General features: G+C 63.9%; 50 protein-coding genes and 2 tRNA genes. 24 read left to right on the top strand and 28 right to left on the bottom strand.

Annotated features, from left to right (window positions below):
• Positions 1–239 precede the first annotated feature (239 nt).
• Positions 240–1,658, top strand: coding sequence for a cryptochrome/photolyase family protein (locus tag HNW77_RS10705; protein ID WP_172157523.1), 1,419 nt, complete (start codon positions 240–242; stop codon positions 1,656–1,658).
• A 269-nt stretch (positions 1,659–1,927) separates the two neighbouring features.
• A complete protein-coding gene (locus tag HNW77_RS10700; RefSeq protein WP_172157521.1) occupies positions 1,928–2,572 on the top strand; it encodes a hypothetical protein in 645 nt (214 codons plus the stop codon).
• A gap of 9 nt (positions 2,573–2,581) precedes the next feature.
• Here HNW77_RS10700 and HNW77_RS10695 read toward each other — a convergent pair whose 3' ends face one another.
• The 4 genes from HNW77_RS10695 to HNW77_RS10680 form a co-directional block, all read right to left on the bottom strand.
• Entirely contained in the window at positions 2,582–2,857 is a 276-nt protein-coding gene (locus tag HNW77_RS10695; protein WP_172157519.1) for a hypothetical protein, read from the bottom strand.
• Complete coding sequence (locus tag HNW77_RS10690) at positions 2,850–3,056, bottom strand: hypothetical protein (RefSeq protein ID WP_172157445.1); 207 nt, start codon at positions 3,054–3,056, stop codon at positions 2,850–2,852. The genes HNW77_RS10695 and HNW77_RS10690 overlap by 8 nt, the downstream gene beginning before the upstream one ends.
• A gap of 118 nt (positions 3,057–3,174) precedes the next feature.
• Positions 3,175–3,819 carry a glutaredoxin 2 gene (grxB, locus tag HNW77_RS10685; RefSeq protein WP_172157517.1) on the bottom strand — a complete coding sequence of 215 codons (645 nt, stop codon included), beginning with the start codon at positions 3,817–3,819 and terminating at the stop codon, positions 3,175–3,177.
• Positions 3,820–3,829: 10 nt separating this feature from the next.
• Positions 3,830–4,015, bottom strand: a complete 186-nt coding sequence (locus HNW77_RS10680; protein ID WP_172157515.1) for a YqaE/Pmp3 family membrane protein — start codon at positions 4,013–4,015, stop codon at positions 3,830–3,832.
• A gap of 161 nt (positions 4,016–4,176) precedes the next feature.
• On the opposite strand from HNW77_RS10680, the gene petA reads away from it, so the two are divergent.
• A complete protein-coding gene (gene petA / locus HNW77_RS10675; protein ID WP_172157539.1) occupies positions 4,177–4,812 on the top strand; it encodes a ubiquinol-cytochrome c reductase iron-sulfur subunit in 636 nt (211 codons plus the stop codon).
• An 81-nt stretch (positions 4,813–4,893) separates the two neighbouring features.
• On the opposite strand, the gene HNW77_RS10670 is transcribed toward petA, so the two are convergent.
• From HNW77_RS10670 to HNW77_RS10660, 3 genes are all read right to left on the bottom strand, one after another.
• Positions 4,894–5,973 (bottom strand): L-dopachrome tautomerase-related protein, encoded by a 1,080-nt coding sequence (locus HNW77_RS10670; RefSeq protein ID WP_172157537.1) that lies wholly within the window; start codon positions 5,971–5,973, stop codon positions 4,894–4,896.
• Positions 5,974–6,240: 267 nt separating this feature from the next.
• Positions 6,241–6,777, bottom strand: a complete 537-nt coding sequence (locus HNW77_RS10665) for a DUF1269 domain-containing protein (protein WP_172157513.1) — start codon at positions 6,775–6,777, stop codon at positions 6,241–6,243.
• Positions 6,778–6,938: 161 nt separating this feature from the next.
• The gene (locus tag HNW77_RS10660) at positions 6,939–7,652 is read right to left on the bottom strand and encodes a lytic transglycosylase domain-containing protein (RefSeq protein WP_172157511.1); all 714 of its coding nucleotides are present in this window, start codon (positions 7,650–7,652) and stop codon (positions 6,939–6,941) included.
• Positions 7,653–7,774: 122 nt separating this feature from the next.
• Here HNW77_RS10660 and HNW77_RS10655 point away from each other — a divergent pair, with 122 nt between their 5' ends.
• From HNW77_RS10655 to HNW77_RS10630, 7 genes are all read left to right on the top strand, one after another.
• Positions 7,775–7,999 (top strand): hypothetical protein, encoded by a 225-nt coding sequence (locus tag HNW77_RS10655; RefSeq protein ID WP_172157509.1) that lies wholly within the window; start codon positions 7,775–7,777, stop codon positions 7,997–7,999.
• Positions 7,996–8,889: a TrbG/VirB9 family P-type conjugative transfer protein gene (locus HNW77_RS10650; RefSeq protein WP_172157507.1), complete on the top strand. Its 894-nt coding sequence runs from the start codon at positions 7,996–7,998 to the stop codon at positions 8,887–8,889. Before HNW77_RS10655 ends, HNW77_RS10650 begins: the two co-directional genes overlap by 4 nt.
• Positions 8,886–9,854, top strand: coding sequence for a TrbI/VirB10 family protein (locus HNW77_RS10645; RefSeq protein WP_172157505.1), 969 nt, complete (start codon positions 8,886–8,888; stop codon positions 9,852–9,854). Before HNW77_RS10650 ends, HNW77_RS10645 begins: the two co-directional genes overlap by 4 nt.
• Before the next feature lie 90 nt (positions 9,855–9,944).
• Positions 9,945–10,283 (top strand): hypothetical protein, encoded by a 339-nt coding sequence (locus HNW77_RS10640; protein WP_172157503.1) that lies wholly within the window; start codon positions 9,945–9,947, stop codon positions 10,281–10,283.
• 139 nt (positions 10,284–10,422) lie between these two features.
• On the top strand, positions 10,423–10,551 hold the full coding sequence (locus HNW77_RS17980) for a hypothetical protein (RefSeq protein ID WP_275942145.1): 129 nt from the start codon (positions 10,423–10,425) through the stop codon (positions 10,549–10,551).
• 13 nt (positions 10,552–10,564) lie between these two features.
• A complete protein-coding gene (locus HNW77_RS10635) occupies positions 10,565–10,879 on the top strand; it encodes an antibiotic biosynthesis monooxygenase family protein (RefSeq protein WP_172157501.1) in 315 nt (104 codons plus the stop codon).
• 112 nt (positions 10,880–10,991) lie between these two features.
• Entirely contained in the window at positions 10,992–12,203 is a 1,212-nt protein-coding gene (locus HNW77_RS10630; RefSeq protein ID WP_172157499.1) for an SMP-30/gluconolactonase/LRE family protein, read from the top strand.
• A 442-nt stretch (positions 12,204–12,645) separates the two neighbouring features.
• Here the strand turns inward: HNW77_RS10630 and fumC are convergent, their stop codons facing one another.
• From fumC to HNW77_RS10615, 3 genes are all read right to left on the bottom strand, one after another.
• Entirely contained in the window at positions 12,646–14,100 is a 1,455-nt protein-coding gene (gene fumC / locus HNW77_RS10625; protein ID WP_172157497.1) for a class II fumarate hydratase, read from the bottom strand.
• A gap of 166 nt (positions 14,101–14,266) precedes the next feature.
• On the bottom strand, positions 14,267–16,597 hold the full coding sequence (locus HNW77_RS10620) for a TonB-dependent receptor (protein WP_241694402.1): 2,331 nt from the start codon (positions 16,595–16,597) through the stop codon (positions 14,267–14,269).
• Positions 16,598–16,990: 393 nt separating this feature from the next.
• On the bottom strand, positions 16,991–17,620 hold the full coding sequence (locus tag HNW77_RS10615) for a LysE family transporter (RefSeq protein ID WP_172157495.1): 630 nt from the start codon (positions 17,618–17,620) through the stop codon (positions 16,991–16,993).
• 111 nt (positions 17,621–17,731) lie between these two features.
• Between HNW77_RS10615 and HNW77_RS10610 the strand changes: the two genes are divergently transcribed.
• The 4 genes from HNW77_RS10610 to HNW77_RS10595 are packed head-to-tail and all read left to right on the top strand — an operon-like array spanning position 17,732 to position 20,421.
• Positions 17,732–17,929: a hypothetical protein gene (locus HNW77_RS10610; RefSeq protein WP_172157493.1), complete on the top strand. Its 198-nt coding sequence runs from the start codon at positions 17,732–17,734 to the stop codon at positions 17,927–17,929.
• Positions 17,926–18,654 carry a metal ABC transporter ATP-binding protein gene (locus HNW77_RS10605; protein ID WP_408886815.1) on the top strand — a complete coding sequence of 243 codons (729 nt, stop codon included), beginning with the start codon at positions 17,926–17,928 and terminating at the stop codon, positions 18,652–18,654. Before HNW77_RS10610 ends, HNW77_RS10605 begins: the two co-directional genes overlap by 4 nt.
• Positions 18,651–19,523: a metal ABC transporter permease gene (locus HNW77_RS10600; protein ID WP_172157489.1), complete on the top strand. Its 873-nt coding sequence runs from the start codon at positions 18,651–18,653 to the stop codon at positions 19,521–19,523. Before HNW77_RS10605 ends, HNW77_RS10600 begins: the two co-directional genes overlap by 4 nt.
• 1 nt (position 19,524) lies before the next feature.
• Positions 19,525–20,421 (top strand): metal ABC transporter solute-binding protein, Zn/Mn family, encoded by an 897-nt coding sequence (locus HNW77_RS10595; RefSeq protein WP_172157487.1) that lies wholly within the window; start codon positions 19,525–19,527, stop codon positions 20,419–20,421.
• Here the strand turns inward: HNW77_RS10595 and HNW77_RS10590 are convergent.
• Positions 20,399–22,162 carry an ABC transporter ATP-binding protein/permease gene (locus HNW77_RS10590; protein WP_172157485.1) on the bottom strand — a complete coding sequence of 588 codons (1,764 nt, stop codon included), beginning with the start codon at positions 22,160–22,162 and terminating at the stop codon, positions 20,399–20,401. The two genes, HNW77_RS10595 and HNW77_RS10590, sit on opposite strands and share 23 nt — an antisense overlap.
• A 371-nt stretch (positions 22,163–22,533) precedes the next feature.
• Between HNW77_RS10590 and HNW77_RS10585 the strand changes: the two genes are divergently transcribed.
• A complete protein-coding gene (locus HNW77_RS10585) occupies positions 22,534–22,983 on the top strand; it encodes a DUF2501 domain-containing protein (protein ID WP_172157483.1) in 450 nt (149 codons plus the stop codon).
• Positions 22,984–23,098: 115 nt separating this feature from the next.
• On the opposite strand, the gene HNW77_RS10580 is transcribed toward HNW77_RS10585, so the two are convergent.
• From HNW77_RS10580 to HNW77_RS10565, 4 genes are read right to left on the bottom strand one after another with little or no spacing between them, the layout of a single operon-like run.
• Positions 23,099–24,781 carry an ABC transporter substrate-binding protein gene (locus HNW77_RS10580; protein ID WP_172157481.1) on the bottom strand — a complete coding sequence of 561 codons (1,683 nt, stop codon included), beginning with the start codon at positions 24,779–24,781 and terminating at the stop codon, positions 23,099–23,101.
• Between the two features lie 17 nt (positions 24,782–24,798).
• A complete protein-coding gene (locus HNW77_RS10575) occupies positions 24,799–25,428 on the bottom strand; it encodes an SCO family protein (protein WP_172157533.1) in 630 nt (209 codons plus the stop codon).
• A complete protein-coding gene (gene polA / locus HNW77_RS10570) occupies positions 25,428–28,196 on the bottom strand; it encodes a DNA polymerase I (protein WP_172157479.1) in 2,769 nt (922 codons plus the stop codon). The genes HNW77_RS10575 and polA overlap by 1 nt, the downstream gene beginning before the upstream one ends.
• A gap of 14 nt (positions 28,197–28,210) precedes the next feature.
• Positions 28,211–28,426, bottom strand: a complete 216-nt coding sequence (locus HNW77_RS10565; RefSeq protein ID WP_172157531.1) for a zinc-finger domain-containing protein — start codon at positions 28,424–28,426, stop codon at positions 28,211–28,213.
• 76 nt (positions 28,427–28,502) lie between these two features.
• Here HNW77_RS10565 and HNW77_RS10560 point away from each other — a divergent pair, with 76 nt between their 5' ends.
• The gene (locus HNW77_RS10560; RefSeq protein WP_172157529.1) at positions 28,503–29,585 is read left to right on the top strand and encodes an alpha/beta fold hydrolase; all 1,083 of its coding nucleotides are present in this window, start codon (positions 28,503–28,505) and stop codon (positions 29,583–29,585) included.
• A gap of 56 nt (positions 29,586–29,641) precedes the next feature.
• Positions 29,642–29,718 (top strand) — tRNA-Arg (locus HNW77_RS10555).
• 106 nt (positions 29,719–29,824) lie between these two features.
• Here HNW77_RS10555 and HNW77_RS10550 read toward each other — a convergent pair.
• From HNW77_RS10550 to HNW77_RS10535, 4 genes are all read right to left on the bottom strand, one after another.
• Positions 29,825–30,439 carry a hypothetical protein gene (locus HNW77_RS10550; protein WP_172157477.1) on the bottom strand — a complete coding sequence of 205 codons (615 nt, stop codon included), beginning with the start codon at positions 30,437–30,439 and terminating at the stop codon, positions 29,825–29,827.
• A gap of 125 nt (positions 30,440–30,564) precedes the next feature.
• Positions 30,565–31,371: a hypothetical protein gene (locus tag HNW77_RS10545; protein ID WP_172157475.1), complete on the bottom strand. Its 807-nt coding sequence runs from the start codon at positions 31,369–31,371 to the stop codon at positions 30,565–30,567.
• 108 nt (positions 31,372–31,479) lie between these two features.
• Positions 31,480–31,722: a hypothetical protein gene (locus tag HNW77_RS10540; protein WP_241694399.1), complete on the bottom strand. Its 243-nt coding sequence runs from the start codon at positions 31,720–31,722 to the stop codon at positions 31,480–31,482.
• 57 nt (positions 31,723–31,779) lie between these two features.
• Complete coding sequence (locus tag HNW77_RS10535; protein ID WP_172157473.1) at positions 31,780–33,072, bottom strand: glycoside hydrolase family 68 protein; 1,293 nt, start codon at positions 33,070–33,072, stop codon at positions 31,780–31,782.
• 191 nt (positions 33,073–33,263) lie between these two features.
• On the opposite strand from HNW77_RS10535, the gene HNW77_RS10530 reads away from it, so the two are divergent.
• From HNW77_RS10530 to HNW77_RS10510, 5 genes are all read left to right on the top strand, one after another.
• Entirely contained in the window at positions 33,264–33,434 is a 171-nt protein-coding gene (locus HNW77_RS10530) for a hypothetical protein (RefSeq protein WP_172157471.1), read from the top strand.
• A 139-nt stretch (positions 33,435–33,573) separates the two neighbouring features.
• Positions 33,574–33,735 (top strand): hypothetical protein, encoded by a 162-nt coding sequence (locus HNW77_RS10525; RefSeq protein WP_172157469.1) that lies wholly within the window; start codon positions 33,574–33,576, stop codon positions 33,733–33,735.
• Positions 33,736–33,839: 104 nt separating this feature from the next.
• A complete protein-coding gene (locus HNW77_RS10520) occupies positions 33,840–34,691 on the top strand; it encodes a 23S rRNA (adenine(2030)-N(6))-methyltransferase RlmJ (RefSeq protein WP_241694398.1) in 852 nt (283 codons plus the stop codon).
• A 94-nt stretch (positions 34,692–34,785) separates the two neighbouring features.
• Complete coding sequence (locus HNW77_RS10515) at positions 34,786–35,799, top strand: trypsin-like peptidase domain-containing protein (RefSeq protein ID WP_172157467.1); 1,014 nt, start codon at positions 34,786–34,788, stop codon at positions 35,797–35,799.
• A gap of 232 nt (positions 35,800–36,031) precedes the next feature.
• Positions 36,032–37,234, top strand: coding sequence for an MFS transporter (locus HNW77_RS10510; RefSeq protein WP_241694397.1), 1,203 nt, complete (start codon positions 36,032–36,034; stop codon positions 37,232–37,234).
• Between the two features lie 287 nt (positions 37,235–37,521).
• On the opposite strand, the gene HNW77_RS10505 is transcribed toward HNW77_RS10510, so the two are convergent.
• From HNW77_RS10505 to HNW77_RS10470, 8 genes are all read right to left on the bottom strand, one after another.
• Positions 37,522–38,781, bottom strand: coding sequence for a carbohydrate porin (locus HNW77_RS10505; protein ID WP_338033785.1), 1,260 nt, complete (start codon positions 38,779–38,781; stop codon positions 37,522–37,524).
• A gap of 583 nt (positions 38,782–39,364) precedes the next feature.
• Complete coding sequence (locus HNW77_RS10500; protein WP_172157463.1) at positions 39,365–39,991, bottom strand: O-methyltransferase; 627 nt, start codon at positions 39,989–39,991, stop codon at positions 39,365–39,367.
• A gap of 34 nt (positions 39,992–40,025) precedes the next feature.
• On the bottom strand, positions 40,026–40,673 hold the full coding sequence (locus HNW77_RS10495) for a PadR family transcriptional regulator (protein WP_172157461.1): 648 nt from the start codon (positions 40,671–40,673) through the stop codon (positions 40,026–40,028).
• A gap of 54 nt (positions 40,674–40,727) precedes the next feature.
• Positions 40,728–41,513: a siderophore-interacting protein gene (locus HNW77_RS10490; RefSeq protein ID WP_172157459.1), complete on the bottom strand. Its 786-nt coding sequence runs from the start codon at positions 41,511–41,513 to the stop codon at positions 40,728–40,730.
• A gap of 219 nt (positions 41,514–41,732) precedes the next feature.
• Complete coding sequence (locus tag HNW77_RS10485) at positions 41,733–42,464, bottom strand: pirin family protein (protein ID WP_172157457.1); 732 nt, start codon at positions 42,462–42,464, stop codon at positions 41,733–41,735.
• Positions 42,465–42,614: 150 nt separating this feature from the next.
• Positions 42,615–44,141 carry an efflux transporter outer membrane subunit gene (locus HNW77_RS10480; RefSeq protein ID WP_172157455.1) on the bottom strand — a complete coding sequence of 509 codons (1,527 nt, stop codon included), beginning with the start codon at positions 44,139–44,141 and terminating at the stop codon, positions 42,615–42,617.
• Positions 44,142–44,145: 4 nt separating this feature from the next.
• Positions 44,146–45,222, bottom strand: coding sequence for an HlyD family secretion protein (locus tag HNW77_RS10475; protein WP_172157453.1), 1,077 nt, complete (start codon positions 45,220–45,222; stop codon positions 44,146–44,148).
• Between the two features lie 15 nt (positions 45,223–45,237).
• Positions 45,238–46,875 carry an MFS transporter gene (locus tag HNW77_RS10470; RefSeq protein ID WP_172157451.1) on the bottom strand — a complete coding sequence of 546 codons (1,638 nt, stop codon included), beginning with the start codon at positions 46,873–46,875 and terminating at the stop codon, positions 45,238–45,240.
• Between the two features lie 246 nt (positions 46,876–47,121).
• Between HNW77_RS10470 and HNW77_RS10465 the strand changes: the two genes are divergently transcribed.
• Both HNW77_RS10465 and HNW77_RS10460 read left to right on the top strand, forming a co-directional pair.
• Positions 47,122–48,315: a DUF3500 domain-containing protein gene (locus HNW77_RS10465; RefSeq protein ID WP_172157449.1), complete on the top strand. Its 1,194-nt coding sequence runs from the start codon at positions 47,122–47,124 to the stop codon at positions 48,313–48,315.
• Positions 48,312–48,860, top strand: coding sequence for a hypothetical protein (locus tag HNW77_RS10460; RefSeq protein ID WP_172157447.1), 549 nt, complete (start codon positions 48,312–48,314; stop codon positions 48,858–48,860). Before HNW77_RS10465 ends, HNW77_RS10460 begins: the two co-directional genes overlap by 4 nt.
• A 114-nt stretch (positions 48,861–48,974) precedes the next feature.
• On the opposite strand, the gene HNW77_RS10455 is transcribed toward HNW77_RS10460, so the two are convergent.
• Positions 48,975–49,051, bottom strand: a tRNA-Met gene (locus HNW77_RS10455).
• Positions 49,052–49,100: the final 49 nt, after the last annotated feature.

The following is a 49,100-nucleotide window of genomic DNA, read 5'->3' as shown; positions in this document are numbered from 1 at the left end:
GCACGCCCCCGCAGCCCCCGCCGCCCGCATCTGCCGCTCCTGCCGCAGCGCCACGGTAAAACAGGATTTCTGATGCGGCTTCCCCCAAAAAGACAGCACCCGGACGCTTTTACTTTTCATCATTGACCTGTTTTCAAATGATCGCTGCGCCAGGGTCCGGGGCTGTGCGCGGGCGGTAATTGACGGCCTGCCGTTTGTACCCCACACAAACAGCCCGTATTGTCTGGAACAGGGTCGTCATGCCTGATTATGCCCCCACCATCATGTGGTTTCGTGATGATCTGCGCCTGGCGGATAACCCGGCCCTGTCTGCCGCGGTGGCGGCGGGGCCGGTGGTGTGCGTATATGTCCATGACCCTGCGCTGAAGCTGGGCGGGGCCGAAAAATGGTGGCTGCATGGCGCGCTTGAAGCCCTTGATGCCGACCTGCGCGCGCAAGGCGGCCAGTTATGCCTCATGGCCGGGCCGGAACAGGAAAGCCTTTTGTGGCTTGCGCAGGCCACGGGCGCGCGCGGCGTGGAATGGAACCGCCGCTACGCCGGGCCTGCCCGCACGCGTGATGCCGCGATCAAGGCCGCACTGAAAGCCCGGGGCCTGACAGCGCAGAGCCACCCCGGCAACCTGCTGCATGAGCCCTGGCAGGTGCGCACGAAGCAGGGCGGCCCCTTTCGCGTTTTTACGCCATGGTGGCGGGCGGTGCAGGCCATGGGGGCGCCCCTGCCGCCGCTGCCCGTGCCCCACGGGCTGGACGCGGCACTGGCGGGTGGTGCCGTGCCCGCTGCGATAACCGAACGGCTCGTGCCTCTGGCCGCCCTGTCGCTACGCCCCGCCACGCCCGACTGGGCGGCGGCCCTGCGCGCCACATGGCAACCCGGCGAGACAGCAGCCCGCGCGCGGCTTGATACATTCGTGGCCGAACGCCTGCCCGGCTATGCCACCGCGCGTGACCTGCCCGCCCGGCCTGCCACATCGGGCCTGTCGCCGTGCCTGCGCTTTGGCCATGTCTCGCCCCGGCAGGTGTGGCATGCGGTTGAGGCACGCGGCGCGGGCGACCGTGACAGTGCAAGCTTCCTGAGCGAACTCGGGTGGCGTGATTTTGCCCATTCCACCCTGTTCGACTTTCCCGATATGGCAACGCGCAACCTGCGGCCCGAATTCGATGCCATGCCCTGGCGCACCGACCCCGCCGCGCTGCGCGCCTGGCAGCGCGGGCGCACCGGCTACCCCATCATCGATGCGGGCATGCGCGAATTGTGGCACACGGGCTGCATGCATAACCGCGTGCGCATGATCGTGGCGTCTTTCCTGACCAAGCACCTGCTGCTGGACTGGCGGGCAGGCGAACGGTGGTTTGCCGATACGCTGGTGGATGCCGATGGGGCGAGCAACCCGTTCAACTGGCAGTGGGTGGCCGGATGCGGGCTGGATGCGGCGCCGTATTTCCGTATCTTCAACCCGGTGCTGCAGGGCGAGAAATTCGACCCCGATGGCGCGTATGTACGGCGCTGGGTGCCTGAAATCGCGCGCCTGCCGGGGCGCGCCATCCACACGCCCTGGAAAGCCGACCTGCCCGCGGGCACGGGCTACCCGACCCCCGTGGTGGATCTGGCGGGCGGCCGGGCACGGGCGCTGGACGCATGGAAAGCGCTCTCATCCTGATTATAAACCCACTTCCCTTTAAGTAGACAGGAATCACATATGGTGTTAGGGATGTTGGTACGATAACAGATATTATGTATTAATTATTATATGAAACTAAATTAGATTATTTCCCAGAAGACGTGAAGCGCCTGACATCACCACGCCTTTCCAAGGACTGATCGTGGTATTTTTTCAGTCGAGACCCACCAATATCTCAATAATAACAATATTTTAACCATGTCTCCCCTGCTGGCGACATGCACGCAGGCACATGGAGGCAGGATTTTATGGGTAGCAGGAACAGGTATGACTCCGTGCAGGCGGCGACCTGCGAAAACGGGCAGTTGGTCCTTGTATCCGGCCATTTCGATATGGATTCGCTCCAGCAGGCCATGACCCGGTACTGCAGGGAAGGCCGCGTGTTCACCAGCCAGGGCAACAAATGCCCCATCGTGGCGTGTCGCGACGCCTGGCTGAGCACGACCCTGACCGAACTTGACGGATGGAATACGGGCACCCTGAACCTTGACGGGGGCACGATCATGGTGGCCCATGCCCAGGGCACGGGCGTGACCATGCTGCCGGTCAACATACGGGCCGGCGGGGGCACCCTGATGTTCGACAGGGGCATGCACACGGGCGGCAGCCTGCTCGTTGACCTCAAGCGCATGTGCGACTCCCACGCCACGCTGAAGCTGGTCTTTGAAGGCCGCGAGCACCAGTTTGCCACCTATGACCCCATGACGGACATGACCCTTGTCGGGCTGGCTCCGGGCAGTGACACCATTGCAGGCTGGGTTGCGCTGCGACTTGATGGCAACCCGTGGCATATCGCCTGCCCCACGGCCATAGAAGGCACGCCCCTGCCCCAGCTGCGCCGCGAGTGGCGGGCCAACGGGCTGCCTCACGTGACCCTGAACCTGCCGAGATGAAAAAAGACGTCAGAACAAATCACGAAAAAAAGAGGACTCTGCATTCCGTCGCCTGATTTCCGCAAGCGTCAACAGACTTATCCACAGGGCTGCGTGAAAGATTCCATCTTGCGAATCCTGTTTCCTGTTGCGGCAAAGCGACAATAAATGGCTCTTTACCGCCATAATCAGGATTCTTTTTACGCCCTTCTTTACGTCGGCAGTTTCCTGTGCAGGGGACTCGGCCAGATTTCCGTGAAAAAAATCCACACCTGAGCATGGCGTTCCCTGGGGGGACTCAGCCATTCAGTTCCGGTTCGTCATCCTGTAGCGCAATGGCGGGCGGCGGCGGGTCCGGTCGGGCGAAGTGAACCAGAATCTCATCGGGCAGATTTTCGGTAAAGACCCGGTCGAATCGCGCATGCAGCGATCGACGGACCCAGACCTCGAACGGCGTGCCGCCGCGCCTGGCGGGGAGGAGCGGCGTGTCGTGAAAGGCTGGCATGGTATCCCTCCCTGTGATGCCGGGCGTGTCCTGCATGGGGAAACGGTCGGGCCACGCTGACAGTTTCCTGCCTGTGCGCCCTGTGGGGGCAGCCATGCGCGCGCGCCGCAATCCCCGCTCAGGCCGCCATGGAGTCGAGCAGCGGGATGCCGGTAGCCTGCGCCATGCGCGTGCAATACGCCCATACCGGCGCGGGCCATGCGATTCCGGCCACCAGCGTCAGGTTGCGCAGGAAGGGAAAGAGATGGATGTCATCGGTTGAAAGCTGGCCGTTTACGGCTTCCGGGCTGCGGATCAGCCCGGCCAGGCGGGGGAGTGCCGCGTTGATGCGGGCGATCAGGGCCGGGCCTTCGGCCAGGCGCTGGCAGAACGGGCCGACCATCTCCTCCTTGTTGCGGATGAAATACAGCCGCGCCGCCGTCGTTGCGAATTCCGGCAGGGGCGTCGCCGCCGTGCGCGGCAATGTCAGGTTCAGGTAGGGCGCCTGCATCTCCCGCATCCACGCGGTGATTTCGGGGCGGGTGGGGCCGGTCAGCAGCGGCCTGCCGTCCATGGCATCGACATGGGCCACGATATCCATGCTTTCCCCCATGAAATGGCCGTCCTGCTCCAGAATCGGCACCATCTTGCGGCCAATCATGCGGGTGGGGGTTTCCACATCATCATTGAGCAGCACGATATCGGTCACCGGGATGTGCTTGAGGCCAAAGATCATGCGTGGCTTCACGCAGAAGGGGCAGTGGTCGTAGATATAGAGTTTCATGCCGGTCCCGCTAGCGTTTCATGGCCGCGATCTTGCGATCGGTAGTGTACTGGCTCAGCGCATAGACTGACCAGATGGCGGCGGGAATCCAGCCAATGAGGGTAACCTGCAATATCAGGCACACAATGCCCGCGAAGGGCCGCCCGATGGTGAAAAACTGCAGCCAGGGCAGCAGGAGGGCCAGGATCAGGCGCATGGACAATACCTTTCATGATGGTACGGCAGGGCTGCGGGCATGCCGTCGCGCACGCACGGACAGCCATCACATTCCTGCCTGCTGGGCGCGGCCTGCGCAACATGATGCATGCGCGCTGTATCCTCTTCCTTTTGGCGAGGGAGCGCAGTAAAAACATGATGATGGAAAACGCGTCGGATACACAACCCGCCCCTGGGGGGCGCCGGAATTTCCTCGGGCTTGTCACCACCGCCACGGCTGCCGCGGGAGCCGGGGCATGCCTGTGGCCTTTCCTGCAAAGTCTCGCCCCTCGTGACAGCGCTGCCGCGCACCTGCCGGTGGATGTGGACATATCCGCCCTGCCGCCGGGGCAGCAGATTGTCGTGACCTGGCAGGGCAAGCCGGTTTTCATCACCCACCGCACGCCCGAGGCGCTGGCCGTGCTGCAGGATGCGGCCCAGACCGCCCGCCTGCGCGACGGGCCATCGCGCGACAACCAGCAGCCGCCCTATGCCACCAACTGGCACCGCTCGCTTGACCCGCGCTACGGGGTGGTGGTGGGCATCTGCACCCATCTGGGTTGCGTGCCCGCCTACAAGCCGCTGCCCGAAGGCAAAGGCGAGGCCAGTTGGCCCGGCGGCTACGCCTGCCCGTGCCATGGCTCCAAATTCGACCTTGCGGGCCGTGTGTTCCGCGGCGCGCCCGCGCCCTACAACCTGCCCGTGCCGCCATACAGCATGCCCACCCCCACCCTGATCCGGCTGGGCGAGAACCCGGCGGGGCAGGATTTTGATTTTTCGGGCATTCTCCAGCTCTGAACGGCTGCCTGCGCATACAGGACAGTTCTTGGTGCCGCTGTTTTAAAAAAGGCGGCGCCCAAGGACTTTTATCACATGGTTTTAGCGCACCGGCCTGAGGTGCAGGTCCATGGTATAGATCGCAACCGGCAGGCGCAGGCGTGATTTTCCATCAGGCTGGAAGCTGGCGGTGCGGTTGAGCTGGACTGCGGGAATCCACAACGTGCCGTGGTTGTCGATCCACATGGCATCGGCCCAGACCAGCCGCCTGTCGCGCACCAGCGTGGTGGCCCTGCCCTGCGGGGTCAGGCGCAGGATACGCAGCCGGTTCACATCCGATACATACAGGTTGCCATCACCATCAATGGCCGTGCCGCCGGTGGTGGGCGTGTTGTAGAACAGCTTTACGGTCCGGGCGAGATCTGGCGCGGGCAGGTCCGGGTTTTCCAGCGCGGCGGTAGGCGCGACCCAGAGCGGGCCGGAACTGGGCTGGAAATAGAGCTTCGACCCATCTGGCGAGACCTCAAGCTGGTCGGCATGCACGCGGGCGGGGTGGCCGCCGGTGGTCAGCAGGTGGCCCTCGGCATACATCGGGCGCTCATCGGTGGTGGAACGGTCATGGGCCAGCACGCGGCGCTGCTGGCCGGTGCGCTGGTTGACCACGATCAGCGCGGGGTCACCTGCATCGGTGACGAAAATCGTGTCGTTATGAAAACGGATGTCATCGATATAGCTGTGCTCCGTGCTGCTGGCACGCAACGAGATGACATGCACGGGCTGCCCGGTCGTGATGTCAAAGGCCAGGAGCCGCGCGGGCGCGCCGCCCATGGGGTTGGGCGGGCCGCCAACATTGGCATCACCCGAATCCACCACCCAGAGCAGCCCGTCCGGCCCGATGCGCAGGGCATTGACCCGCACGAAGGGCTGCATGTCGCCTTTCGTGCCATCCATATGGTTCCAGCGCACATCGGGGAAAGCGTGGGGGATGCCCTGCGCATCGACCTCGGCCACACTCGGGCCACCGCCGCCACCCCCGCCCCAATAGGGAAACGAGACGAACATGCGCCCGTCATCCGCCACGGCCACGGCATTGAGCACGCGCTGCGAGGTCCAGGCCGTGTGCAGCGCCTCACGCGCACAGGCCCGCCCCGGCTGGCCGGCCAGGCCAAGGGCGAACGCCATGCCCGCCACGGCCATGCCGCGCAGGGAAAGGGAAACACGGGGGAAGCGCATGCCGCCACCCTACCACCCTGTGCCGCGCAAATGGTTCACGGCTGCGTGTGAAAAAGGCATGCCATGCGTGGCAGGGCTGACCCCATCACACACCGTAGAAATAGCTGAGTGATAAAAGTTTCAGGCTGCCGCCTGTTTTCAAAAAGGCGGCATTCTTTGAAGCTTTCTGACAGGACCGTTCCCCGCAGGCGCCACGGCCCTGCGGGGAACGGGTCTTCAGGCGGCAGGAGCCGTTGCGGCCATCTGGCCAAGGGCTGCGCGCAGCTTGCTTTCATTGGCGGGCGAGAGCGAGGTCTGCAGCACCCGGGCGTGGCCCTTGAACTGGCTCAGGTCAGCCAGCACCTTGTCGGGCTGCGACTTGCGCACCAGCACGAACAGGGCGGAGGTGTTGGCGGGAATGGTCGAGCCGAGCGACTTGATGAAATTGTCATCAATGCCGTAATCGGACATCTTGCCCGCAAGCGCCCCGGCGCCAGCGCCCACGATGCTGCCCGCGACAAAACCGGCCAGCGGGTTCAGGCACAGAAGGCCGACCAGCGCGCCCCAGAACCCGCCCGAGAACAGGCCATAGGAGGCACCGACCTTTTCAAGGTTGATGCTCTGCTGCAGGTGCAGCTTGCCATCGGCCCCACGGACCACGACCACCGCGTCCTCAAGGTCAAGCAGGTATTCCTTTTCCAGCTTCTTGCATTCGGTCAGCGCGGCCGTGGCTTCGTCCTGGCTGTCAAAGCCGATAACGATCAGATCGGACATGGGATACTCCGTTGCATGCTACCGCCACGGTGGTGGCGGATCAGGGGCTTGATATTACACGCAGGCTGCCCATCTGCCGTGGTGGTTTTGGGCATGGCCGCCGCCTGCGCGATGCAGGTCTGCGCCCGGCCAGGAATCTAAGGTTCTAGGGTTCTAGGGTTCTAGGGTGGGGTGAACACATCGCGCGGCGCGTGGCTGAAGGCATCCTGCCCCGATGGGCCATTGCCCTGCGGGTCCTGGCCAGGCGGGGCTGCGGGGGGCGGCTCCTGCGGTGGCGGCGGCCCGCCGGGCGGCGCAGGCGGGGCTTCAAGCGCCGGGATCATCAGCGTCTGCGCGGCTGCGGGCTGTGCCGCGCGGGCCAGCAGGCCATCAACATAGCCATTGCGCAGGCCCCGCGTGGGGCTGCCGGTATTGTAGCAGCTCAGCGCATGGCGCAGCGCCGCCTGCGCGCCCGCGGCACCGGGCAGGGCGGCACGGTAGCATTCATGCAGGATCAGGCTGGCCACGCGCAGGTTGCGGCATGGCTCGAGCAGGGCGGCGGGGTCAAGCCCGAGCCGCGCGGCGTTGCGGCTGTTGACCTGCAGCAGCCCGGTATCAAAATCATGCCCGTGGGCGGCCAGCCAGCGCACGGTGGCGGTGGCTTCGGCCAGGCTGGCAGGGGGCCGGGGCAGGCGGTACGGGCCATTGACGTGAATGGCCCACGGCACGCCCGCTGATTCCTGGGCGGCCAGCAGCAGGAGCGTGCGCGGCGCGGTATCAGGCGCGCAACGCTGCGCAAGCGCGGCGAGGGGGAGCGTGGACACCGCTGCCCGTGCCGGGCCGATCAGGCCGCAGCAAAGCCACACCACAAGCGCGAGAAGGAACGGGGGCTGCATTTCTTCCTTCCCGGACTTGCCAATAACAGGGGGCTTTTTTATCCTTTTCGCATGCGAACGGTGTCAAGAGACGGATTTGAGCAATCGGTGGCGGCCCAGTTCCGGGCCGGGCCGCGCGGTCTGTGAGCCAGGCCGCCAAAACGTTTTCGGGCCTGTGGCCCAGGGGCGCGCGCCTGGGCATCGTGGCGGTGGGCCTGCTGCTGGCGGGCTGCACGCCCCGGCCGGGCCATGTCACGCAGCCCAATATGTGGCATCTGGTGCCGGTCAACCGCACGCCGCCGCCTGAACTCGCGGGCCGCACCATGACACCCGCGGCAGATCCCGCCACACAGGATGCACGCCCATGACCCGCACCCCATGGCGCATGGCAATGATGGCGGCCCTGATGGCAGCCCTGCTGCATCCCCCGCCTGCCGGGGCCACGGGGCGCAAGAGCACCTCGCCATATGACTACCGCATCAAGTCGGTCATCTATAACCCGCGTGACACGGTGGAAGTCGATGGCGTGGTGGGGATTGCGACCGACATCACCCTTGCCCCCGACGAGCATTACATCACCCATGCCTTTGGCGAGGAAGGCGGCTGGTCCTTCGCCTGCCGCGAGAACCACTGCTTCATCCGCCCCAAGGCGCAGGAGAGCGACACCAACCTGGCCATCGTGACCGACCGCCGCACCTACCATATCCTGCTGCATTACGTGGGCGGCCGGCAGGAAAAGGGGACCGATGGCCACATGCGCACCGTCTTCGCCCCCACGCCATGGGCGCTGGCGCAGGCCACGGTGGAACTGACCTATCTCTACCCCGATGAGGACGATGGCAAAAAGGCCGCCGCCGCGCGCGCCCGCCACATCGAGGCCGCACTGACCGACCCGTATGGCGACGGGCCGCACAATACCGCCTATCGCCGCTCGGATGGCACGCAGGACCGGGCCATTGCCCCCCTGAACGTGTGGGATGACTACCGCTTCACCTATTTCCGCTTTCCTGAAAACGGGGTGCTGCCCACGCTGTATGTCATGAACGAAAGCGGGCAGGAAACGGTGGTCAACGCCGTGGTGCTGGGACGTGACCACAATATCCTGGCCGCCCAGATGACCGCCCGGCAATGGCGCATCCGCTACGGGAGCCTGGTGATCGGCGTGGTCAATGACGGGTTCAATCCCTCGCTGGGCAGCACGCCGGGGGGGACCATCTCGCCCCAGGTGCGCCGGGTCGTGCGTGACGGGGCATCATGAAGCGCGTAGCCGCCACCTGCGCGCTGGCACTTTGCGCATGGGCCAGCCCCGCCCGCGCACAGGATGCGGCCCAACTCACCCTTAAATGCCCCGGCAGCACCGTGGTGGTCGATGGGCAGGGACAGGCCTCGTGCCCGTCCGCCACGCCCCCTGCCCCCGCGGCACCCGCCGCCCCGGTGGACAGCGCGGAAGACGCCGCCATGAAGCGCCGGCTCGGCCATGATTTTACCTTCGCAACCCCTGTGGCCGAGACCACAGCCGCCCCGGCAGCCACCCAGGCCGCGGCCACGACGGCAACCAAGACCGACAACCCGCTCCTGACCCGCCTGCAACCCGAGAGCACGCCCACCACCCATGCCAGCCTGATGCATGGCCAGAACCTGATCGTGGGCAAGGGCACGCTGATCCCGTGCGGCACGATCAACGAGATCAACACCACCCTGCCCGGACTGGTCACCTGCCGGGTCAGCCATGATGTCTATTCCATCAACGGCAAGGTGCGGCTGATCGACAAGGGGGCCGTGGCGGAAGGCGAGGTCACATCCGCCCTGCAATATGGCCAGAAGCGTATTTTCGTGAACTGGCTGCGCCTGCGCAACCCCGAGGGCGTGAGCATCGACCTGCTCAGCCCCGGCACCACGCCGCTTGGCGGCAGCGGGGTCAAGGGCAAGGTCAATACGCATTTCTGGGCGCGCTTTGGCGATGCGATCATGGTGTCGATCATCACCAATGTGGGGCAGATGATGGTGCAGGCCATCACCAACCTTGCCTCCAAGCCCGGCACCACCAGCATCACCACCAGCAGCGACAACACCAATTCGGTCGTAAGCGAGGTGGAAAAGGTCATCCTGGCCCAGACCAGCAACGTGCCGCCCAGCCTGTATGTGCAGCAGGGCAACATGGTGCAGATCTATGTGGCGCGCGACCTCGACTTCAGCAGCGTCTATACATTGGCCGAGCAGTAAGCACGCAGGCCGGGGTGAACCATGCCCCCACCGCGCGTGTTGTCTGCCCAAGGGCCACCCGGCCCGTAACCAGACTGGAAAGGCAGCCCCATGCCACGCTCGATGAATGATGATGACCGCCCCGGCGATGACGGTGCAAACAGGCACGCCACCGCCCGGAAGCTTGCCGAGGCCGGACTGCGCGCCGAACGCGCGGGCGAGCAGGACCGCGCCGATGCCCTGTTTGATGAAGCCGAACGCACCGACCCCGACGCACTCGCCACCGTGCTGATGGAAAACCCCGCCCCCCGCCGCCGTGTCCCGGCCAGGGGGTTTGGCGATGATGCTGGTGTTGCCCGCATGAGCCGGATGGTGGAACCCGGCGCGGACGCCCCCTCACGCGCGGGCATTACCGATGAAGGCAGCGGCGCGGATTCAGAGCGCCGCTGAAAGAAAGGCCACCCCTGGCGCAACGGGCAGGCTGGCCGGGGCCGTGCGATACACCGTGATGTCTTGCCACACCCGCTGCGCAGGGTGCTGTCTTACGCCGCTTTTTTGAAAAAAGGCGGCAGCTGGAAACTTTTATCAGGTGCCTGTTTGCAGGCGCTACCGCGCCGCGCCCGGCACGGCAGGTGAAAAGACGCGCGCCATGCGCTACCCTGCCCCTGCGACGCTCTTGCCAGATGGGGCGCAGGCAGGCTTTCAGAACAGCTTTTGAGGAGAAGCCAGACATGTATATCGCCATGAACCGTTTCCGCATCCCGCCCGAGAACGAGGCCGAATTCCGCGAGCGCTGGCTCGGCCGCGAGGTGCACCTGCGCACCGTGCCCGGTTTTGTCAGCTTCCAGTTCCTCAAGGGCCCCACGCATGAGGACTACATCCTCTATGCCTCCCACACGGTCTGGGACTCCTATGAAGCGTTTGTAGGCTGGACCCAGTCCGAGCAGTTCCGCGCCGCCCACGCGCATGCGGGCAACCGCAAGCCGCTCATGGCCGGGCCGCCGGTGTTTGAAGGCTTTGAAGTGCTGCAGGATATCCGGAACTGAAGCCCGTTTTTAAAAAATCCCCATTTTTTCACAAACGTTCAGGACCAATACGCATCCGGCCCTTTGGCGGCCGGGTTTTCATGTCGTGATCCGTCATCAAAGGGAGGCCGCCATGCCGCCAGTCATCCATCCGCCCAATCCTGGCCGCCGGGCCATGCTTGCCGGGGGACTGGCCGCAGGAGGGCTGTGGCGCATCGGCCAGCGCGCCCGGGCCGCCAGCCCCGACAACCTGCCCCAGCCACCCAGCGTGGTGTCGAACCCGCCGCGGCAATGGGGGGCTGATGCGCCCGTCACCCCCCTGCCCGACCCTGATATTCTGGTGCTTGACCCCAGCTTTGGCAATCTGGCCTACAGCAATGCCGGGCTGAAACTGGCATGGCGCGGCGGCGGCTGGCTGGAGGGGCCTGCCTGGTGCAGCGAGGGGCGCTTCCTGCTGCTGAGCGATACGATCCGTGGCGTGCAGTACCGCTATCTGTGGGAGAACGGGGCCGTCTCCCTTTTCCGCAGTCCGTCCTATCACAGCAACGGCAATATCTTTGACAATGAAGGCCGCCTGGTCAGTTGCGAGCACGGCCTGCGCCGCGTGGTGCGCTGGGAGCATGATGGCACCTGCCGCGTGCTGGCCGACCGCTACAACAACGCCCCGCTCAACTCCCCCAACGACCTTGCCGTCCACCCTGATGGCAGCATCTGGTTTACCGATCCCGGCTATGGCGACACGATCGTGGAAGGCCACCCCGATGCGCCGGGCAACCCGGCCAACCGCGCGGGCGTGGAACGCTGGACCCTTGATGGCGAGGTCATGACCGAGTTTGGCGGCAGCAGGCGGCAGGAGGACCATGTCTTCCGCATCGACCCGGCCACGGGCGAGGTGAAGGCCGTGCTGGGCGAAAAGCAGTTGCCTGACCCCAACGGCATCGCGTTCTCGCCCGATGGCAAGATTGTCTATGTCATCTCCGACGGGCCGGGGCCAGGGCAGGACGGCCATGGCGGCGACGGGCGCATTCATGCAGCCGACGTGGCGGGGAGCGACGTGCGCAACCTGCGCCCGTTTGCCGACATGATGCTGAATGGGCATGCGATGATCCCCGATGGCATGCGCACCGACATTTTCGGCAATCTGTGGTGCGGGGCCAACGGGCCGCTGGGGCTGTGTGGCGTGGTGGTGTACAACCCCCATGGCCACATGATCGGGCGCATCCGCCTGCCGCGCGGGGTGTCGAACCTGACCTTCGGCGGCCCCAAGCGTGATGTAGTGTTCATGTGCGCGGGCGATACGCTGTTCACGCTGCAGGTCAACACGCAGGGCGCAGCGCCTTCGTAAATGAAACAGGTTTATCCCTGCGTATGCGGGGAACACGACCGAAGAGCGGATTGCCTGCCTGCGCCGGGCGGTTCATCCTCGCGTGTGCGGGGAACACTTCCAGATGGCGTAAATCATGCGCACGTGCGGCGGTTCATCCCCGCGTGTGCGGGGAACACAGGCTATTCACAGTCGGCAAATCCTGCGCATCCGGTTCATCCCCGCGTGTGCGGGGAACACTCTTCGTGGAACCTATTGATTCCACATCCTTATTTTACTGTCAAAGAAACTACCAACCAAAGCGCCCTTTTTACCTACCCCTTTTCATGCCCCCGGGAAAGGATCATCGTCAGGGTTCGCGCCACAGCGCAGGCGGGCATCATCCGGGTGCCGCTTTTTTCAACAGGCTTCGAAGAAGGCCGCCTTTTTTGAAAAAAGGCGGCACCCGGAAATTTTTATCTTGTCAGGCCCCGCCCACGCCCTTGCCCACCATATCGAGCGGGCGGACGAGGCGGTCAAAGGTCGCACCATCGACAAAGCCGGAAGCCAGCGCCGCCTCGCGCAGGCTGATATCGTGCTCCATGGCCTGATGGGCGATGGCCGAGGCCCGGTCGTAGCCGATTTCGGGGCTGAGGGCGGTCACCAGCATGACCGAGCCCGCCACGTACGCATCGATGCGCTTGCGGTTGAGCGTGGTGCCCTCAACCGAAAACACACGAAAGTTGTGGCAGCCATCGGCCAGGATGCGGATGGCGTGCAGCACGTTGGCCACGATCACCGGGCGCATCACGTTCAGGTCAAGCTGGCCCTGGCTGCCCGCAAACGCCACCGTGGCGTCATTGCCGAGCACCTGCGTGCAGATCATCACCATCGCCTCGCACTGGGTCGGGTTGACCTTGCCGGGCATGATGGAGGAGCCGGGTTCGTTCTCCGGCAGGTGCAACTCACCCAACCCGCAGCGCGGGCCGGAGCCAAGCAGGCGCATGTCATTGGCGATCTTGAGCAGGGTGACAGCCACCCCGCGCAGCCCCGCCGAGGCCCGCACCATGGCATCCAGCCCGCCAAGGGCCGCGAATTTGTTGGGTGCGGTAACAAAGGGCTTGCCGGTCAGGGCCGCGATGCGCCTTGCAATGGCGTGGCTGAAGCCCGGCGGGGCGTTCAGCCCGGTGCCCACCGCCGTGCCGCCTGCCGCAAGCTGCAACAGGCCCGGGCGCGCGGCCTCGACCGCCTCGAGCGCGTCTTCCAGCTGCTGCGCCCAGCCCGACCATTCCTGCCCCACCGTCAGCGGCACGGCATCCTGCAGGTGGGTGCGGCCGATCTTGACCACCTGCATCCATTCCTCCGCCTTGCTGCGCAGGCTTTCAATCAGTTCGCGCACGCGCGGCAGCAGGCGGCTGTCAATTTCCAGCAATGTCGCAACATGCATGGCGGTGGGAAACGAGTCATTGCTCGACTGGCCCATGTTCACGTCATCATTGGGGTGAACCGGGCTTTTGGAGCCGATGACACCACCCAGAAGCTGGATGGCGCGGTTGGCAATGACCTCGTTCACGTTCATGTTCGTCTGCGTGCCCGAGCCGGTCTGCCAGACAAAAAGCGGGAATTCGGAATCGAGTTTGCCCGCAATCACCTCATCGGCCACGCGGCTGATGGCATCGGCCTTCCATTGCGGCATGCGCCCGTCAGCAGCGTTCACCTGCGCTGCCGCCTTTTTCACGATGCCATAGGCATGGCACACCTCGATGGGCATATGGTCGCGCCCGATCGAGAAATGCACGAGGCTGCGCTGCGTCTGCGCGCCCCAGTAATGGCTGGCAGGCACGTCAATCTCGCCCATCGAGTCCTTCTCGCGCCGCGTGCCGGTAGCGTCGAGCCCGATGGGGCAGTCGGTCAATGCCGGGGCTGTGGGTTCGGTCATGGTGGCGTTCCTTCCCTTATGGTTGAAGGGAATATGGGCACGCCACCCACCTTTCGCGCCCCTGCCCGCCATCACAAGCGGGTGCGCGGGGCCTTGCAAAAAAAAATGCCGCCCTTTTTAAAAAAGGCGGCACCCAAAAACGTGTGCTGTTTTTTGAACGACGTTTTCAGAAGTCGGCTTCCAGCGTGAAGTGGAAGGCACGCGGCATGCCGGCATAGGCGGCGCTGCCCGCATCAAGCGACTTGGCCGTCGCATCCTTGGTCGTGATCCCGGCACTTGAGGCCGTGCCATTATAGATCGAGGACCAGTACCGCTCATTGGCAACATTCGTCACGCCAAAGCGCGCCATCCACGGATGCTTTGCCGCACGGAACGGATAACGCAGGCCCAGATCCAGCGTTACGTAGGAACCGGCATAGGTTGTATTTTCAAGATCCGCCGCACGGCGGCCGGTGTAATGCACGTTGGCATTCACGGCCAGGCCATTGAGCGCGAAACCACGCGGGAACGGAATGCGGTAATCCATCAGCGCATTGGCCTGCAGGGGCGCCACGCCCACCACTTCCTTGTTGTTAAGGGCGGCAAAGCCTGCATGGGTCAGTTCCGCATCGATCCATGTCATGCCGCCGATAACGGACAGGCGGGGCGTGATATGCCCCATGGCCTGGAACTCCACGCCATAATTGCGCTGGATGCCGAAATTGCCATACAGCGTGTTGCTGCCTTCATAAAAGGCATAGCTGCGCGTGGCGCGGAAACCCGCCACGTTGAACTGCATCTGGCGCCATTGCAGCTTGTAGCCCACCTCATATTCCTCGCTATGCACGGGGGATGTAAGGGCATTGGCATTGAGCGCATCGGCCGGGGCGGATGTACCCGCCTGCAGCGAGCGGCCATAGGTGAAATAGGCGGTCTGGTTGTCAGTCGGCTTGTAGACCAGGCTGGCCATGGGGCTGAAGGCTGCATTGGCACGGGTGTTGGTGGTGGCACCCTTGGCCAGATGGGTGGTGGTGACGGTATAACCGTTCTCGATGCTCGTGGTGTTCTTCGCTGCCGTCGTGGTGCCGGTGGCATCCTGATCCAGCCAGCTCCATGCCAGCGTGCCCATGACCGACCAGTGCTTGTTGAAATGCACCGTGTCACCCAGGATCATCGACTGGTAGCGCACGTACTGCGATTCATACTTGCCACTGTAATAGGGCTGCGGGCCATTGGCCGCGACCGTGGGGTTGTACAGCGAGCCCGCCTTGATATCGGTATAGCTCTGCCCGCTCAGGGGATTATAGCCGCCTTCCATGTAGCCATTGGTGCCAATGACCAGATCATGCCTGATGAAGCCCGTGCGCACATGGCCGTTGACATAGGCCATGTTACTGCCGACCTTGAAGTCATTGACCGTGGTGGCGGCCGACAGCGCCTGCGTATAGCCACCGGAATTGTTGATCAGCGAGTCGGCTGATTCAAACACCTGCCGCCCCGAATCCTGGTACAGCCCGCCGATGACGAAGCTCCAGTTATCGTTGATGCGGTGCCGGAGCTTGGCCAGGAAGACGTTGTTCTCGGAATTGTAGCCCGAATAGTCCTGGCCCATATGGGGCTTGCTCAGGTCAGGGGCTGTGGGCAGGTCATAGCCCTTGAGGTTGACGCCCGCGGGCATGCCACGTTCATCGAACGTGTAATGGCTGGCATCAAGTTCCAGCACGGTATCGCGGTCGAAATGGATATCGAAATCGGCGCTGACCATGTTGCGCCGCACCCAGCTGTCCTGCACGTAGGACGTGCCATCGCCATGCAGCAGGTTGATGCGGTAGCCAAACCAGCCATGCTTGCCCGCGCGGCCCGATACATCGACATTTTCCATCAGCGTGCCGACGGAATCCACGCCCACCACAAGGCGGTTGATGCGCTCGTCGGTCGGGCGCTTGAGGCCGTATTCGAACGTGCCCGCCGGGTTCTGGGGGCCATACAGGGCGCCCGCAAGGCCGTTGAGCACCTGCACGTTGTCGAACTGCTCGGCGGCGTAGGGCGTAACCGTGAAGGCGTTCAGCCCGTCGATGCGGCTGTTGGAGATCACATCCGCCTCGAACCCGCGCGACTGCGGGCGGCTGGTGCCGGGGTCGGCGCGCGTTTCAAGCTGCACCGAGGGGATGTACTGCATCAGGTCGTTGATGTTGCGCGCCTGCTGGTTGACGATCACGTCATGCGGCACGGTCATGATCGACATGGGCGTATCAAGCGTGCGGCGCGTGCCCAGCGGGCCGAGATTGGCCATCTTCTTGTTATAGTTGGCCGCGGCACCCGCCACCATGCGGTGGTGGCCGATCACGGTCATCTCTTCCGCATTGGCGGAGCCTACGGCATCATCCGTGGCAGGGGTGCTTTTGGCGGCCGGGAGGGCCTTGCGGCCCTTGTCCGCATCCGTGCCCTGCGCATAAGCGGAGGGGATGAGCAGTGCGCCAAGACTGGCCGAAAGCATCCACGCCATACCTGCGGTCATTCTGGCCATGCTGATTCCATTTCGTTAGCCATTTTGAACATGTATGGCCGTATATAACCCACCTGCCGCAGCGTCTATATCAGCATAAATATATTAATCACGTAATCGTCATATAGCGCATGACTGTGTCTTTATAGATACAGATGTCTATATATGGTTGTATATAGAAGCGCCTACTTCATCCACCGCCCGTGATGACCCGGCTTTTGCTCCCGGCATAGTCTGATGCAGCACAACTATATGGAATCGATACTAAAACACACACACCGCCCATGGTGTTTCCATATGCCTGCACCGCAATACTGCACAAAGGCGGAACATGGACCACACCCACCCGGCCCGGATGCCATCATCCAGAGACTTTTATGCCATCGCTGTCTTCAGGCAGAACCCCTAAACACGCGCCAGCAGCAGCATGGCCCCGAACCCCATGAACACCAGCCCGGTCACGATTCCAAACACCCGCCGCACCACCGGCGTGCGCAGCCAGGCCGACAGCATGCGCCCGCCACCCGCATAGACCAGGTACCAGAACGCCTCCACAACCGCGAAGGTCACGACCAGCAGCCCATATTGCGGCATATGCGGGGCGGCGGGGTTGACGAACTGCGGCAGGAAGGCCGCCGCGAACAGCAGCAGCTTGGGGTTGCTGATGCCGGTCAGGAATCCGTCACGGAACAGGTCGCGCCACGGGGCGGGGGCAGAAGCATCCGCCGCCTGTGCGCCCTCACCTTCCGTGTCGCGCGCCATCCATACGCGCACGCCCAGAAACACCAGATACGCGGCCCCCACCACGCGCAGCACCGCAAACAGCCGGGGTGATGCCGCCAGCACGCCCGCCATGCCGGCAAGGGAGGCACACACCACCAGCACGATGGCCAGCATGCACCCCGCCATGACCCCCGTGCTGCGCAGCAGCCCATGGCGCACGCTGATGGACATGACATGCATCATGTTCGGCCCCGGCATGGCCGAGAGCAGGAAGGCGGTCGCAGCAAACAGCAGCCATGTATGAAAGCTCACCCGTTCCCCCCGATCCGTCCGTGCGCATGGCGTAACAATGCAGCCTTCGCTTGACGGAGGGCAAGCCCGTGCTGTAAACAAATGTTATATTATAACACTTTGGGCGCTCCCATGCCATTCCCGTCCCCATCTGCCGCCCATCCCGCCCCACAGGACAGCAGCCCGACCATGCCCCATCCGGCCCCCAGCGCCGCAACGCCGCTGCCGCTGACATGGATGGCCCGCGCAGGCTGGCAGCGCCTGGTGTGCATGGCGCTGCCCTGTGGCCTGTTATGGGGGCTGGTGGCCTGGGCCGTGGCCCAGCCATGAGCCATGGCGCCATCGGGCTGGATGATGCGGCTGTCACGCTAAACGGCACGCCGGTGTGGCAGCATGTCACCGGCAGTTTCGCGCCCGGCAGCATGACCGCCATCGCAGGGGCCAATGGCGCGGGCAAGTCCACACTCCTGCGCGCCATACTCGGCGAGGTGCCGCTGAGTGCAGGCCGGATCACCCTCGGCGGACTGCGCGCGCAGGATTTTGGCTACCTGCCGCAGGCCCGCATCATTGACCGCGCCTTTCCCATCAGCGTGACGGACATGGTGCTCGGTGGCGCATGGCGCCAGACGGGGGCCTTCGGCGCCGCCAGCCGGGCCGTGCGCCTGCGCGCGGCCGATGCATTGTGCCGTGTGGGGCTGGAAAAACAGGCCGGGCGCATGATCGATGCGCTCTCGGCCGGGCAGTTCCAGCGCCTGCTGTTCGCGCGCCTGCTCATGACCGATGCCACCATCATCATGCTCGATGAACCCTTCACCGCGCTCGATGCCCCCACCACGCAGGACCTGCTTGCCCTGGTGCGCGAATGGCACGCGCAGGGCCGCACTATCATCGCCGTGCTGCATGACATGCACCAGATCCGCACCTGCTTTCCCCATGTGGTGCTGCTCTCGGGCGGGCGGGCGATCTGGGGCGAGACCGCCCGCATCCTTACGCCGGGCACGCTGCAACGCGCCTATGATACACCGCAGCCCACATGGGCAGGCGGCCCGGCATGAGCATGCTGGCCGGGCTATGGGAGCCGTTCGCCACCTTTGGCTTCATGCGCCGCGCGCTGGTCGCCTCCATCACGCTGGGCATGGGGGCGGGGCCGGTGGGCGTGCTGCTGCAACTGCGCCGCATGAGCCTGATTGGCGATGCGATGAGCCATGCCATCCTGCCCGGCGCCGCCATAGGCTTTCTGGCCGCAGGCGGGCTGTCGCTTACGGCCATGGGGCTGGGTGGCATCGCGGCGGGGCTGGGGGTGGCACTGCTGGCAGGCCTGGTCAGCCGCCGCACGCATCTGGCCGAAGATGCGAGCTTTGCCAGCTTCTACCTTACGTCACTGGCGCTGGGCGTGCTGATCGTCTCGGCGCGGGGGTCGAACATCGACCTGCTGCATGTGCTGTTCGGCACCATCCTCGCCATTGACGGGCCGGCCCTGTACCTGATGGCGGGCATCACCACGCTCAGCCTGTTCCTGCTGTCCTTCATCTGGCGGCCACTGGTCATGGAATGCGTGGACCCCGGCTTCATGCGCATGACCGGCAGCCGGGGGGCGCTGTACCACATGGTGTTCCTGTTCCTTGTGGTCATCAACCTCGTGGCGGGGTTCGAGGCGCTGGGCACGCTCATGTCGGTCGGCATGATGATGGTGCCCGCCGCCACCGCACGGCTGTGGACGCGCCGCCTCGTGCCCATGATGGCGCTCTCGGCCACGGTGGGCATGCTCGCGGGCTTTACAGGGCTGCTCGTGTCCTACCATTTCCGGCTGGCGGCGGGGCCGTGCATCATCCTGACCTGCTCGGCGGCCTACCTGTTCTCCCTTCTCGCCTCCCCCGCCGGCATCCGCGCGGGGGGTGGTGCATCCCCCTTCCGGAGTCACTGACATGCGCCGCCTCACCTGCCTTCTGGGCTTCTGCGGTTTCCTGTCCATCCTGCCTGCCCATGCCGCCCCCGCGCCGCATGTGGTGCATGCCGTTGCCAGCTTTACCGTGCTGGCCGATGTGGTGTCGCATGTGGGCGGCGCGCATGTTGCCGTCACCTCGCTGGTGCCGCCTGATGGCGACCCGCATGAATTCGAGCCCGCCCCCGATGATGCGCGCGCCCTGCGGCAGGCCGATGTCGTATTCATGAGTGGCGAGGGGCTGGAAAGCTGGTTCGCCCGCCTGGCCCACGCGGCGGGCTATCAGGGCAGGCCGGTCATCGTATCAGACGGGATCGACCTCCATACCGAACACGATGGCCCGCAGGTGGAAACCGACCCGCATGTGTGGAACAGCGTGCCCAACGTGATTGTCTGGACCCACAACATCTGCGATGCGCTGATTGCCGCCGACCCGGCGGATGCGGATGATTTCCGTGCCTCGGCCGCCACCTATGTCGCGCAGTTGCAGGCCCTTGACCATGACATCCGCACCGCCATCGGCACCATACCGCCCGCGCGGCGGCGCGTGCTGACCAGCCATGATGCTTTTGGCTATTTTGGCCGGGCCTATGGCGTGACCTTCATGGCGCCGCAGGGCCTCTCCACCGAGACCGAAGCCTCCGCAGCCGATGTGGGCAGGCTGATCACGCAGATCCGCGAAAGCGGCATGACCACCTATTTCCTTGAAAACGCGACCGATCCGCGCCTGGTGCAGCAGGTCGCCCGCGCCACCGGGGCACAGCCCGGCGGCGAGCTTTATGCCGAGGCGCTCTCCACCGCAGGTGGCCCTGCGCCTGATTACATCAGCATGATGCGCCACAATACCGAACTGATGGTCAGGGCGATGCGTCCGCACTGAGCGCGCCTGCCGGGCGCACGGCAAAGGGGGTGAGGTCAATGGCGTTTTCGTGCATCCCCACCACAGACTGCCGGTGCGTGATCGACACCACCGTCATGCCCGGGCAGGCCCGCGCCAGCAGGGCGTAAAGCGCTGCCTCGGATGCCGCGTCGAGGTTCGAGGTCGATTCATCAAGAAAGACCCAGCCCGGTCGCGCCAGCACGATGCGGGCAAAGGCCAGGCGCTGGAGTTCGCCCGGCGAGAGGATCTGCCCCCATGGCTCCTCGTTTTCAAGCCGCGGCACCAGCGCGCCAAGGCCCACCTTCTGCAGCGCCTCGGCCACCTGCGTTGCGGAATAGGCCGTGCTGTCCGCCGGGTAAGCCACGGCCCGGCGCAGCGTGCCGGTTGGCATGTAGGGGCGCTGGGGCACGAACATCATCGGCACGTCAGGCCGCGTGATCGTGCCCTTCGCAAACGGCCAGATCCCCGCCAGCACCCTGAACAGCGTGGACTTGCCGGTGCCCGACGGGCCGGTCACGACCGTCATCTGCCCCGGCGCCAGCGTAAGGTGCACATCCCTGAGCAGCACCGTGCCATCGGGGCGGAACACGTCCAGCCCGCTGACCTGCATGGCGCCACCAGCGGGGGCGGCAACAAGGCTGACCTCGCTCTTCATGGCCTGCGCGCGGTCCATCACGCGCTGGAAGGTAGCCAGACGCGCCACCTCCGCATGCCAGATGGTCAGGGCGCCATAGGAGTTCGACAGCCAGGCCATCGCGCCCTGCACGCGTGAGAACGCCATGACAAGCTGCATGAGCGTGCCGAAGCTCATCTTGCCCGCAAAATAGCGGATCGAGCCCACCAGCAGCGCGAAATTGCCCGACACCACCTCCAGCCCCGTAGTCAGCAGGCCCAGCCATTTGGTCCGGCGCATGATGGACAGGAAATTGGCGTAAACGGCGGCAAAAGAGCGATCCAGCCCGGCTTTTTCCTCCGCCTCGCCACGGTAGAGCGCAATGCCTTCCGTGTTGTTGCGCACATGGACAAGACTGTAGCGGAAATCGGCCTCGGCACGCTGCTGGAAGAATTGCAGCCCCGCCAGCCTGTGCCCCGCCAGATGCGTCACCCACGTCGCCAGCACGGAATAGATCAGCGCCGCCCAGAAGAAATAGCCCGGTATGGACATGCCCCATATTTCCAGCGGCCCGGACAGCGCCCACAACAGCCCGACATAGCTGAACAGCGTTACGATATTGGAGAGCAGGTCGATGAACTGCGCGAGGGTATCGGTTACGAATTTGTTCAGGTCTTCCTGTATGCGCTGATCAGGGTTGTCAGCGCCTGCCTCAAGCCCCGATGTGGTGATGGCGATGCGGAAATAGGTCTGGTGCTCCATCCACTGCCGCGTCATGCGCGCGGTCAGCCACCGCCGCCAGCGCAGGCCGAGCATCTGCTGCAGGTAGGTTGCGTACACACCGAACAGGATGGCCGGGATGGTGATGATGAAGAAGCCGGGCACGTACCCGTTCTCGTTATGCACATACCAGAACAGCCCGCGCAGGAAGGTGGTGGCATCACGCTGCTGCAGCGCCGTGTAATACACATTGCGCGAGAAGGACTGGAGCAGGTCCATCCCCACGATGGAGAAGGTCAGCACCAGAACCGCCACCAGCAGGCCCCAGGCCCATTTCCTGTCCTCCGACACGAAATAGGGGCGGGTCAGGTACCAGACATCTTTCAGAAGAAGGCGCAAATGCTGCATGTTGATCCCGTGCAGTGGGGTGAGAGGCAGGAACCCACAGCATTCCCACGAAGTGGGGGCGGACTCAATCATGATTGCGCCACGCGCCCGTTTTGCGCGAAAAAAGCCGGGGGCATCCGGCATTATCACAACTTATTGACCATGCACCCCATTTGCGCGGCCCGCGCGCGGGCGGGGCAATACCGGCTGACAACAGGGGTTTATGGCGCATGAAGCGCATGACAAGGGCGCTATATATCGAAAAGACGAATGCCTGACATATCCGCCGCAGGGGTGTGGCGCGCGCGCATCGTGTTATGCCTGACACATAGATTCACAAATGAGTGGGCGCTTGCCGTGCCCACCTGATGAACAGTGCAAGGAATAATGAAATGGTGTCGTTCGGTCGCGTCCTGTCCGCCAGTGCCTTCGCAACCCTGCTGGCCGCAGCACCGCTTGCGGCCCATGCCGCTGAAGTTTCGCCGCCCACGGGCGCCGGTGTGGCCAATCAGGTCGAGCAGATCAAGCCGGGTTCGCTCTCGGCTGATACGGTGTACTCCGCCGTTGCCTCCGCCAAGCCCGCCGATCTCGGTGGCATCATGAACTACTGCATCCAGTCCAACTACCTGACTGCTGCCGAGGCATGGCCGGTGCTGGCCGCCTTCAACAAGAAGACCAACGACGTGCCATCCAACCAGAAGGGCAACATGTCCTACGCCGATGGCTCGACCGGCCTGCTGAAGGTGGGTGGCAAGGCCCCCATCTCGCTCGAGGATGCCTCGACCGACATCCGCAAGCAGGCCTGCGCCAAGGTGGAAGCCCGCGCGAAGTCCATGCTCTGATCAACGCGGCCTATCGCCCCGTTTTACAGGCCCCGCCGGTTATCCGGCGGGGTTTTGTGTTTGAGAGCCTGTTTGAATGAAGGCGGCACCCAGAAACTTTTATCCAGTATCGTCCTTACTGCACCCACACGCGAGAAAACGCCATGTGGTACAGGCTGGTTACAAAGTAATGGCCCAGCCGGGGCGAGACGAGATCGACATAGCGCGTGCTGATCATGGGGGCGGCAGGGGCAAGGCGGGTGATGCGGTCATCTACCTGCCCCCAGAGCGCCAGGGCCGCCTGCGGGTCGGGTTCGCTGCGGATACGCGCCACGAGCCCCTGCATTACCGCATCGCACAGGCCGGACATGTTGATGGAACTGTCGGAACCGGGATGGAAGTTCTCGCAGCCGAACAATGTGTCGAGAAAGTTGGAGGGCGAGGCGTAATCCGCGTACCATCCCAGCAGGCTGATCTGCACATGGTTGGCGGTATTGGCGGCGTAATTGCCCTCCATGGCAGGCGAGAGCGGGTGCAGGCGCGCGTGGTAGCCGATCGCCTCGAGCATGTCGCGCAGGTAGGTGCCCATGCTCACATACATGGCGGTAGCGGGCACGATCAGGGTCACATCCATGCCCGCCGTGCCGCTTTCACGCACAAGCTGGCGGGCACGTTGCAGGTCGGGGTGCGCCCAGGGCGTTAAAGGATGGTCAGGGTCGGCGCCGCGCGTCCAGGCACACGCGCCATCACCGGGCAGCAGGCCGGGGGGCACCATGCGGCACAGCGGGGTGGCAATGCCCGACCCGCCGTACAGAATGGTCATGGCGCGGCGGTCAAGCGCGTAGTTTACGGCCTCGCGCGCCTTGAGCTGGTCAAAGGGCGGGATGTTGACGTTCATCGGCAGGAAGATCAGGCCATAAAGCGGGGAGACATGCACCTGCGCCGTGTAGCGGCTGCCGATCTCGCCCAGCCGGTCAAGCGGCTTGAGGCCCGCCATCCAGTCATACTGCCCGCGCTCGACAGCCGTGACCGCATCTTCTTCCGACAGGCCGAAATCATAGACGATGCGGTCCACATACCCATCAGGCTGCGCCGCCTCGCTCCATTCATGAAAATAGGGATTGCGTTCCAGCACCAGCCCGCGCTCAGGATCGGAGGATACGATGTGATACGGCCCCGTGCCGGGGGCGGCCACATTACCCAGATCATGCGCGGGCGTTGACGCGGGCAGGATGGAAGCATGGCCGAAAGCGAGTTTTTGCGGAAACTCCGAGTCCGGCCCGGTCAGGCGGATGGTGATGCGGCGGGTGGCGGGGTCGGTTTCCACCCCGCCTTGCAGCGTGCAGTGTGCACTATTACGCAGGCAGGCATCCGCCCCCACTATGGCGCCGTAAAACGAGCCCGCCGTAGGCGTGCCCACCTTGAAGATGCGCCGCAGGGAGGCTGCCACATCCTCCACCGTAACCGGCGCGCCATCTGAGAAACGGATGCCTTCACGCAGGGTGAACACCCATGTGCGCCCGCCATCAAGCGGCGCGGGCATGGCCTCGGCCAGGTCAGGCACCACCTGGTTGCCTGCCGGCCCCTCCAGCTTGGGGTAGGTGAGCAGCCCGTCATAAATGACCGTGGCAAGCTGCATGTACTGGCTGGTGTAGCTGATCTGCGGATCGAGCGTGCCTGAAGCACTCGCCGCCGTCAGCCGCAGGGTGCCCCCGCGATGGGGGCTGCCCGTGCCCTGTGCCAGCCCCGCCGCGGGCAGCGCATGCAGGCCGCCCAGCATGAACGCCACGAGGCCCAGCCTGTGCCACACTGCCCGCATGCGCTGGCCCACCCGGTTCAGTGATGCGCCGCGGGCGACATGAGTTCCGTCATGCGGGCCGTAATGTCGGCTGCCGTGGCGGTAGCGGGCAGGCTGCCCTCATAACGCCCGGTGGGCGACATGATCACGATCTGGCTGGCAGGCTCCATGCTGTAATCCCCATTGGCGCCATCACGGCGCACATAGGGGGCATGATACTCCTTGGCCACGGCCTGGATCATCTTGGGCGAGCCGGTCATGACCGTTACATGCGAGCCATAGCGCAGGGCATAGGTGCGCAGCACGTCGGAGTTGTCGCGCATGGGGTCGAGCGTGATGAAGATGGGCACGGCCAGCCGCGCGCGGTCGTGGCCCAGCGCTTCCACGCCCTCGGCCATGGCCTTGACGGTGGCGCCGCACACATCATCGGGGCAGTGGGTATCGCCAAAATAGATCAGCATCCACCGGCCGCGGAAGTCGGTATCAAGCACCGAGCCATCCGCCCCGTTGATCAGCCTGAACGACCCGCCAACCGGGTTGCCATAGGTTGTCAGCGGTACCGGCGCGCTGTCGGAATAACGATAGCCGAAATACCCCGCGATCGAGGAGACCACCAGGATGGCAAACCCGACCAGCACGAAAAACCGGTCCCGTTCATTTCGCATTATCAATGTGCATCTGCCCAGTTCGTTCCGGTCCCGGTTTCCACGACCAGAGGCACCGACAGGGCCGCCGCGGATTCCATGACCTGTTTGACGAGGGCTGCCAGACGATCGGCATCATCCTTGCGCACCTCGAACACAAGTTCGTCATGGACCTGAAGGAGCATGCGTCCGTCAAGCCCCGCATCGGACAGGGCAGCAGGAATTCGCACCATGGCGCGTTTGATGATGTCAGCGGCACCGCCCTGCAGCGGGGCGTTGATGGCCTGGCGTTCGGCATAGTTGCGGCGCACGGCGCTCTTGTCGGCAATGCCCGGCACAAAGCAGCGGCGGCCGAATGGCGTGGTGACATAGCCGTTCTTGCGCGCCTCCGCCTTCACGCGTTCCATGTAATCGCGGATGCCGGGATAGCGGGCGAAATAGGCGTCGATATACCCCCGTGCCTCGCCAGGAGAGATGCCAAGCTGGCGGCTCAGCCCGAAGGCGCTGATGCCGTAGATGATGCCGAAATTGATGGCCTTGGCGCGCCTGCGGGTCAGCGGGTCCATGCCCTCAAGCGGGATGCCGAACACCTCGGAGGCCGTGCGGGCATGGATGTCCTGCCGCAGTTCGAACGCCTCCCGCAACGCAGGAATATCCGCCACGTCAGCCAGCAGCCGCAGCTCGATCTGTGAATAATCGGCCGAGACCAGCACATGCCCCGGTTCAGCCACAAAGGCGCGGCGGATGCGCCCGCCCTCCTCCGTGCGGATGGGGATGTTCTGCAGGTTGGGGTCGTTCGATGACAGGCGGCCCGTTGTCGTGACCGCCATCTGGAACGAGGTGTGCACGCGCCCCGTGGCGGGGTTGATCTGGTTGAGCAGCGCATCGGCATAGGTGCTCTTGAGCTTGGCCAGTTGCCGCCAGGCCAGAATGCGCGCGGGCAGGTCGTGGCCCTGATCGGCCAGGTCCTGCAACACCGCCGAATCCGTGCCCCACGCGCCCGCCTTGGTGCGCTTGCCGCCGGGCAGGCCCATCTCGTCAAACAGGATCTCGCCCAGTTGCTTGGGGGAGCCGACATTGAAGTCACGCCCGGCCAGCTTGTGAATCTCGGCCTCGATCACCCCCATGCGGCCCGCGAACTCGGTGGACATGGCGCGCAGGTCATCGGCATCGACCTTGATGCCCGCCCGCTCCATATCGGCCAGGATGGGCACCAGCGGGCGCTCCATTTCCTCATACAGCGCCAGCGCCGTGTTGGTGCGCAACTGTGGTTTGAGCACCTGCCACAGGCGCAGGGTCACATCCGCATCTTCCGCCGCGTACGGCGTGGCGCGGTCAATCGCCACCTGCGAGAACACGACCCGCTTGCGGCCCGTGCCGGTCACTTCATCATAAGGGATGGGCGTGTGGTCGAGGGTCAGGCGTGAAAGCTCATCCATCCCCTGCCCGTGCTGGCCTGCGGACTGCGCATACGAGATCAGCATGGTGTCATCGATCGGGGCCGGCTGCACGCTGCCTGCCTGGGTGAGCACCAGCAGGTCGAACTTGGCGTTCTGGAACACCTTGAGCACCGACGGGTCGGCAAATAGCGGCTCGAGGATTTCCAGCGCGGCCTGCACCTGCATCTGGGGCGCGCCCGCGCTGTCCATCAGGTCAACCTGATGGCCCAGCGGAATATAACACGCCCGCCCGCAGCGCGGCGCAAGCGAGATGCCCACGAGTGGTGCCGTGAGCGGGTCAAGCCCGTCGGTTTCGGTATCGACCGCGCATACGCCGCTGGTACGGGCCTCGCTGACCCATTCCCGCAGCGCCTCGGGATCGGTCACGGTGATGTAGGGGCCATAAGGCTCGGGCGGAAAGGGCGGGCGCGGGGCCACCGGGGCTGCCGCCAGCGTGTCATGCGCCGACAGGCGCGGGCGCGGTTTTGCCTTGAGCCCCATGCGCTGCAACAGCGATGAAAACCCCATATCCGACAGCCATGCGCCCAGCCGCTCCATGTCCACATCGCAGCAGCCCAGATCGGCCAGTGGCTCGGGGCATGGCGCGTCCTCGCACAGCGTGACGAGTTTGTAGGACAGGCGGGCCATGTCGGCATGGGCCAGCAGGTTCTCGCGCCGCTTGGACGGCTTCATGCCCTCGGCACCTGCCAGAATGGCCTCGAGCGAGCCATATTCCGCCATCAGGGCCGAGGCGGTCTTGGGGCCGATTCCGGGCACGCCGGGCACGTTGTCCACCGGGTCGCCGATCAGGGCCTGCACCTCGGCCACGTGGTCCGGGGTGACGCCAAATTTCGCTTCAACTTCCTTCGGTCCGATCGGGCGGTTCTTGATCGGGTCCATCATCATCACGCCGGGGCGGATGAGCTGCATCAGGTCCTTGTCGGAGGAATAGATGGTGCACTGCCCGCCCGCATCGGTGGCCTGGCGGGCATAGGCTGCGATCAGGTCATCGGCTTCCCAGCCTGCCTGCTCGATGGCGGGCACGCCAAAGGCTGCGGTCGCATCGCGCACGAGGCTGAACTGCGGGCGCAGTTCCTCGGGCGGTTCGGGGCGGTGGGCCTTGTATTCGCCATACAGGTCATTGCGGAAGGTATGGCGGCCCGCATCGAATATGACCGCAAGATGGGTGCCCGCATGCTCGCGCAGGAGGCGCGAGAGCATGTTGGTAAAGCCATACACCGCATTGACGGGCGTGCCATCGGGGCTGGTCATGGGCGGCAGGGCGTGGAAGGCACGGAAGATATATCCCGAGCCATCCACCAGGATCAGGTGAAGCGGCGTGTCGCTGGACATGGATGCAGGAGCGGTCAGTGCGCGTCACCCGCCGGTGCATCGGGGTTGAGCACGAACAGGCGGGAGCAGTAGGGGCAGAAGGTCTGGTGATGGGCGATGCGCAGGAACACGCGCGGGTGGCCGAGCGCGCCGAGGCCACCATCACAGGACAGGGTGCGCGAATCGACCACGATGGTTTCAATCGTGCCCAGGCGGGGGTGCGGTGCGGGATCGTGGGACAGGGCTTGCATTCTGATCGGCCTCGGGTTGTTGTCCGGCTTGGATTTGCATGGCGCGCCCGATGGATGGGCCATGCGCTGGCCCATGATGATACGCAGGATTGCCGTGCTTTCAAACATTCGCCTGTCACGCCTGCTTTATCCAGCGCTTTTTGTGATGTTGACCGCCTGCGCCACCCACGAGGCCCCGGCCCCCACGCCGCCCGCGCGGCATGCCGAACTTGCCCGCCTCATACCGCCTGACCGCGTGGTGGATATTGCGGGCGTGGGTGCCGTGCCGCTGCGCCTCTGGCCCGCCCATGGGCCGGAACGCGCGGTGATCCTGGCGCTGCACGGCTTCAATGACAGCCGCGATGCGTGGGAGCGCCCGGCCCCGGCGCTCAATGCCGCCGGGCTGAGCGTGGTCGCCCCCGACCTGCCCGGCTTTGGCCAGACACAGGCACGCGGCGGCTGGGTGGGCACGGACGCGCTGCGCCGCACGGTCAGCACTCTGGTCACCAGTATCGGACGTGAACACCCCGGCGTGCCGCTTTACATCATGGGCGAGAGCATGGGCGGCGCGCTGGCGGCCGTCATGGCGGCCGGGCCTGACGCGCCGCCGGTGGCAGGCACGATCCTGCTGGCCCCGGCGTTGTGGGATCTGGACGCAGGCGCGCGCCTGACCACCCACCTCATGGCGGCCATGGCCCCGCGCTGGCGGCTGAGCGGGCGTGAACTCCCCGTACACGTGACCGCAGCCGACGACCAGCTTGCCCTGGCCCGCCTGTATTACGACCCGCTGACCCTGCGCGACACCGCAACCACGGCCCTGGCCGGGCTGACCGACCTCATGCACCAGGCCGCCCATGCCAGCGCCCGCATGCATGGCCCCGTGCTGGTGGTCTATGGCGGGTGCGACCAGATCGTGCCCGCTGCCGCCATGGCGCGGGCATGGCGGCACATGCCCGCGGGCACAAGGCTGGATTACATCCCCAACGGCTACCACCTGCTCACCCGCGGGCGGGCAGGCGAGAAGGTGACGGCGGACATGACCGGCTGGATCCTGCACCCCGAGCGCTTCCTGCCCTCGGGCGGGGATGCGGCGGCGGCGGCATGGATGGCCGAACCCGCAGGCCACGACACCCCACTGCCCATCCTGCCCGGACGGATGGACGCGATCGCACCACGATGATTTTTACCGATTGGGGGCTGGCGTTCCACCCAATGGCGATGTATGCAGACGTGAGTGGACTCGTAGCTCAGCTGGATAGAGCGTCGCCCTCCGAAGGCGAAGGTCGAAGGTTCGAATCCTTTCGAGTCCGCCATTGACTTCATAAAATCATGCAGACCTGCGGCCTGTCCGATCATTTTGCCATCAGGTAAAAGTTTTTGGTAAAGCTGTTTTCAACAAGCTTCAGAAGACGCGGTCTTTTATCGCCGCAGCGTGGCAAAAGGCCGGAGCGGCTGCGGGGCAGGCGCGCAGTCATCCGCGCGCCATGACTGAATCAGCCCATCGGTGACCTGCCGCAAGGCATCGCGCTCGGCCAGCAGGCGCGTGGCCGCGGTGTGGCGTATGGCGTCGTTCTGGCCAAGCAGGGCGGTTTCATAAGTCGCCTGCCGCGCCATTTCCACCTCCGGCATGGAGGAAAGCGCTGCGTAGGAGACCGGCAGGCTGACCTGCTGGCTGGTGGTCCTGCTTGCATCCGCAGCAATGCCAAAGGTGGGCGAGGCGGTCAGTGCGCCCACGCTAAACTGCCCGCCCTGCGTAAAACTGCCCGATAACTGGAGCGTCACATCCCCCACAATCGCGCCGATAACGGGGTCCGCCACGTGCTGTCGGCACTGGGCGGTCCGGATGGCGGCGGCAAAGCGCGCGGCCTGCCCTGGCAACCAGTTGGCAGGATGCGAGACGGACACAATGCCCGCCTGCCCCAGCGTGGTTTCAAGCCCGGCCATGGCGGCGGGGATGGTTGTCTGCACGGGCCTGCCCTGCGCACAGCCCCACAGGCACACTGCGAGAAGCAGTAAATACGAAAGTAATTTCATGATTTATTGCAGATTCCAGCAGTCATATTGAAGAAATGGGATTTTTTTGTGCCGCCTTTTTTCAAAAAGATGGCGTTATTCCGAAGCTTTTTTGAAAAAATCTTCACCAGAAACTTTTTTTCAGTTCACACCGCCTCCGGCCCGGCCAGATAGGCTTCATTGGCGCTGACCAGCGCATCCCAGTCCTGGTGGGTGGGGCTGAGGGCACCCGCAGGCAGCAGTTGCCGCCAGGCCAGGCCATGGGCTTCCATGAGGCGTGAGCGCACCCAGCGCCATGTTGCCTTCTGCCGCGTGCCCCATGTCAACAGCGTCACCACATCCGTGTCGGTCGTGCCGGTATAGTCCCATAACAGCAGGCAGTGGCCGCCCGCGCTGCCGGGGGTGGGATCGCCGCGCGCCGCAGGGGTCGGGGTGTCCCATAATGGCGGTGGGTTGCCGACAGCGTCGGTCCACATATCCGCCACGGCAAGCCGCACGCCCAGATAGGCCGCCGACAGCCCCGCCGTGACGTTACGGATGGCATTGAGGTCGGCAGGCTCCAGCGTGCCCCAGAGTGGAAACAGGGTCTGCCGCGCCAGCGCGTAGCCCTGTTGCAGGGCGGTGGTCAGCACATCCACTTCCACCCCGCCCCGATCGGTGGCCGGGTGGCCGGGCACATACCCGGTGGAAAGCGCATAGAACCGCACGGCATCAGGCGTATCCACCGCCACCTGATAGCCTGCCAAGGCCGCGGTGGCGCGGATATGGTTGCCTATGCCCGCTGCCGTGCAGTCGCCCAGCACATCATTGCCCAGCATGAGGGGAGCAGGGTCAATGCTGTCACGGATCAGGTGCTGCGGTGCGCGACGGGCCATGAACCCCCGCATGGTTGTGAGCATGGGCTGGCGCGCACGCCTTTGGGCGGGGCGGCAGCCAAGTTTGCGCAGCATCATTTTCGCCCTGCATTGATGAAAAATGATAAAATTTTCTGGCAGATGCCTTTTTTCAAAAAGGCTGTATTTTTCTGAAGCTTTTTGAAAAAAGCTTCAGCAGAAACGTCTTTACGGTTTCTTGTCCGCTGCATCACTTTTCCTGTCGGCAGGCCTGTTCCAGCCACGCAGTTGCGCCATGGCGGTCACAAGGGTCCATACGACCACCCATTTCGACCCGGCTGCAGGCGGCCGCCAGAAACGCGCGACGAGCGCACAGCCGGAAATGAGAAAGGAGAAGATGACAACCGCATCCGCGGCATACCGGGCGGGCAGGAGGGAGAGGATGGTCTGGGTCGTGAGCATGGTGTCCATGACGCATGGTTCCGGCAGGGAGGCCGCCTTGCATGGCGGCCTCCCCAATGGCTGGTGTCAGGTGGCGGGACGCGGGTCGGGCTGGTTGCTTGCGGCCCATTCGTCAAAGGCGAAGATCTGCCCGTAATCATGCACCTCGGTCAGGAAGGTGCGGTCATCCTCCAGTACAATGCGCACCGTGGGGGCGAGCGTGCCGCCAATACGGTAGGTTGCGGGGGCCTGCGGGTCGGTGCCGGGGGCAGGCAGCGTGTCGATGAAGGACTGCACGTAGCCCATCGGGTCGACAAAGTGGCTGTAGGTCTCGTATGGCGCGGAGGACGGGTTGCCCAGCACCAGCCCCGAACTGTTCAGCGGCGTATAGGGGCCAAAAATGCCGTGGCGCGACACGAACCCGTACACCCCGTCCGGCCCTTCCAGCCCGCCGGTATAGGTGGAATGGTGGCTGATGGTGAACAGGTAGGTCAGCCCGTTGTGGAACACGACATGCGGCCGTTCGGTCTGGTCGTTCACCCCCAGGGCGGTGACCAGGGCGGGCAGCATTTCCCAGCGCGAGAAATCACCCTGCGCGTAGGAGGAAACCAGCCGCGCAATGCCGATGGCGGCGGCGCCATAGCCTGCCCCTTCGCCTACGGTGTAGCCCGGCGGCAGGTGGCCTGCCTCGCGGTCGGTGATGACAAAGTCGCCACGCATGCCCGGCACGTTGCCTTCAAACAGGCAGTAGACCTGTCCGTCGGCGGGGTTGATGAAGGGGTGCGGGTCACGGAAGTCGAAATACGGGTCCTGGGAAGCATTGGCGTAATGCAGTCCGTCGGCCGAGAACATCTCGGTCGTGGCCGTGAAGCCTTCGAACCAGACGCCGCTGTCATCGGCATGGATCGTGCCGGTGGAAACGGACGGCACGCTCTGGTTCACATCCGTGTTGACGGAGGTATAGAACATGTCGACCACATTCTCGCTGCCCTGGCGCATGATCAGGCTGCCCGACCATTCATCGGGCCGCAGGTCGGCGCTGGTATTGAGCAGGCGGCCGCCAAAGGTCCAGTCAATGCCATTGCGGCTGTAGTAATAGCCAATAAAGGCGAAGGCGTTGCGGTTGTGCCAGCCGGCAGCGTCGTCACCTGTCTGCGCGCGTTCGGCAACGAGCGACCACATGACGTACCAGCCCTTGAAGGTGACCGTCTCGCCCGTGATGCGGCGCAGGGCGCCGGTGTCCCACTGCCACAGGGCATCATCAATAACGGGAAAATCCTGGGCGATGACGGGCATGGTGGTGGTGGGGTCATCGGCATGCACCTTGAGCGCATCGGCGATGGTCCAGGCGGACGGAAGGCGTGCATTGGAGGAAACCATGATCTGATCCTCTCAGCAGGGCAGGATGACTGGCCCTGATGTATTTATATGCAGGTATTTGTTCCGTATAATGCATTATTCATGCCATTATACTTTCATGTGCCAGGGTAATCGCGCTGTCTTGTCGCTCCTGACATAAGGAAATATAGGCCGCGGGCATGCAGGCAGCAAAAGAAAGCGTGCGGCCGCCCATGAAATTTCAGGGCATGCAGCACGACACATCATGGCGGATCATGCGGGCCGGTTTTTTCTCAGGCTTATCGTCGCGTACCGGCGCAGCAGGCGGCAACCCGCAGGCGATGGACCCCATGGATTTTGTGGAAACGTCTGTTAATGCCCGCTTTTTCAGCCTACCGCACTGATGCGGGTGATAATACGGGCCACAGTTTAAGTGAAATTGATTGACAGGAGATCATGTTATTTTTAAGGCAGGATTGTGGTGATGCTCCATAATTGGGGGCGTTTTTATCCCCTTCCATTCAGTTTCAAGGCCCTAAGCGCATGTCGTTTGATGGTATCGCTCTGACACAGACGGTTTCCCAACCCGCTGCCCAGCCCATCCCTGCCCCTGCCCGCCGCCGGTATTCGGCTGCAAGCGCCATCTTTTTCAGCCTGCTGATGGCCCTGCCCCTGTGGGCGCTGGTGGCTTACTTCCTGCGCTAGGCTGCCTGCGGCCTCAGGCCGGGATGGACAGGCGGCCCTAAAGCACGATAACGCTTGCCGCGACACGGCAGGCAGGCCCGTGAGCGCATCTTGGCAGGACAGACTTGAATTACAGACACAGCTATCATGCCGGCAACTTTGCCGATGTCATGAAACACGCCCTGCTTGTGGCCCTGATCAGGGCACTGTGCCGCAAGCCGTCTGCTTTTTCCGTACTCGATACGCATGCCGGTATCGGCCTGTATGACCTGTCCGGCCCGCAGGCCCAGGCCACGGGCGAGTGGCGCGAGGGCATCGGCCGCCTGCTCGAAGCCCCGCTGAGCATTGCACAACAGGCCGCCCTTGGCCCCTGGCTCGACATCGTGCGCGCGGTCATGCACGCGCATGAGGGGCGGCTGTTCTATCCCGGCTCGCCCGAAATCATCGCCCGCCTGCTGCGCCCCGATGATACGCTGACCTGTTGCGAACACCACCCGGAGGACCAGCATGACCTGCGGCGGCTGTTCCGCCACAATCCGCAGGTTTCGGTGCATGGCCGTGATGGCTATCAGGCCATCACCGCGCTACTGCCGCCCCGGCAGGCAAAGCGCGGGCTGGTGCTGATGGACCCGCCCTTTGAGGACCGGGATGAATTTGCCCGCCTGGCCCGGGCCATCATGACAGCACGCAGGCGCTTTGCGGCCGGGATCGTGGCGGCGTGGTATCCCATCAAGCACCGCGCGCCGGTGCGGGCCTTCATGAACGGGCTGAAGGATGCAGGCCAGCGCAAGCTGCTGGCGATTGAGCTGACCCTGCGCCCCCCGCTCGACCCGACCCGCCTCAATGGCAGCGGGCTGCTTATCGCCAACCCGCCCTTCCACTTCGAGGACGAGGCGCAGGCCATTCTCGCCGCCCTGTGCCCGTATCTTGGCGATGGGCAGGCAGAGGGCAGCGTGGAATGGATCGTGGGGGAATAACCCGCAAGGCGGCACGGTGTCATGCCCTGTGGCTGAGATCACGCCCGCGTGATAGTATGGGGTTCATGTTCCCTGCCTGCCGCACTGACATGACATGATCCGGCGCTTCTTACGCGAACGGTGGCACTGGCTGCCGTGGATTGTCATCGTCTTGTACTACGTGAGCGTGGCCATTGCGCACAGACTTGGCCCGTTTGTCATTGCCTACAAGGATATGGCGCATCAGAGCGGGCCGGGTATCGTGGCGGCGCATTCGTGTTTTGACGGGCAGCGCGTGCCAGAAAGCGAGCGCGTGGCGCTGGAGGCCACCGTGTACCTTTACGTGGCCCTGCCCAATGGCCAGAACGATATCAGCGGGTCGGGCATTATCCTGCGCGACAGCCGCACGCCCCAAGGGCATGACCGTATCCTGACAATACGGCACGTCACGCAGCATGCCTTGCGCGAGCATGGCAAAATTTATGTTTTTGACCAGTTTGGCCACAAACTTGGCGATGCAAAGCAGACCCCGGCCACCATCCTGTCAGAAAGCCGCCTGGCGCAGGAGCCTGACTCCGGCGTGCCCGGCGTGCAGGGTGATAACGCGGTCCTGCTCGACATACAGCCCAACACGCCCGCGTACGACAAGATCAGCGGGGTCGAAGTCGCACCACGGCTCTACAGGGGCATCATGTACGCGTGGTTTACCGATCCTGCCGCCCTGATGCCGGGCATCTCCGGGGCGGCGCTGCTCAATGAGCACAACCAGGTCATTGGCATTGCCGAAGGCGCGGGAGACAGCCATCCGCACCACTACACCTTCGCCACGGAGGTGACCGCCCATAACATCCTGAAGGTATTCGAGACGCAGGAGACCGGCGCGAACACCATACAGTCCAGAACCTTCCGTCATGGCTCCATCGCCGCTTTCATGCCGGTGGCAGGCCCCGGCGTGCAGGATATCCTGCACCTGCAGCCAACCTTTGCCCCGCCGGAAAACAGGTTCAATGTCCATGTGTTCGGATATCCTGAGGGCCTGTGCATCGCCTATCATGGACAGATCCAGATCAGCAATCCGACCAGGACAGAGAAAATGATATCCGCCATGCACGCCCTGACCGGCCTGTAACGCCAGGCCATGCGCATGAACGCTCCTTACACCATGCAATAAGATATATGTATAAATTGCATTCGTGGATGGAATATCATGTATGCGCATAAAATATATTTCTGTTTTACAGTCATTTTCCACACTGCAAAATGTCGTAATCTGGCATATTCCCCTTTTTTTCGCCGCATACTGCGCGTCGCGCCTGCATCATAACAGTGCGGTGCGCGCCGCCCGTTCAAGGACATGTCTCTTGCCCATAGCGTTGCTCGCCCTGGCGATCGGGGCCTTTGGCCTCGGCACGACGGAAACCATCGTCATGGGGCTTCTGCCGCAACTCTCGGGGGGGCTGCATGTCTCCATCGCGCAGGCGGGGCTGCTGGTCTCGGGCTATGCCATCGGGGTTACGATCGCCTCCCCCGTCGTCGCCATCCTGACCAACAGCCTCTCGCGGCGCAACACGCTGCTGCTGACCATGGGCATCTTCATCGCGGGCAATGCATGCAGCGCGCTCGCGCCGGGCTACTGGAGCCTGATGCTGGCGCGCGTGCTGACCTCGTTCTCGCATGGCACCTTTTATGGCGCGGCCTCCATCATGGCATGCCAGATCGTGCCGCCGCAAAAACGTGCCGAAGCGCTCTCGCTCGTTTATATCGGGCTGACGCTGGCCATGATCCTCGGCGTGCCGATGGGCACCGTGGTGGCGCAGCTGACCTCATGGCGCATGGCGTTCTGGCTGATCTGCGCGGTGGGCGTGGCGGCATGGAGTGCCATGTGGCTGTGCATCCCGCGCGACCGGGCTGTCGGCGCCACCATCCCGCTGGCCGCGCAGTTCCGGGCCATGCTGCACCCGCTGGTGGTGACCATGATGCTGGTTTCCATGTGTACATCGGCCAGCATGTTCACGCTGTTTACCTATATCTCGCCCTTTTTGCAGGTACGCACGGGACTGGGCACGCATGTGATCGATGCCGTGCTGCTCATGATCGGCGGCGGGCTGTGCCTGGGCAACCTGCTGGGTGGCCGGCTGGCTGACTGGAAGATGCTGCCCTCCTGCGCCGGGCTCATGGCGGCGGTGGCGGTAGTGCAGCTGCTGCTTGTGCCGGGCAGCCTCATGAGCTGGAGCTGCCTTGCACTGCTGTTCCTGTGGGGCGTGTTCATCTATGCGCCCATGGCGCCGCTCCAGACCTACGTTGTGGCATGCGCAGGCTCCGCCCCCAATATCGCGGCGGCCATGAACCAGAGTTCCTTCAACTTCGGCAACGCCATTGGCGCGTGGGCAGGCAGCCATATGGTGGTGACGCGCTGGTCGTATGCCGGGCTGCCGGTGCTCTCGGCGTGTTTTGCCCTGATCGGGCTGGGGCTGGTGGGCCTTGCCATCCATTTCCAGCACCGCATGGCCCACAAGGCCGTGCCTGCTGGCGTTGTAACCCACCCGGCCTCTGCCCGATCCTGACATGGCGGGATGCCCATGCCCTTTACGCGCCATCAGGGCCACAGCACAACGCATTTTTTCAGGGCCGTTTCACCTGCAATGTCCCTGTTATTTACAGCATCTGGCAGGGTCGATCATGATGTGATCAGCTCTGTGGTCAACCTCATGTTCCCTGGCGCGCAGGGTGGCCCGCCAGGCTGGGAAGGCTAGGAAGGCTGGCGGCTTGGCCCGCGCCTGACGGTTTAGGGCAGGCTGTCCTGCCTTTTTTCAAAAAACTTCAAAATCACCGTCAGAATTCTGCCATTGCATCACAAGGTACCAATAACCTTCAGCCCCACCACCTCGGCATTGGGGATGTGCGATGTCTCGCCGGGACGCATCATATACTGGAATTCCGGCTGCACCAGCAGGCCGGGATAGATCGGCACGCCATAATAGGCTTCCAGCACGGCGGCGTGGGTCTGCGGGCCGTTGACATGGGCGCCCAAAGGCAGCCCTGCCGCCATGCGCAGTTCCTGGCCGAGTTCGGTGCGCGGGCTCATGCGGTAATAGGAATACATCACGCCAAAACGGTCATGCGGGCGATGGGGAATGATGCCGAGCAGGGAGGAGCCGATATAGAATTCATCCGATATGACCGACACATCGGGCGTGTTGTGAATATAGCCGCCCAGCACGTAGCCGCCCGCCATCTGGTTATGGCCGCCCTTGCGGTACAGCATCTGGTCGGCTTCAAGGTAGAAGGTGTCGCGCGCCTCGCCCGCATGGCGGCGCACGGTGCTGCTCGCAGGAAGCGTGCCGATATTGTCGGCATAGCCGGTGGTGTCATGCGCGTAGCCGAGCACATAATGGCCGGGCAGCCTGCGCGCCCCGAAAAACGGCTGCCAGGCGAATTCGACCGGCAGCATGAGGCCGGTGCTTTTCTCGCCCGCCCAGGCCCAGCCACTTATGTCCTCATTGAGCGGGCTGACATTATAGGCGCCCACCTGCACGATCGTATCACGCGTGGGGCGCAACCGCACGCGGCCACCCCATGTGGCCTTGGGGTAGACGCTGAAGCCCGCGTCAAGCTTGAGCGCCACCGGGGCGGAGCATGTCATCATGAAACTGCACAGCAGCGGCGAGGTGGCAAATACATGGGTCAGCGCCATGCGCCCGAAGGCCAGGTCAACCGTATTGTGCAAAAAGGATTTCTGGGCGTACATGTCGGTCAGGTGCGCGACCGAGTGGCCAGACAGGCTGTACACCTCCATCAGGCTGATATTGTAGTCACCCACCCGGTCGTGCGAGACCTCGCGGCCCACGCGTTCCATCAGCAGGGTGTGGATCGTCCAGCCCTGCAGGCCGAGCAGGCGGCCAAGATCGAACTGCGTCTGCAATGTCAGTTCATGCACGTAATCGATGCCACGCGATATGCCGCCGCCTACATCAGCCATGGCCTCGCCCTTGTAGGTAAAGGCAAATGTCACCCCCCTGCGCTCAAGGCGGGAGCGGAAGGCACCGATCTGGGGCAGGAGGTGCCCCGGTGCCTCGGATGAGGCATAATACCCTGCCGAAAGGTCACGCACGCGCAGGGCGTCATTGCGGTTGGTGAGCAGGATGGACAGCCCCTCCGTGCGGAAAATGGTATTGAGCCGCGTCGCGACCGAAGCCTGCAGCCTGTGCGCGGCAGGAGGCCGCGTGGCCGCTACAGGCGCGGCCTGGGTCGGGTCATGATTGACCAGAGGCTGTTGTGCCAGCGATGAATGATGAAAAAAACAGGATAGAAAAAATACACAAAGCCATCCTGCCTTGTAAAATTCATATAATACACCGGAAAAGGCACGCCTTTTTATTTCATCAAGGCGGAACATGAAATGGTTTGTAAGATTGATTCCCCTCCGGCATCAACACACGAAATTGGTATTGACGCCTTCGTGACCTAAAGAAAATCAAAAAGAGAGCCATACGGATTATGTAAATGCCGCTTTATGAATACTTTAAATGTTGTAAATATTATTCCGCATTTACAGTCATCATGTCATGCCGCAACCTGTTGCTGGCATGAACTCACATGGCCGTTTTCGGGGCCGCCTCGTTTCAGGATACGCCAATAAAAAATGCCGCCTTTTTGCAAAAAGGCGGCACCCGAAAACTTTTATTATCTGCGCCTTATGCGGAGATTGCGCCTTCAAACCGGCTGACCTCAATGCCCGTGCCCACCGGCAGCAGAACGCTGGCCATGCCGGACAGGGCGCGGATGGCGCGCCCGTAGCGCCTTACGTCCTCCGTGCCCGGCCGGATCATGTTATCGGCCACGATGATCGCGCCGGGGTTGAGGCGGGGATAAAAGGCCTCAAGACACGGCACGTACAGGTCTTTCCATAAATCAACGAACACGAAATCGACCTTGTGGTCCAATGCAGCCGTCATCGCCACCGCATCGCCTACGCGAAAGTCGATGCAGGCGGCAAGCCCGGCCTGTTCGGCCATTTCGCGGGCATGGGCGGATTTATAGCCGTGACGTTCCATCGTAATCAGCCGACCACCCCGCGCCCGCGCGGCCTCGGCCAGCCACAGGGCGGAATAGCCGAACGACGTGCCGAGTTCGAGAATGGTCGGGCGCTCGAGGCTGCGGGCCAGGATGTTCAGGAACTGCCCCGTCTCCGGCCCGATGGCGCGCATGCGCTGGTCGTGGCCGCCATCGCGCCCGCCGGGTGCTTCCACCCGCGGCGCGCTGCGCTCGGCACGCATGCGCTCATGATAGAGGTCAAGAACCGGCTGAATCCTGTCATCCATGACTGTCCTCCTTCATGGCGCGAAAGGGCGCGCCTCAGGCCTCGCCCAGCGCGCGGGCGGTTTCATCAAGCAGGGACGCGATCTTCTCCTCGGCCTGCGGGTCAAGGCCCCCATTGCGCAGCCGCAGGCGCAGGGCGGTCTTGAGGTTTTCCATCGCCCGCATGACAGGCACCGGCACATTGCGGCCCCCGCCACGCCCCTGCGGCCCGGCTGTTGCCGCGCGGGCCAGGATCGCCTCCAGCCCCGCGTGGTTTGCGGCCACGAATGCCGCGCCTTCGGGGGTGATGTGGTAGTTCTTGCGGCTTTCTTCCGCGCCGGGGCGGATATAGCCCGCTTCATCGAGCCAGGTGAGGGTGGGGTAGATCACGCCGGGGCTGGGCGTGTAGCTGCCCCCGAATTTTTCCTCGATGGTCTTGATCAGTTCATAACCATAGGTCGGCTTTTCAGCGATCAGGCTAAGCACCAGCAGGCGCATCTCGCCATAATCGAACAACCGGTTGCGCGGGCCACCCCGATGGCCGCCACCGTGGCCGCCGCGACCATGATGGCCCCGACCTTCGCGGCCCTCACGGCCCTCACGGCCTTCGCCGCGCCCCGGATGACGGCCTGCGCCCTGCGCCAGCCCTTCGGGGGAGAAAACATGGCGGTGACGACCGCCTGCGTGTCTGTTTGCGTGTTTCATGAGTCCGATATAATTCCCGATATATCGCATGTCAAGATATATCGAGATATGTTTTTATTCTGCCGCGCCCACATCGCTGATGGCCCCGTCCGCCTGGCCCTTCACCCAGTAGCCCGCAGCCCTGATCCACGCGGCAGGCACCTTCTTTTCCGCAATCAGGCACTGCCGCACGGCACGCGCCACGCCTGCCTCGGCCCCGACCCAGACGAAACTCCGCCTGACAAGGGGGATCTGCCGCAATACCGCCAGCAGGCCGTGCGCCTGGTCCGCCGCAGCCAGCGGGCGGTGCACCCAATGGGCGGCATGGGCGGCGCATGACGTAAAGACCTGCTCATCTTCCGGGCCGGGCACGGCAATGATGGTGGTGACCAGCGCCTCGGCAGGCAGGGACTCCACGCGTCGGCCAATGGCGGGCAGCGCCGTTTCATCGCCAATCAGGAGCCAGTGGTCGATCTTGCCCCGGATGAGGCGCGAGCCGCGCGGGCCGCCAATCTCCAGCACATCACCGGGTTTTGCCGCCCGCGCCCACGCGGCGGCGGGGCCGCCTTCATGGTTGACGAAATCCAGCACCAGCGTGCCTGCCGCCGCATCATGATGCCGGGGCGTGTAGTCGCGTCGCGTCAGTTCCCCCGCGTGGCCGGGCAGGAAGATCTTGATATGGTCATCAGGCGCGGGAGTGGTGAACCCGGCCAGTTCCGGGCCAGCCAGCGTAACCCGGATCATATGCGGGCTCAGGCGCGCAACGGTTACAACCCGCAGGCGACGGTGGCGCAGTTCGTGCCGCACGCGCTCGATCACCGGCGCATCATCAGAATGGGCAAAGGAGGGGAGGGGCGTCATATGGATCTATCCTCAACATGCCAGCAGACCGGTGAGGGTGGATACACACACGCACAGCCCGCCAGCATGTCTGCTGTCAGTTTCTGTGCGTTGTTTCACGTTAACGCCTACGAGACACGACGCATGCGTCGGGCCTGAACCATGACAAGCCAGACGCCTTTTGCCTGCGTCTGTCAAGCATGCGCGAAGGGGATCAGGTCATGAAAAGTTCACGGCACCCTAAACCGCGACATCAGCCAGCAGCACCACGGCCGCTTCATCGGCCATGACCGTGATGTCGGTCTGCCCACTGATTGCCGCCGCATCGCCTGCATGCAGCGCCACCGTATCGATCCGCGCCGCACCCGACACCACAAGCAGGTAAAGCACCCGCCCCGGCGCCGTGCCGTAAGCCGCCCCCTCCCCTGCCGGAATGGCCGCATGCAGCAGGCGGGCGCGGGCACTGAGGGTAACGGGTGCGCCATCGCTGACGCGTTGTGCCTCCTCGGGGTCATCTTCGGGAAAGCCGGAGGCAAGGATACGAAAGCCCCCATCCTCCAATTCCGGCAGGGCCGGGCGCATCTCCTGCGCGGGCGTGGTGCCCTGCGTATCGGAAAGGAACCAGAACTGGATGAAACCGGCCCCCTGCCCGCCTGCCCGCCAGGCCAGTTGCGCGCAACCGCTGCCGGTGCTGGCCAGATGCAGCCCGCCTGCGCCGAGCGCATCGGGTGCGAAGCCCTCCATATCCGTGGCCAGCGCGCCCTTGACCACCCATGTCACGATATCCACCGCCGCTTCGGGGCCAATGCGGTAGGTTCCGCCCGCAGGCAGCGTGCCTGTATTGACCGCGCGCAGGCGGCCCTCATGGCCATGGGCCGGGTCGGCATAGTCGGCAAAGGCAAAGTGGCAGCGCAGGTCCTGCCCGCCATCATGGGCCGTGCCAAGGCTGGCTGCGTGCCGGATCGTGATCATGGGCGCCCCTTAAAAGACTGTTTGAAAAGGCAGGGCCAATAATACCCTGAAATGATAAAGTTTTTGGTGAAGCTTTTTTCAAAAAGCTTCGGAAGACGTCACCTTTTTGAAAAAAGGCGACACCCAAAAACTTTTCTTGTTCTTGATCAATTAGGCATGCTTGCGGGTCTTCTTCTGTTTTTCAGGGTAGAGGCTCTCCCACCCGCCGCCAACCGCGCGATAGAGATTGGTGACCGACAGCGCCACATGGGCGGTGGCATCCGCCTCAGCACTCTGGGAGGACAGGAGCGCGTTCTGCAATGTCAGTACGTTGAGAAAGTCGGACGACCCCTGCACGTATTGCGCCCTGGCGGTTTCCACCGCAATCTCGTTCTCATGCACGGCTTCAGTCAGTTCATCGCGGCGGCGCTGGGCGGCGGTGAAGTCGGCCATGGCATCATCAATCTCCTGCCATGCCTTGAGCACCGTGCGCTGGAACATGGTGGCCGCCTCCTTCTGCTGGGCGCGGCGCAGGTGGAGTTGCCCGGTCAGGCGCCCCCCCTCGAAGATGGGCAGCGTTGCCGTAGGGCCAAAGCCATACTGGCGCGAGGCCCATGACCCCAGCCCGCTGAACTGCAATGCCTGCACGTCCAGGCTGCCCGAAAGGGTGACGCGGGGGAAGAAATCGGCAATCGCCACCCCGATGCTGGCCGTTGCCGCATGCAGGCGGTCGGCAGCCATGCGGATGTCGGGCCTGCGCTCGGCAAGCTGGGAGGGCAGCCCCACGGGAATGGTGGGCGGCACGACGGGAATGATGCCTGGCGGCCCGAGTTCGGCATCAAGCGCGCCGGGTTCACGCGCTACGAGAAAGCTCAGCGCATTGAGCCGGTGCGTGACCTGCGCCTTGAGCGGCGCAAGGCGGGAGGTGAAGGTGTGAAGCTGGCCGGTGGCCTCCGCCACATCAAGCCGGGTCGCAGCACCTTGCTCAAAGCGCAGGGTGGTCAGCCGCACGCTGTTTTCAGCCACCGCGATGTTGTGCTCAAGAATGCCAAGCTGCACCTGTGTGGCGCGCAGGTCGATATAGTCCTGCGCGGTCTCGGCCATGAGCGAGACCAGCGTATCACGCCGCATTTCCTCGGTGGCGTGCATGGCGGCCGTCGCGGCTTCCACCTGCCGGCGCACATGCCCCCACAGATCCACCTCCCACGAGGCGTTCATGCCATATTGCGGCAGGTTGAAGGACGGGTTGCCCACGCTGCCGGGCAGCGCCGTGGGGCCAAAGCCCTGCGTGCCCGAGGCGACCGAGCCCGTGCCCTCGCGCTCCATCGTGCCCAGCAGCCCCAGCACGCCATTGGTGGAGGCCCGCTCGCGCCCGTAGGAGGCATTGGCCTCCGCATGCGGCAGTTGGGCGGCGCTGGCAATGCGCCGCTCGGCCACACTCTGCATCAGCCGCAGGCTGGCGGCCTTGAGGTCGAGATTGGCGCTGGCCACCTCGTTTTCCAGCCGGGTCAGGATGGGGTCGTTGAACAGGGTCCACCAGTGCGGGTCGGTCGTGGCCATGGTGATCTGACTTTCCGCCGGTGGCTGGGTCGTGCGCCACTGCGCGGGCGCCTTGACCTGCGGCTTGTGGTAGTTGGGGCCAACCGTGCAGCCTGCCACCGCCAGTGCCGAAAGCCCCACGAGCAAGAAGCGCTTCATGGCCTTACTGCCAGACATAACGGGCATCATTGGCATGCGGGCCTTCGGGGGCGGAAGACGTATCGATACTGGCTTCAACCGACATGCCAACGCGCACCCTGTCGGCCAATGGCTGGCCGGGATCAAAGGTCAGCTTGACCGGAATGCGCTGCACCACCTTGGTGAAGTTGCCGGTGGCGTTATCGGGCTGGATGGGCGCGAACGCAACACCGGTGGCAGGGGCCAGCGAGTCAACATGCGCCTTGAGCGGATGGCCGGGGAAGGTATCGACCCAGATGGTCGCGCGCTGGCCGGTCTGCACCTTCGTCAACTGCGTTTCCTGAAAATTGGCCAGCACGTAGGCCGCATGCACCGGCACCACGGCCAGGATACCCGTGCCCGGATGCACGTAGTTACCCACGCGCACGCCACGCTCGCCCACCACGCCATCCATGGGGGCCGGAATGGTGCAGTAGGACAGGTTGAGTTCGGCCTGCTTCTCATCGCCCTGCGTGCGCACCAGCACGCCGCGCGCGCGTTCAAGCTGGCCCTGCAGCACGGCCACCTGCCGCATGGCGGCATCCACCCCGGCCTGGTCGCGGGCGATGGCGGCCTCGGCTTCCTTTTCCTGCGCCTCGGAATGCTGCTTCTGCTCGATCGTGCCCGCCCCGCCAGATGACAGGTTGCGGTAGCGCGTGGCGTTCTGGCGGGCGAACATCAGATCCGCCTGATCGGCCAGCACGGCGGCGCGCGCCTGCGCAATGACCGAATCCTGACGCGCGATTTCCGCTTCAAGGTTGGCAACATCACCCTGTGCCGCCTGCCTGTTGCCGCGTGCCACCTCAAGGGCGGCGCGGTAGTCGTCATCCTCGATATGGGCGAGTTCCTCGCCCGCATGCACCTGCTCGTTATCCTGCGCGATCACCCGGTCGATACGGCCCGAAACCTTGGGCGCCACCGTGGGGAAGTCCGCCGTCACGTAGGCATCGTTGGTGTACTGGTTGATGCCATCGCCATTGACCAGGCGCGCGCTCCCCCATGCCACAAGGGCCAGCACGGCTGCGGCGCAGCCTGCGTAAAGCAGCGGTTTCTTGTAAATCATGATCAGTATTCCGGATTAACGGGCAGGAGTATCGGGTGAAGGGGCCTGCGGCGGATAGACGCGGCGCGGCAGGACGAGATTCATGACCGCGTAGCCCAGGCAGACCCAGATCAGGATGTAGTAGATATCGTTCAGCGCCAGCACGAGCGCCTGCTCATGCACATAGGTGTGGAAGACCTGAAGCGTGTTACGGGCCACATGCGCGCTGTCGGGCGAGGTGGCGGCAAGCTGGCCGCCAATGGGATCACCCATGCCCTGCAGGGCCAGCTGGTGCGTGCCGTGATGGTCGAGCAGCATGGTGGAGTGGTACTGCTCGCGCCGCCGGGTCAGCGCGCCGAACAGGGCGAAGGCCACGGCATTGGCCAGCCCCTTGAGCATGTTGACCATGCCCGAGATGAACGGGCCATCGGCCGGCCCCATGGCCATGGTGGCCAGCATGAGCGTAGGGATGACGGTCATGGGCTGACCAAAGACCTGCAGGATCTGGATCAGGTAGAAATTGTCGCGCACCCAGTCCACCGTGAGCCACGTGCCCAGCCACGCGGCACCGGCAAGGCACAGCATGCCGCCTGCCAGCACGAAGCGGCAGTCCACCCGGCGCCTGTTGCAGATGGCCGCGATCAGCGGCAGCATGATGAGTTGCGGCAGGGCCACCACCAGCGAGACCGGGGCCGCCTGGATGGGCCGGTAGCCGCGCACGGCCTCAAGATAGGTGGCGGGAATGTTGCCCATGATGGAGCAGATGGCCAGAATGCCCACCAGTGACAAAAGCGAGGCCTGGATGTTGCGCGAGCGCCAGTACTGAATCCTGAAATACGGGCTGGGGTGATAGGCCTCGTTGATGACGAACACGATGAATGCCGCCCCGCCCCAGAAAGCAAGGTCGGTAATGACAGGCGAGCGGAACCAGTCCAGCCGGTCGCCCTGATACAGCACGATGACCAGCGAGCAGATGGCGGGCAGCCCCACAAGGATACCAAGCCAGTTGAATTTCTCGAAGCGCTCGAAATGCATCGGGTCGCGCGGCAGGCCATAGGCCATCATGGCGATGGCCAGGGCGGCGGTGGGAATGATCTCCCAGTACAGCCAGTGCCAGCCGACATGCTCGAACCAGAACGCCTCGAGCGGCAGGCCGAGATTGGGGCCGAATGTGGCGCTCATGGCATATCCCCCGATGCCGAACACGCGGATCTGGGGGGGCAGGTATTTGAGCATGACGGTCATGAGCACTGGCGGCAGGCAGCCCCCCGCCAGCCCCTGGAAGGCCCGCAGGATGCACAGCGATGTGACATCGGGCATGAACGGCGCGGGGATGGAAAACAGGGCGAGTGCGGCCGTCATGAAAATGGAAAAGCGGTAGATCGAGAACGTCATGTAGAACCACGGCGTAAAGGCCATGGCGGCGATGTTGAAAGCCTCGTAGATGGCGATGACCCACGTGCCCTCATCGTGGCCGATATGCATCGCACCGCGGATATCGGACAGGCCGATCTCGGTCACATGCTCGTTGAACCCCGCCACATGCACGGCCAGCAGCATGCCCAGGCAGCCAATGACCGTGCGCAGGCCAAAAGGCGGAATATACGAAGGCCGTGGCGGCGCGGCATGGATAACCGGCCCACCCGCCGCCTGTGCGGGAGCGACAGTGTTCATGCGCCACATGATCCTCAGACCCACGTGGCGGGCAACCCCCATTTGCCGCAGGTAATGACTTCGATTTGCGGAAGGGACGGGGCAGGCGGTTTTCATGCCCGCCCCCTTGCCGTTGCGCCCGGCGGCAGGCACTTTAATCATGCGGATAAAAGTTTTCGGGTGCCGCTTTTCTTCAAGAAAGCGGCGTTCTTTCGAAGCTTTTGATGGTTTTTTCAGGCGGCCTTTCAAGGGAGAGCAGGGGACAGGATGAAGACCGGATTATGGATAGCAGGCGGCCTGTTCTGGGCCGCATTGCCTGCCCTTGCACATGGTGCGCCATCGCCTTCCGCCCTTCCTGCTACGGAAAATGCCACACCCGCCAGCCAGACGGATGCAGCCGTGGAGGCTGCCCGCTCTTTCCTCGGGTGCTTTGATCCACAGGCGCTCAAGGCGGTGCAGTTTCCTTTCGTGGCGCAGAAATCAGCCACGCTGGCCCGCTTCCGCCGCAGCGCGCCAGACCAGCCCGCCCTGCCCGTAACCGATGCCCAGGCCGCCACGCCAATGAAAAGCGGGCCGGGCATGGGGCCGCCGGGCGGCTTTGTGGGCGAGCGCTATGGTGGGTCGGTATGGTCCAACTTTCCCGTCAGCGACGTGCCGCGGCCCGGCGTGCAGATGGGCCACCTGACAACGGAACAGCGCACCGCCGCCCTGCACCTCCTCCAGACCCTGCTGAGTGCGAAAGGCTACCAGAAGGTGCGCGACATCATGGGTGCCGACCAGGCCCTTGCCGATAGTGATACGCCATTTGCCTCGGGTGAGGCGGTCTATACCATTGCAATTTTTGGCGCGCCCTCGGCCACGAAACCCTGGATGGTGCAATTTGGTGGTCATCATCTGGGTCTCAATCTCGTCATTGACGGCCCGCATGGCGTCATGACCCCCACCCTGACCGGCGCGCAACCAGCGCTGTACCAGCGCGATGGGCAGATGGTACGCGTGCTGGCAGGTGAAAGCGACAAGGCCTTCGCCCTGCTTGATCTGCTTGATGAAACGCAGCGCAAGCAGGCCATCCTGCCCTACAAGGTGGAGGATCTGGTGCAGGGGCCGGGCCATGACGGGGAAACCCTCGTGCCCGAAGGCATCAGGGGCGATGCGCTGACGGCCAGGCAAAAGCAGGCGTTGATGGACATCATCGCCGAATGGGCCGGGATCATCAACGAGACCTATGCCGCCCCGCGCCTGGCAGAAATCAGTGCCGGGCTGGACCAGACATGGTTTGCCTGGAGTGGCCCGACCACCCATGAACCCGACCGCAACGGGTCTTCCTATTACCGCATTCAGGGGCCGCGACTGCTGATCGAGTTCTCGCCACAGGGGGTGGGCGGTGATCCGACGCTGCATGTCCACACAGTCTACCGCGACCCGACCAATCGGTATGGCAGCCGGTTTACCCATCCATGAGCAGGGCCGGACAGGCACTTTTCACGGCCATCGCCCTGCTGGCCCTGCCCGCTGCAGCGCAGGCGCACCGGCTGGATGAATATCTGCAGGCCACCACATTCAGCCTCGCGCGCGACCAGATTGCCCTGCATCTGCGCCTTACGCCCGGCGTTGACGTTGCATCCGGCCTTATCCACCAGATTGACCGCAACGGCGATGGCAGCCTGTCGGCCAGCGAGCAGAAATCCTATGTGACGCACATCATGCAGACGCTGTCGCTTTCCCTTAATGGGCAGTCCGGTCACCTGCACGTGCAGGCCATGGCGTTTCCATCTCTGGCCGAAATGCAGATGGGCACCGGCGTTATTGATCTTGCACTGACGATGCGGGCGCATTTCCGGCAGGGCAACAACCATCTGGCCTACCATAACCAGGGTGATGGCCCTGACACGGTCTGGCTTGTGAACTGCCTGCTGCCGCAGGATCCTGCCATCCATGTCACCCAGCAACACCGCGCGGCAGATCAGTCATCATATGAACTGGATTTTTCTATCAGCATGCCCTGAGAGCTGTTTCAAACAGGCGGTATTTTAGGCACATCTCGCCTTTTATGCGCTGACAAACGCAAAAACCCCGCCTGAGTGAAGCGGGTTTTTGTATCATATTCAGTGTATTAGGCTTGGTTGCGGGGGCAGGATTTGAACCTGCGGCCTTCAGGTTATGAGCCTGACGAGCTACCGGGCTGCTCCACCCCGCGTTAGTGATGGGGAGACTGGAAGACCTGGCGGCGACCGACTTTCCCGTGC

The sequence above is a fragment of the Komagataeibacter melomenusus genome (assembly GCF_013155395.1).
Classification (GTDB): Bacteria; Pseudomonadota; Alphaproteobacteria; order Acetobacterales; family Acetobacteraceae; genus Komagataeibacter; species Komagataeibacter melomenusus.
The sequence above is the reverse complement of the archived record's forward strand: the minus strand, read 5'-3'. Positions and strand labels throughout refer to the sequence as shown.

What these genes read in the sequence shown, in the direction of transcription:
- HNW77_RS10705 (WP_172157523.1), top strand. Translation starts at nt 240, where the DNA reads ATGCCTGATTATGCCCCCACCATCATGTGGTTTCGTGATGATCTGCGC.
- HNW77_RS10700 (WP_172157521.1), top strand. Translation starts at nt 1,928, where the DNA reads ATGGGTAGCAGGAACAGGTATGACTCCGTGCAGGCGGCGACCTGCGAA.
- HNW77_RS10695 (WP_172157519.1), bottom strand. Translation starts at nt 2,857, where the DNA reads ATGGCTGAGTCCCCCCAGGGAACGCCATGCTCAGGTGTGGATTTTTTT.
- HNW77_RS10690 (WP_172157445.1), bottom strand. Translation starts at nt 3,056, where the DNA reads ATGCCAGCCTTTCACGACACGCCGCTCCTCCCCGCCAGGCGCGGCGGC.
- grxB (WP_172157517.1), bottom strand. Translation starts at nt 3,819, where the DNA reads ATGAAACTCTATATCTACGACCACTGCCCCTTCTGCGTGAAGCCACGC.
- HNW77_RS10680 (WP_172157515.1), bottom strand. Translation starts at nt 4,015, where the DNA reads ATGCGCCTGATCCTGGCCCTCCTGCTGCCCTGGCTGCAGTTTTTCACC.
- petA (WP_172157539.1), top strand. Translation starts at nt 4,177, where the DNA reads ATGGAAAACGCGTCGGATACACAACCCGCCCCTGGGGGGCGCCGGAAT.
- HNW77_RS10670 (WP_172157537.1), bottom strand. Translation starts at nt 5,973, where the DNA reads ATGGCGTTCGCCCTTGGCCTGGCCGGCCAGCCGGGGCGGGCCTGTGCG.
- HNW77_RS10665 (WP_172157513.1), bottom strand. Translation starts at nt 6,777, where the DNA reads ATGTCCGATCTGATCGTTATCGGCTTTGACAGCCAGGACGAAGCCACG.
- HNW77_RS10660 (WP_172157511.1), bottom strand. Translation starts at nt 7,652, where the DNA reads ATGCAGCCCCCGTTCCTTCTCGCGCTTGTGGTGTGGCTTTGCTGCGGC.
- HNW77_RS10650 (WP_172157507.1), top strand. Translation starts at nt 7,996, where the DNA reads ATGACCCGCACCCCATGGCGCATGGCAATGATGGCGGCCCTGATGGCA.
- HNW77_RS10645 (WP_172157505.1), top strand. Translation starts at nt 8,886, where the DNA reads ATGAAGCGCGTAGCCGCCACCTGCGCGCTGGCACTTTGCGCATGGGCC.
- HNW77_RS10640 (WP_172157503.1), top strand. Translation starts at nt 9,945, where the DNA reads ATGCCACGCTCGATGAATGATGATGACCGCCCCGGCGATGACGGTGCA.
- HNW77_RS10635 (WP_172157501.1), top strand. Translation starts at nt 10,565, where the DNA reads ATGTATATCGCCATGAACCGTTTCCGCATCCCGCCCGAGAACGAGGCC.
- HNW77_RS10630 (WP_172157499.1), top strand. Translation starts at nt 10,992, where the DNA reads ATGCCGCCAGTCATCCATCCGCCCAATCCTGGCCGCCGGGCCATGCTT.
- fumC (WP_172157497.1), bottom strand. Translation starts at nt 14,100, where the DNA reads ATGACCGAACCCACAGCCCCGGCATTGACCGACTGCCCCATCGGGCTC.
- HNW77_RS10620 (WP_241694402.1), bottom strand. Translation starts at nt 16,597, where the DNA reads ATGACCGCAGGTATGGCGTGGATGCTTTCGGCCAGTCTTGGCGCACTG.
- HNW77_RS10610 (WP_172157493.1), top strand. Translation starts at nt 17,732, where the DNA reads ATGCCATTCCCGTCCCCATCTGCCGCCCATCCCGCCCCACAGGACAGC.
- HNW77_RS10605 (WP_408886815.1), top strand. Translation starts at nt 17,926, where the DNA reads ATGAGCCATGGCGCCATCGGGCTGGATGATGCGGCTGTCACGCTAAAC.
- HNW77_RS10600 (WP_172157489.1), top strand. Translation starts at nt 18,651, where the DNA reads ATGAGCATGCTGGCCGGGCTATGGGAGCCGTTCGCCACCTTTGGCTTC.
- HNW77_RS10595 (WP_172157487.1), top strand. Translation starts at nt 19,525, where the DNA reads ATGCGCCGCCTCACCTGCCTTCTGGGCTTCTGCGGTTTCCTGTCCATC.
- HNW77_RS10590 (WP_172157485.1), bottom strand. Translation starts at nt 22,162, where the DNA reads ATGCAGCATTTGCGCCTTCTTCTGAAAGATGTCTGGTACCTGACCCGC.
- HNW77_RS10585 (WP_172157483.1), top strand. Translation starts at nt 22,534, where the DNA reads ATGGTGTCGTTCGGTCGCGTCCTGTCCGCCAGTGCCTTCGCAACCCTG.
- HNW77_RS10580 (WP_172157481.1), bottom strand. Translation starts at nt 24,781, where the DNA reads ATGCGGGCAGTGTGGCACAGGCTGGGCCTCGTGGCGTTCATGCTGGGC.
- polA (WP_172157479.1), bottom strand. Translation starts at nt 28,196, where the DNA reads ATGTCCAGCGACACGCCGCTTCACCTGATCCTGGTGGATGGCTCGGGA.
- HNW77_RS10565 (WP_172157531.1), bottom strand. Translation starts at nt 28,426, where the DNA reads ATGCAAGCCCTGTCCCACGATCCCGCACCGCACCCCCGCCTGGGCACG.
- HNW77_RS10560 (WP_172157529.1), top strand. Translation starts at nt 28,503, where the DNA reads ATGATACGCAGGATTGCCGTGCTTTCAAACATTCGCCTGTCACGCCTG.
- HNW77_RS10550 (WP_172157477.1), bottom strand. Translation starts at nt 30,439, where the DNA reads ATGAAATTACTTTCGTATTTACTGCTTCTCGCAGTGTGCCTGTGGGGC.
- HNW77_RS10545 (WP_172157475.1), bottom strand. Translation starts at nt 31,371, where the DNA reads ATGATGCTGCGCAAACTTGGCTGCCGCCCCGCCCAAAGGCGTGCGCGC.
- HNW77_RS10540 (WP_241694399.1), bottom strand. Translation starts at nt 31,722, where the DNA reads ATGGACACCATGCTCACGACCCAGACCATCCTCTCCCTCCTGCCCGCC.
- HNW77_RS10535 (WP_172157473.1), bottom strand. Translation starts at nt 33,072, where the DNA reads ATGGTTTCCTCCAATGCACGCCTTCCGTCCGCCTGGACCATCGCCGAT.
- HNW77_RS10530 (WP_172157471.1), top strand. Translation starts at nt 33,264, where the DNA reads ATGAAATTTCAGGGCATGCAGCACGACACATCATGGCGGATCATGCGG.
- HNW77_RS10525 (WP_172157469.1), top strand. Translation starts at nt 33,574, where the DNA reads ATGTCGTTTGATGGTATCGCTCTGACACAGACGGTTTCCCAACCCGCT.
- HNW77_RS10515 (WP_172157467.1), top strand. Translation starts at nt 34,786, where the DNA reads ATGATCCGGCGCTTCTTACGCGAACGGTGGCACTGGCTGCCGTGGATT.
- HNW77_RS10500 (WP_172157463.1), bottom strand. Translation starts at nt 39,991, where the DNA reads ATGGATGACAGGATTCAGCCGGTTCTTGACCTCTATCATGAGCGCATG.
- HNW77_RS10495 (WP_172157461.1), bottom strand. Translation starts at nt 40,673, where the DNA reads ATGAAACACGCAAACAGACACGCAGGCGGTCGTCACCGCCATGTTTTC.
- HNW77_RS10490 (WP_172157459.1), bottom strand. Translation starts at nt 41,513, where the DNA reads ATGACGCCCCTCCCCTCCTTTGCCCATTCTGATGATGCGCCGGTGATC.
- HNW77_RS10485 (WP_172157457.1), bottom strand. Translation starts at nt 42,464, where the DNA reads ATGATCACGATCCGGCACGCAGCCAGCCTTGGCACGGCCCATGATGGC.
- HNW77_RS10480 (WP_172157455.1), bottom strand. Translation starts at nt 44,141, where the DNA reads ATGAAGCGCTTCTTGCTCGTGGGGCTTTCGGCACTGGCGGTGGCAGGC.
- HNW77_RS10475 (WP_172157453.1), bottom strand. Translation starts at nt 45,222, where the DNA reads ATGATTTACAAGAAACCGCTGCTTTACGCAGGCTGCGCCGCAGCCGTG.
- HNW77_RS10470 (WP_172157451.1), bottom strand. Translation starts at nt 46,875, where the DNA reads ATGAACACTGTCGCTCCCGCACAGGCGGCGGGTGGGCCGGTTATCCAT.
- HNW77_RS10465 (WP_172157449.1), top strand. Translation starts at nt 47,122, where the DNA reads ATGAAGACCGGATTATGGATAGCAGGCGGCCTGTTCTGGGCCGCATTG.
- HNW77_RS10460 (WP_172157447.1), top strand. Translation starts at nt 48,312, where the DNA reads ATGAGCAGGGCCGGACAGGCACTTTTCACGGCCATCGCCCTGCTGGCC.